Raw genomic sequence first — 57671 nt, 5'->3', positions numbered from 1 at the left:
TAGTGGCTGCCTCTGTCTGAGCTGAAGTCTCCTTTAAGCTCGCCGAGGAATCCGACACTTCCCGTGAGGTTTGATCTATTTGCAATGTTAGATCTCGTAAACTAGTTATCATCTCATTAAATGCTTGAGATGCCTGTCCAATTTCATTGCCAGCTGTAACCGGAACTTGAATCGTCAAATCTCCCATCGCAGCTCTTTTGGAACTTTCCGCCAATACACGTAATGGCTTAACTACCATGCGAACTAAGAATACAACCAGCAATATCGATAGGATAGATGTAATTACTGAAAGTAGATTGTTCTTAAAAGACAATTTATCTAACCGCTCTTCGACTTTTTCATAGTCATAATCGACAGCGAATACTGCGATCACTTCTCCATCTGCATTCACAATTGGAGAGAAATAAGAAATCCATTTACCAAACTTAGATTCATAAATTGGTGAAAGTCCAACATTGCCCTGTAAAGCATTATGGTATGCTGCGACGATGCCATCGCTTGCACCATAAGATGTTCCTGCATCAAGTCCTTCTTGCACTAGATTCTCACTTACTTGCATAAGACGAAGCTCAGTCGCCCCATCCTTTTCAATGAAGTTTGTAGAAAAATAATAAGCATTTACTAAAGATTCATCATCAACCATCGCAGTTAATAACTTTCTTAGTATTGCCATATCATCCTCAGCTAGTTGTTCACCATTTTTCATTGATGCTGCTAATGATTCAATTAAAATATTATTAGCTTGGGTCTGTAGTCCAAGCTTACTACCCACTTGTTGAAATTCTCTAAATACTGCATTTTCTTGGGTGCTGTAAGAAACTCTAGTTAGTATCGTATTTAATGCGATTAATATTATTGCCAATACAATGGAACTTGTAACTACTAGACTTTTCCGTCTGAACCATTTTAGCATGAACAGCACACTCCCTATCACTATAAATTCACTAACTTAACTATAGTTATTGTACATAATAAATGTTAGCTCCATACCTCTATATGTATTAGAAATCTATTAGCAGGTTATTATTATGTACAGCTTCCATCTTTGCTAAGTGCTATATAATGTATCGGATAAAGGTGTCGGATCCAGTAGATTTTTATATAATACGGTAGCATATACCTATAAGTTAATGATTAATAATTTTTAATATAGGACTAATAATTCATTGCTTCCTGCTAGTTGTTACCTGTTTAAGTTGGATGTACGTATAAACGGCAGCTATAATCTCGTCATCATACTCATTCGCTTAGCTGAACCTTGCAGCATTGGGGCAAATTCCTTCATCAACTCTAATGTTAATCTACTCGATGGACCCGATACTGCCAATGCGGCAATCACTTCATTGTCACGCCCATAAATCGGCACACAGATGGCAGACACTCCACTTTCACGTTCCTCGAAACTTACCGCATAGCCCTGCTCCACTACTTCTAGCAATTCGGATTCATATGTTTCCATACTGCTGCCTTCACGCAGCTGCCAGGATGGATGTTGCCAAATTTCATGCTGCTCAACTGGCGAAGCAAAGGCAATCAGCACTTTACTCGATGCACCTGCATATAACGGGAAGCGTGCGCCAATTGGCGCAACCCGCCGAACTGGTTCATTACTTTGGACAGATTGGATTCGAATCCTTTCTACGCCTGAACGTACATAGATGCTCACCGTTTCTCCTAATTGATCACGCAAACGTTCCATTTCTTTCTGCCACATCGTGGATTGATCACTTTCAGGAGCCAAATTCGCTGATAACTCCCATACCTTTAATCCAAGCTGATAGCGTTCAGTTATCGGATCACGCTCGATAAACCCTTTGTCCTCTAGCGTTGCAAGCATTCGATGAACTGTGCTTTTATGTAATCCAACATGCCCAGCAAGCTCCGTCATCGCCCATGAAGCCTTTAACGTGAAACACAATAATAGATCCAATGCTCGCTCAACCGATCTAACCGTAGACTTACCTTGCTCCATCTATCTCATCTCCCAAAACTTTTCGTTTACTTCCGAATAACCTTCTATTTATATTCTGACATGCCTTTGCAGTCTTTCGTTTCACGCTGTAAAACTCATTTTCAAAATGAATGATATTCGTTCTCATTCAGTATACTTCATTCAGCTTATTTCTGTAAATTTTTTATTTGTCAGCATGTCGTTATATTACATTTACTTTACAAACGTTCATATAAGGTTGACAGCAATTCCATAGCCGTCTAGCATTATTATTAATACATCTATGCTTAATGAAACGGAAGTGAGAATAATGGACAGTGGCATCGAAATAATACAAGGGCGTACGACACAACTTATCGTACCCGAACATACAAAGAACAACCGCTACAGACATTTTCTACTTGCCATTGTTGTTGCCATATTTTCATTTCTAGCGATTATTGTGCTGGTCAGCCATGCGATCATTGCTTGGAATCTAGCTTACCCTTATGTTCCATCATTGGAATCGAATCCATACGACGAAAAGAAATTAACTTATGAGATCGCTGTTTATCCTAGCAGAAGTGGTGAAACAACAGTAGACAGCTGGTATATTCCTGCAAACTTATCGGAAAGCAGAACCATCTCAAAGCAAACGATTATTCTTAGTCATGGCTATGGTGCGAATCGTGAAGAAACTTGGGTTCCGATGTACGATTTAGCTGAGCTAATGAATGAGTTAGATTATAATGTTGTTATGTTCGATTACGGTTACGCCTCTAAGACTTATAGCGCCCCTGCTACTTGGGGGAGTGAAGAAAAGAACCAATTGCTTGCCGTAGTTGATTACGCCCAGCAGCGTGGCGCTGAGAAGATTATTGTGTGGGGTTTCTCGATGGGTGCTGGCACAGCACTGCAAGCTGCTTTAGAATCCGAGCAGATCGATGCCCTTATCCTCGATAGTTTATTTTTACCTAGTCCTGATACACTGTATACGAATTTGCAGCAATATGTAGATCTACCTAAATATCCGACGACAACTATTATTAGTGAATTGTTACCGTTATGGACAAATCATGTCTTTTCCAATACACCTGCACAATCGATCCTCACGAACAATTATGACATTCCACTTTATATTGTTCACGGTACATCAGATAATAAAGCTGATTATCATATTGCCGAGCAAATTGCTGCCAATCAGCATAATCAATATTCTAGTCTTTGGGTAATCGAAAATGGTCAGCATGAATTATTATTCCGTAAAGACCCTAATCGTTATATGAAAAACATATCGGAGTTTCTAAGCAACATTTAAGGCTCAAAACCAACCTTAGTACTTGAATAGCAAACTTAGTGCTTGAATAGCAACAAGGTTGATTTTTATTGCTTCACTAGATGGATAACGGACACCTGAACCCTTATTTGCTGTATATGCCTCTATTATCGATATTTACCGGACACAGATGCACTTATTTCAAATTTTTCGATGCATTTGGACTCCATTTGGGCAAATAACGGATTCTGTGTCCTTTAGAATGCCATTCAACCCTAAAACTCACAAATAACGGCTTCTGTGTCCGTGAGAAGCTTTTATCTCGTCGAGATCTGATTACTGCGTTGATTATTGTTTGCTCCTTGGCAGTAGCGAAAGAGAACTGCATAAATGCTAACGCACTTGTTTTATTACATTTAATGGTTATAATAATTTTAAACAGTATGCAACAGCAAGATTGAAGTTAGATGAGATTAGAGATATTTAGACAAGACTAGAGTAGCCGAGGAGAGATGAGTTTATGAAAAACAAAGAATTATATGCTCAACAAGGAGTTGCGATGACATGTCGCTCCTTCGAGGAATACGAATCAATGTTTATGTTGAATGAAACGATGCTAACAACGGGGAAAATACTCGATATTGCAGCTGGTGCTTCATCATTTACAGCGGAATGTATTTCTAGGGGATATAACGCAACAGCTTGCGATCCACTTTACAAATTGTCCACCGAGCAAATATATGAGTTCGGAAAGCAACAGCTTTCTATCGCTTCTGAGAAGCTTAGCTCCAAGAAGGATGCTTTTGTTTGGAACTATTATAAAGATATAGAGGCGCATGATGACATTCGAGAGCATTCACTAGATAAATTTATTGATAGCTACAGAAGTGATCTCGATAAAGAAACCTATGTGAACGCTATGCTGCCTAATCTCCCTTTCCATGATGATACTTTTTCTTGTATCGTTTGTAATCATTTCTTATTCCTATATCAAGAACAGTACGATTATTCCTTCCACTTAGCGGCAATTACAGAAATGATTAGAATTACGAAAAAGGGTGGCATCATTCTTCTATATCCACTTGTCGGATTTAAGGATGAGCTTTATCCGCAACTCGATGTACTACAGGAGGAACTAGCTGAGCTCGGTGTTGACGTAAGTATTCGAAGTACTGAATTTCGCTTTTTGCCCTCTGCAGATAGCATGTTAGCTATTCGTAAGTAATTTTAACTAATAAAACAATAACATATCCAATGACGAAAGAGACCCCTGAATTCACGTTCAAGGGTCTTTTCTGTTCGTCTATCTGCATTGTTCGCTTTTTGAACTTCAAATTCCAATAAAGGTTCAAAAAACGGGCTTTCAGAACCGAGAAGATGGAGCGCTACTTGAGAAAGACGGAAGCGCAAGTGTACGTGTTTGGTACACGCGATCCTACAATGTTTTTGCAAAAAACATACATCGGAAGCTTACGCTATACTTTCCAAGTTCGCTTCATCTTCGATGTCGAATAACCTACGTTAGCCTACCCATCGTTATCAAAGCCCATTTTTTGAACTACCCCTCATAGCCTAGTGCTATTAGTTGATTTTTTGCTACCTCCCTATCATCAAAATGCGACTTCACCGTACCGATAATTTGATAATTTTCATGACCTTTACCAGCAATCACAATAATATCTCCCGCTTGTGCCTCTGCGATAGCGGCCTCAATAGCTAGCTTGCGGTCAACATTCGTCGTGAAATGTCCCTGCTCTTCTGTTAACTGACCAGTCATATCAGCTAATATGGCCTCGGGATCTTCTGTACGTGGATTATCCGAGGTAAAGTAGACATGGTCTGCCATTTCAATCGCGATATTCGCCATTAAAGGTCGCTTCGTACGATCACGATCCCCACCACAGCCGACGACACAAATTAACTTCCTCGGCTCAAGCTGCTGAGCTGTACGCAATACATTTTCTAGACTATCAGGTGTATGGGCATAATCCACAACTACGGCAAATGGTTGCCCTTGCTGTACTCCCTCAAAGCGCCCTGGAACTCCTTCGACACTTTCAATCGCTGCTTTTATTTGCACAAGCGTTAAACCTTCTGGAATTACCGCGCTAATGGCTGCCAACAAATTGTACACATTGAATTTACCAATTAATTTCGTCGATATTTCCACTTCACCTAATGGCGTTGTTAATGTGAAACTGGTACCTGCTGCTGTAATATTAATATTCGTTGCTCTCACTAGAGCAGCTTCACCAAGACCGTATGTAATCAATTGCGCTGAAGTTTTTCTAGCATAGCGCTCACTCCAAGGGTCATCGCTATTCAACACAGCATAGCTCGCTTGTTCATAGTCATTACCTAATTGCGCAAACAACAATCCTTTCGCTTCACCATATGCTTCCATCGTAATATGATAGTCGAGATGATCTTGCGTTAAATTAGTGAACACAGCTGTTTTGAAGCGGCAGCCATGTACTCGGCCAAGATCAAGTGCATGAGAAGAAACTTCCATCACCGCATACTCTACATCAGCTTGCGACATATTGTAGAAATAACGTTGTAAATCATAGCATAATGGCGTCGTTAGCTTAGCTTCCTCTTGAAAGCCGGGATAACGAATTTCAATTGTACCGATTACACCTGTCTTATGCTGATGATACGTCAATATATGCTCGATTAAATTCGTCGTTGTTGTCTTACCATTCGTACCGGTTATCCCAATTAATTGGAGCTGACGAGTCGGTGAACCATAGAATTCATCTACCATAATCGATGCTGCTTTGCTCGTATCTGGCACGAGAATATATGTAATCCCTTCTGCATAATGCGCTTGTTCATCTTGAATAACGATGCTTTTCGCACCATTTGCAATAGCTTGTGGAATATAGGCATGACCATCTTCCTTCGCGCCCTTCGTACAGACAAATATATGATTGGATCTGATTGCTCTGCCATCATTGTGAATACCTGCTACTTCAACATCAGCATCACCAATGATTCGAGAGAATAATAACTTATCTATAAGCTGGTGTAGCTTCATTACATAACACTCCCTTATATAAAACGCTTATATATTATATGATCACAATAGCTCAACTAATTCTTAACGTTACATCTTATCATTTCATTTTATTGATGCTTTTAGAATAACGCAAATTAATAAATAAAAAAAGAAGCTTCTAAACCGTTCTACGTACAAACGATAAAGAAGCTCCTTTCTGCAAATGCATGTTCAAAAATACCTCTATCATATCCTATGAAAAATTATTGCTTAAGTAACATCATAAACTCTGAGCGTAATGCTGAATCTTGCTTGTACTGTCCACGTAATGCCGTCGTAATCGTTTTACTACCTGGCTTTTTAACACCTCTTGCACACATGCATAGATGTTCACCTTCCACTACGACAATAACGCCATGTGGAGCTAGTTCTTCTACTAATGTGTTTGCAATTTGAGTTGTAATACGTTCCTGTACTTGCAATCTACGTGTAACCGCCTCAACTAGACGAGCTAATTTGCTTAAACCCACGATTTTTCCACTTGGTAAATATCCAATATGAACTTTACCGAAAAATGGAGCCATATGGTGCTCACATTGACTGTAGTATATAATATCTTTCACTATAACAAGTTCTTCATGATTCTCATCAAACATTACTCCAAGCACTTCACGAGGTTCAACCTCATAACCTGCAAAAATTTCCTCATACATACGCGTAACGCGCGCTGGTGTTTCAAGAAGACCTTCTCGCTCGACATCTTCACCAATTAATTTCAAAATTTCCGTAATATGTGCTTCAATCTTATCTCGGTTGCTAGAAACCTGAGAATTGACGTAATTTTTTTTCCCCGCCATTCTTTAGTTCGCTCCCTCCTGCCCTCACAATTATCGAGGGAATTTCTGGTTTTTCATCATACCCTGAGCTTTTTGCATCTGTTTATTGTTCAGATTATAGCCCATTTGTTTTGCCATCTTCTGTAGCATTTCAGGATTATTCTGCATATTTTCAAGCTGCTTACGTAAATAGTAAACTCCGACAAGGAAGCCAACTACTGCACCAATAAGTAGCGTTACAATCGGAATTACATAATTATACCATTCCATAATTTCACCCTGACCTTTCAACGTTTTGTTAGCATTACATCATTGTATAATATCATGATATATTCCTTTAGGCAATAATCTTCACTTACTATTGCAACTATTAATGTTATTTATTGACAATGTAATTTGTTTGATTACTTCTTCATCTTTTTCGCAACTAATTGCCGATTCCAATTCAACTAATGCGTCATCTCCACCAATTCTGCCCAGTGACCATGCAGCAGTTGCACGCAGTACCTCTCTTGGATCATCTTTTAGCACTTTTGCTAACGCGGGAATTGCTGTCGAATCTTTGAAGTTACCTAGAGCAATAACCGCATTACGTTGAATTGGTTTTTTGCCACGCCATGCTGCGGATGTATAACCGTACTTTTCTTTGAATTCTTTATTTCCTATCGTTAAGAGCGGGATAAGGAGTGGCTTAGCAACCTCAACATCTGGCAGCAAATCTTCATGATGCGTCCAGTTCTTCCCACGATTAATTGGACATACGATTTGACATGTATCGCATCCATACAATCGATTACCAATTTTTCGCATATGCTCATCGGAGATCATGCCTTTCGTTTGAGTCAGGAATGATACACATTTCTGCGCATCTAATTGCCCTCCACTAACTAATGCACCAGTCGGACAAGCATCAATACATTTCGTACATGTTCCACATTGCTCCGTTACTTCATCATCTGGCGGCAACGGCAAATTAGTTATAATCTCACCTAGATAAATCCAAGAACCTAGCTCCGGTGAAATAATCGAACAATTTTTCGCACTAAAACCAATTCCAGCTCGCTCGGCAACAGCACGATCAGATAATTCGCCTGTATCAACCATACTTTCACTACGTAATTGCGGCTCACGCTCACGCAACCATGCTTCAAGCTTGTCCATACGCTCACGCAGGACATGGTGATAATCATTACCCCAAGCAGATCTAGCCATAATACCACGTCTAGCACCTACTTCTGATTTGGGTGCATTGTCTAATTTTGAAGAATAGGCAACCGCAATAGCAATGATACTTTTCGGTCGATCAAATATTAAGGAAGGATCCGTTCTGCGATTCAAATCTTTCGCCTCAAAGCCAGACTCTCTCCCTAACTCACGATGACGTATTAATCGTTCCTTTAATTGGGCAAAAGGATCGGGTGATGCGATGCCGATTGCATCGATGCCCAATTCTTGAGCTGCTTGCTTTAATTCATCCTTCAGTTTCTGCCATTTGTCTACCAACCTACATTCACCAACCTAGAACCATTCGAATTTATTGAATGGAAATATTATTCCGTCTATTCTGCCAACAATACGATCTGCTTGTATTGGTCCAAAAGCTCGACTGTCATTACTCATCATAAACTTACGATTATCGCCCATAACGTAATACATACCTTCAGGTACAACAATATCTATATCTTGTAGTCCTTCAATTACTGAATCTGTGTAAGGCTCGTCAATGACTTTATCATTGCGAACAAGCTGACCATTTATTATTTCAATATGATCTCCCGCTCTACCAACTATACGTTTCACAAAATATTTATCATCAGGATTATCGGCAATGTTAGGGTTTTTCAACACTACAATATCATTCACTTCTGGCGTTGAAATATGATATATAATTTTATTAGAAAATAACCATTCTTTATTGTGTAATGTTGGCTCCATTGAGCTTCCGCTTACGATAGCAAGTGAAAATAAAAACATTTGCACAAGAAACACGATAACAAATGCAATAACAATTGTCTTAATCCAATCCCATAATTCGACTACCATAATCTTATGACTCCTCCTAAACTTTTCATAAGCAAATAATAAGAAAAGCATATCTACGCACATAAAATATGTACATAAAATATGCTCTGTTAATGTTATTAGCCTGTCAAAATACTTATTTTTTGGAAAGATCGGATAAAATCTGATGCTACGAAGCCAATCGACTCAAATAGCGGCAATAGCGGCTCATTATGTTCATCAGCTGTAACGTAAATCTTCAGTACTTTTTTCTCTTCGAAACGTTGCTTCAAGGCTTTGACAAGTTGTTTGCCTACTCCTTGTCTTTGATATAAGGTAGAGACAGCAATTCTATAATAATAACCTTTGTTATTATCAATTGTGCCAATTATTACGCCAACAATTTTTTCATCAGCCTCAGCGACTAGTACAAGATCACTATCCCAGCTTAATTGACGACCGAAGACCTCAATAGTTTGCTCATAACAATCTTCTGATAAAACCTCTTCAAATAGCTCAGTAATTTTACGAGTATCAGATAACTTAATTGAACGCAAATTCATGATTTACACCTACTTATCAAAGTTCAGTACTTGTACATAATACGACAATTATACACAAAAACCTTCACGTATTGTGATTTTTTAAAATGAAATTTCAAATTTTCTCATGTTTTTCATATGAAAACGCTTTATCCATTATTATTTCACATCATGTCATCTGTTTTTGCATAATAATCGATTTGTCTGCTTATACTACAGTTTGTTGCTTTTTAAGCAATCGGACTTTTTCAACATCAATGTTGATTTATTAGTTTAAATGGAGGATAATAATAGAAGTAACTACATAATACATTGGAGGTTTTATTAATGGCTCATCAATTACCATCTTTACCGTATGCGCACAACGCGCTTGAACCACACATCGATGCGTTGACTATGGAAATTCATCACGGTCGCCATCATAATGCTTATGTAACTAATCTTAATGCTGCTTTGGAATCTGCTCCTGAGCTTCAATCTAAATCAATTGAAGAGCTTATTGCTAACCTAGATAACGTTCCTGAAGCTATTCGCACTGCTGTTCGCAACAATGGTGGTGGGCATGCTAACCATAGCTTGTTCTGGGAAACAATCGCTCCTAACGCTGGTGGCGCACCAACTGGTGCTCTTGCAGCAGCAATTGATAGCAAATTTGGTAGCTTCGATAATTTCAAAGCTGAATTTGCTAAAGCAGCAACAACTCGTTTCGGTAGTGGTTGGGCATTCCTAGCTGTTTCAAACGGCGAAATTGAAGTTTATAGCTTACCAAACCAAGATAGCCCAATTATGGACGGTAAAACTCCTATTCTTGGTCTTGATGTTTGGGAGCACGCTTACTACTTGAACTACCAAAACAAACGTCCTGACTACATTGCAGCTTTCTGGAATGTTGTTAACTGGAATGAAGTTGGTACACGTTACGAAGCAGCAGTTAAATAATATCTTTCTTCACTTATAAGGCAGCTTAGTCATCCATTCGATGACCAAGCTGCCTTTTCTTGTATGTATAGAATAGACACCTCCTTACGACTAGGCGCATAAGCTAACTCAGGTCTAATGCCTAATACGTTTCGTAAAGGAGCTTGAATACTTATATGAATAACTTCTATCCCGGACCAGATGTTTACTTCAACCAACCTTGTGATTGCGGCTCAATAAATCATCGCTTTGCAATGCCTCAACCTCATATGCCGAGCGGTCCTCATTCAGGGCAATTTATTTGGTGGCAACCTATTCCTGGTCAACCAGGTCAATGGGTCCCTGCACCATGGGGGCTACCTTGGCTACCTCAGCATCCACATGGCGAAGGTCATCATCAAGATCACGACCACGATGATGAACACGATCATGACGACCACGATGACGATGGTCATCATGGACACCAACATGGTCATCATGGTGCTCAGCATCTATTCCAGCAAACTACAACACCTGCTGTCCCCCGCGAGCATGATGATTGGCCTGCTCTAGGCTATATTAATGATGGAGAAGAACGCCCTCCCGGACCTGGTGGGCATAGCGGACATGGACCCGGGCATGGACCCGGACATGGACCTGGGCATGGACCTGGGCATGGACCTGGGCATGGACCTGGGCATGGACCTGGGCATGGACCTGGGCACGGACCTGGGCATGGACCTGGGCATGGACCTGGGCATGGACCTTTTGGTCCGTTCGGTCCCTTTGGACCGTTTGTACCATTTGGCGGCGTCCTCCCGATTCCAATCCCAATTCCGATAGGTGGCGGTGGTGGAGGGGTTGCACCGATTCCTCAACAGGCAGTATTTGTATCCATTAATGGAGGTAGTGCTTACCCCAATGCTACTGGAACTTACCAGATTATGTACCAGCCTGGATTAACGATCTTCGATGCTCTAGCTAGTACAGGTGTTATCCAACTTTCTCCATCTGGCCAAATACTACTTGTAAGCGGCGTTGTCATCGGTGGCAATGTAAATTATGTTATTCGCTTAAATGGTAGAAATATTTCCACTAACATGTTGAATTATAACTTACAGCCGAATGATCAGATTAGCGTTGATCTAATATACGCATAAGTCATTATTAATCAATAAAGGCGGACTTCATCCTCCTCTCTTTTCGAGGAATGAAGTCCGCCTTTTGCATATTCAAGTCTACTGAAGCTGCTTACTTTTACTATTCAACAGTTTTAACTGATCATCATCGTAGCCCACTCTAAAACTAATTTGCCGCTTTGTTAATTTGTAAGAGCCATCCACACGTTCGTCAGCTGAAATAATGACTGTAATTGTAGCTTCTTCATCACCAAGCGTAATATGCTCGTCATCAATAGATATATTTCTTGTAGCAATATAACTCTCTCTAAATTTCACATAACTCGTTCCTTCTTGCCAGCTATTGCCTAGTAGAGTATATGCATAAACATAATCCCCGATATTAATAGCATCATAGAAGTGCGCAATAAGATAACTAGCAAGTTGATCTAGTCGCTTGGTTTCTTCAACCGTTTCAGAATCCTCATTTAACGTAATACCTGGTAGCATCGTCATCGGTTCCATAGACCAGCCCTCGATTAGTGGCAATACATTAACAATCGGAATGCTAAAGCCGATGGAACTATTCTCAAGGCCTGCTGAGTTAATTCCAAGCACATAGCCTGTAGATGTATCAACTAGTGGACCACCGCTATTACCATGCGAGATCGGCGTCGATATTTGATATAAATCACTATAAGTGTACGGGGAAATTTGTAAGCTTCGACCAACACCACTAATCATACCTGTCGTTACTGTATTTTGCAGACCAAGCGGACTGCCTATCGATAGCACTTCATCACCTACACTTGCTTTTTCATACTTAACCAATGGTAAGCTACCCGAATTAGCAAGCTCAGGTACGCGAACGACCGCGACATCGACTTCCGTACTGATTCCAATTACTTCACCAATTAATTCGCGGGCATCTGCAGTCTTCACTCTAACTTCTCTTACTCCAGATACAACATGAGCATTCGTGATAAGATCACCATGCTCATTATATAAAAAAGCTGAACCTTGATCACCATTATCCGTCTCAATCATCACAACATATTTCTGTGTTTCAAAGATTATATCTTTAAGTGATTTCGTCTTCTCGCCTACTGCAATTAGAGGAGAACCATTCAACTGCCTCGGAATGTTTTCTTTCAACTCAATGTACGTAAGAAAACCTCCACCGAGCAGAAGGAGTACGCCGAGACTGATCAACATCGCCTTCCAGTTCATGCCCCATCCTCCTAAAACTTTTCATTCGCTTCCTGATACACTTCTCGTTAATGAAAAGTCGCATCGAAAGCATAAACCTAACTTTTCATTCGCTTCCTGATACACTTCTCGTTAATGAAAAGTCGCATCGAAAGCTTATATTATTCTAGACTCCATGATCCATTTGATATCGTTACATCAATTTCTTCTTCGTAATCCAAACCTTCTGGAAGTGTTACGGAGAAACTCATTCCTTCACCTGAGCCAATATAGCCTGGTGTCACGCTCATCGTACCATCACTAATTATTGTTCCTGTGGAATCGACAATTTTATAATCAATCGTCACATCGTATATCGAGCGAGTAGCCACATTTTTCATATAAGCAACAACAACAATATCACCAAGTTCATTCATTACTTTTTCATACTCAATTAATTCAATCGCTGCAGTCTGGTTAATATAATCCTCCGCAGCAGCTTCTTCCATTGCCTGCTGTATACGTTGTTCTTCAACTAGTTCGTATGCGGTCTGCTCTTGCTTAACTTTTTGCTTAAGATCAAGTAACGTATCATCTGCACGCGACCATGCTAATGCACTTTCTGTCGTCTTTAATGCAGCTGTAAACTTTTTCTTAGTTAACAAATCATTCACTTCCGCCGTAGCAGTCGTACGAATCCGATCAATAATTTGCTCTCTCAACGTCACTGCTTCTTCACCAATTAATCCATTAACGACATTAAGTAAGTTGCCAAGATCAGATATCGAGCCAAGTGTAGTTAGCTCATTCGTTAAACTAAGTATCGTATACTTCATATTTAACTCTTCTAATTTTTCTCGAAGCTTATCAAAGATCGGTTCTTTATAGCCGTTCAATTCCTGTCTAAAATCTTCTAATTTTTTCGAAGCCTCTGACTCTGATCCTCGATCAATAATCGCTTCTAAATCTGCTGCAATTCGTTCTATCTTGATCGCTACATAGACTAAGTTTTGATCTTGTTGCAGTGGATTGAATTGAGGACGAATCGAAATAGCTTCATCTAAATAGGTGATCGCCTCTTCATATTTGCCTGCAAGTGCAGAAAGCTTTGCATCAGATTGTAGCTCCAATACATGTTCATTATGATCTAATTCAATTTTATAATAACGGAATAGCACTCCTGAAATAACAACAATTAATAAGAGAAACCCAATCGTAATCTTAACGGCGAAATTACCCTTGCTAGATTTAACATTATCTTTCACCTTATCATTAGATTGGATACTTAATTCATCAATAAGCTCTTCATGCTCAGTATGATCCACATTAATAAATTCAATTGTTTCGTCTGGCCAAATGCCAACCTTCTGTTCACTCGCAATGTTGTGCTGAAGCAACTTTTTTCCACATTGGCTACAGTATATAGCATCTTCAGCAAAACCTCGTTGACAATGATGACAATACACGTATGCTCAGCTCCCACCTTATTCAACTTCTTGCTACTCTCTCTATTTAGACAGTCTTAGTTCTATTCTATACTATATGGGTACTGTTCTCCATTTCAAAATAGTGGGAAATTAGATCTATTTTACACAATAGTGCTTTTTACCTATACTGTATACGCGATAAAATATGCCTTGTTTCATTTTTCCTTGATCGTGTGCAAAATAAGTTCGCAATCATCAATTCTATCGTATTCGCGTAACTATTTTCACTAAAAAAGATGGTGCCTGTATAATACGAGGGCACCATCTTCTTTAGATTAATAGCTTAATTAATTCACTTGCTCTTTGATTGCCTTCAAGCGCTTCATTACATCGTTATCGCCACGACCATAGTAGTCATGAAGCAGATTGTATTCTGCGTATAGTTTATCGTAAACTGCTACATTTTCAGCAATAGGCTTGAATGTTTCTTCGCGTACACGAGCCATGTTAGCCGCTGCATCAACAATGCTATCATAACCGCCTTTTGCAGCTCCAGCTGCAACTGCTCCAAACATTGCAGCGCCAAGTGCTGGCGTTTGCTTAGATGCGGCAATTTTGATTTCGCGATTTGTTACATCTGCATAAATTTGCATTAATAGTTTATTTTTCTGAGGTAGTCCACCACAAGCATATAATTCATCAACTACTACACCATTTGAATGGAAGGCATCAACAATTTTACGAGTACCGAAAGCAGTTGCTTCTAGTAGTGCACGATACATTTCCCATGGCTTAGTAAGTAACGTCATACCTAGCATTGTACCTGTAAGATTCGTATCTACAAGAACAGAGCGGTTACCATTCCACCAATCAAGTGCTAGCAGACCAGATTGCCCTGGTACTAGCTCATTCGCACGACGAGTTAGATATTCATGGATATGCTCCCCTGCTTGCTCAGCTTCACGATAAGCATAGGCTGGTACACTTTCTTCAACAAACCATTCGAAAATATCACCAACCGCTGATTGACCTGCTTCATAGCCAAAGTATCCAGGAACAATGCCATCTTCAACAACACCGCACATGCCTTCAACTTCACGTTCAGTATCACCGAGAATAAGATGGCAGATTGAAGTCCCCATAGACATCACTAATTTACCTGGAGTAACTACACCGACTGCTGGTACAGCTGCATGTGCATCGACGTTACCAACCGCAATCGCAGTTCCTGCTGCTAGACCAATTTTTGCTGCCATCTCAGCTGTTAATTCCCCTGCCTTCGTACCAAGCGGCACAACATCACCACGTAACTTCGTAGACGTCAGTTTCGCTAGACGAGGATCTAATGCGCTTAGGAATTCTTCACTTGGATAACCATCTTGCTTGTGCCAGATCGCTTTATAGCCAGCTGTACAGCTATTTCGCACAATATTTCCTGTCATCTGTCCAACTACCCAATCTGTAGCTTCAACAAATTGATCAGCTTCTTCATAGATTTCAGGTGCTTCATCCAATGTTTGCCATACTTTTGCCAGCATCCATTCCGATGAAATTTTACCACCATAACGAGCTAACCATTTCTCACCACGAGCTGCTGCTATTTCATTAATTGCATCTGCTTCGGGCTGTGCTGCATGATGCTTCCATAATTTCACCCATGCATGGGGATTATCAACATGCTGCTCTGCAAAACATAATGGACTACCTTGTTCATTAATTGGTAGCATTGTACAAGCTGTAAAGTCGATACCTAGGCCGATCACATCTTCAGGTACGATACCAGCAGCACTCATAACAGCGGGAATTGAGTTTTCTAATACTTCTATATAATCTTGAGGATGCTGTAATGCCCAGTCATACTCAAGCTTTCGTCCAGATGGAAGCGTTTCGTCCATAACATGATGACGATAAGGGGTGACATGATCAGCGAGCTCATGACCATTTGATAGATCAACTAATACTGCACGACCTGATTGTGTTCCATAGTCTACACCAATAGCATATTTCTTACTCATAATTAACTCCTCCTATTTTTGACCGTAGTATGCGTTTGCACCATGCTTACGTAAGTAATGACGATCCAACAAGTCTTGATCCATTGGACTTACTTGTGGATTTAATGCGAGCGTGTGAAGTCCCATCTTAGCTACTTCTTCTACAACGACAGCATTATGAACAGCATTATGAGCATCCTTACCCCATACAAATGGCGCGTGACTATTGACTAGCACCGCTGGAACCATATTAGGATCAATCTGGCGCTGCTTAAACGTTTCAACGATAACAACACCTGTCTCATGCTCATATGCACCTTGAATTTCGTCCTTCGTCATCGCACGCGTACAAGGAATCTCTCCATAGAAGTAATCAGCATGCGTCGTACCAAGTGCAGGAATGCCTTTACCTGCTTGAGCCCAACTTGTTGCCCAAGGAGAATGAGTATGAACAACGCCTCCGATGTCTTCAAAATGCTTATATAGAAGAACATGAGTAGCTGTATCAGAAGAAGGACGATAGCTCCCTTCTACTACATTACCGTCAAGATCGACAACAACCATCTGCTCAGGTTTTAGTTCTTCATATGGCACGCCACTTGGTTTAATTACAACTAGACCAGATTCACGATCGATTCCACTTACATTTCCCCAAGTAAATGTCACCAAACCATATTTCGGAAGTTCCATATTAGCTTCCCATACTTGTTGCTTCAATTGTTCTAGCATACGAATACTCACTCTCCTTAAACTTTTCATTTCGTTCAGTTAATCATCTTGCGATGAAAAGTTACATCGAAAGCATAAGCCAAACTTTTCATTTCGTTCAGTTAATCATCTTGCGATGAAAAGTTACAACGAAAGCATAACTTATCTATCATTTAGAAAAAACACAACTTATACGTACAGGATACGTAATTCACCATAATTACATTATAAGTTGTACGTACAAGTGTGTCACTATGTTTTTGTTAAATGTTTTCAATATTTTTTTACTGCATCCTCAACCCTGTAATCGTTCCCTCATAATGTATAAACTTGATATGGCTTACTCGTTGATTCACGTATAACAAGTTCAGGCGTATATACTTTATCATCCATCATTACGCCTACACCTTGTTCAACAATTTGCATAAGCATTTGTACCGCATCTCTTCCCATCTGCGTCTTAGGATGAGCGATCGTCGTCAGCTTTACTTCTGTTGCTATAGCTAAATTGGCATCGTCAAACCCTACAATAGACAGATGTTCAGGCACTTGAAGCTCTTCTTGTCTTACAATATCGAGCATTTTCACAGCTAATTCATCGTTATAGCAAACGATCGCTGTTGGTCTTTCAGCTACATCTTGTTTCAACAATTGGTGCAATGCATGGGCAGGTACCGTTTCCTTTTCTTCCGAGCTGTAGCGCAAAATATAGTCACTCGATATACTTATGCCTTGCTCTTTGAATGCTCGTACGAAGCCCTTCATACGGCGAATACCTTGGAAATCATCCGTTTTGAAAAATCCCGCTACTCTGCGATGTCCTAGATCAATTAGATGCTTTGCTGCGCGATAACCACCTAGTTCATCATCAATACGAAGGCATGGTGCATCGACTTCACTATATCTTTCATTAAGCATTACATAAGGAATACGTAAGGAGTCAAGCGCGAGAAAATAGGAATAGTTAGGATTTCCTTCGGCACTTTTCGTAGGTTCAATAATTAACCCCGTTAATTGCTCACGTAGCATTGATTCTAAGCTTTGCTTTTCTTTAAGTTTTTCATTGTCTGTACTCGCTAATAAAAGTCTAGCACCACGTTCACGTACGCTTGCTTCGACCCCTCTAACAATCGTCGGGAAAATATAATCGGATATATATGTAGTAATTAACCCAATCGTCATGCCTGTTCCATTATTACGATTGGAACCAGCGGAGTGCTCTGCTACAAATGTTCCTTTACCTTGTTCCTTATAAAGCCAGCCTTCTTGCTCCAGCTCGCCTAAAGCTTGTCTTATTGTTTGCCTGCTCATATCAAATTGTTTTACAATTTCGTTCTCAGACGGAAGCTTTTTATGTGGAGCATATTGTCCTGTAATGATCCAACGCAATATTTCTTCTTTAACTTGAATATATTTCGGAGTCTCTTTCATCCGTACACCTCATGTACTTATTAGTTGTATGGTTTTAGTATAGCATACGGTTAACTTGTACGTACAATAGGGGACCAGTTAGATGCTCAACTGATCGCTTTGAAGATGCTCCGAGAATCTAATCGCTGTTGCATTCGGAGTGACTGCTTGCGCGCTCCGAGTACTAATCGCTGTTACGTTCAGAATGACTACGTGCACGGCTCCCATCAGTTGGCTTTTCGAACAAACAGGGTGATTAGTCCCCTTCTCCAATTGGAACGAACTGTATAATTCATGTAAATAATAATAAAAAAATGTATAGCTTTTGAAAAATATCGAACCCTATAACATGAAAGTTGTATGAACTTCGTTGACATCCATTGCAGTTTGTAATAACTTAGAAAGATAACAACTGTGATTATTTTCATTACAGTTACAAACTAGAATTATTTCGGAGGAATCTATTATGTATAAAACAGTTATTATCGGAACTGGTCCTGCTGGACTAACATCTGCAATTTACTTAGCTCGTGCAAATATGGAACCTGTTGTCATCGAAGGCTGGCAACCAGGTGGTCAATTAACAACGACTACTGAAATCGAGAACTTCCCAGGCTTCCCTGAAGGTATTCTTGGTTCGGAGCTTATGTCTAACATGCGTAAGCAAGCTGAACGTTTCGGTGCTACTTTCAAAACTGGATCAGTTAAAAGTGTTGATATGAGCAAACGTCCTTTCGTATTAGATGTTGAGGGCATGGGAGAAGTTATAGCGGAATCTGTTATTATTTCTACTGGTGCTTCTGCCAAATATCTTGGAATTCCTGGTGAGCAAGATAATATCGGTCGTGGCGTAAGTACTTGTGCTACTTGTGATGGATTCTTCTTCCGCGGTAAGAAAATCGTTATTATCGGTGGCGGTGACTCCGCTATGGAGGAAGCTGGCTTCCTAACTAAATTCGCATCTTCAGTAACTGTCGTTAACCGTCGTACTGAGCTACGTGCTTCGAAAATTATGCAGGACCGTGCTCGCGCTAACGAAAAAATCGAGTGGGCACTTAACCGCACACCGGTTGAAGTTCTTGCTAACGGCATGGGTGTTACAGGTCTTAAAGTTCTTAACAATGAGACTGGTGAAGAGGAAATTATCGAAACAGATGGCGTATTTATCGCAATCGGTCATACTCCTAACACTGGATTCCTTGATGGACAAATTACGACTGATGAGAGTGGCTACATTCTCGTTAAACCTGGTACAACGACTACAAATATCCCTGGTGTGTTCGCTTGTGGTGACGTTCAAGACTCCACATACCGTCAAGCCATTACAGCTGCAGGTACTGGCTGTATGGCAGCACTTGAAGCAGAACGCTTCTTAGAAGGTCTTTAAGAATAATTACTTCAATTCATAAATAAAGGGATGACAGATTTGCTACGCAATGAACTGCGTAACAAGACTGTCATCCCTTTTTGTATAGTTTGGACTATTTATCTTGTCGATGGGATGCTAACCCCAGCTTTGCGTGAAACTTGATCAATAAGTAATAATTCTTCCTCTGATAATGTAATATTAAGCGCATCTATACTTCATCTTTCTTCAGCCTTCGTGCGCTAGCTTAAATCTACTATACTGCCTGCTTTCACTTCAATAGGCTTGTCCTGCACACTTATCCAAACATCAGTAGCAGTAGCATTATGCACAACTTGGCAATCCATCGTAAAGCGTAATGCTTGTATCGCCTTCATATAAGCGACAATCTCAGCATTGGTTGCATACCATATGTCACTCTTCCCACCTATTTTTTCACCAAATTGCTCAATAAGCTCCCAATTTTGATCATTCTCGAATTCATAGCTATGTCCCCAAACATATAGCAAACTCATTCTCGAATGTCTCTGATCTACATTCAAAAATTGATCTGCTGCATCAATCATTTTTTTGTGATGACATGTTGGATGCCATTGTAACTTATTTTCAGGCATATGAAATCCTCCATGACTAGCGGTAGTACGAGCATATTCTATGCCGATTGCTTGTAGTTGATCAATAACAGCATCATTATACGTTCCAAATGGATAACTCATCCCTCTAATCGGATAACGAACTAGTTCCTCTAACGCTTGACGATCCTGCACGACTTGATAAATGATTTGTTCTTGTGGTGACAGTTCTAGAAATGGATGATGTGTCGTATGAATGGAGACTTCATGCCCTTGAAATAACTCTGCAACCTCACTTGCTTCCAGATAGCTCTCACGGCCCAAAAGCCCACTATTTAGGTGAAAGGTTCCCTTTAAACCATAATCATTAAAAAGCTTTACTAACCTGCGATCATACTCTCTACCATCATCAAAACTTAATGTAACCGCTTTCGTTACACCTTGTGGAAAACGATCAAAGCGTATATTCATTCCTTCTACCTCCGCGACATTTATAAAATTGATAACTATGTATAGTTTCATAATCTATATTAACCGCAACTATAAATATGCTTCTCCCCACTGGGTAGGCAATTATTGCGATCAATGTAACGTTCATACTTACCATTTCAATTTAACACTAGATATATATACAATCAACTACTATTAGCTTTGAACTCTTTAACTTTCTAGTTAGTTTTAATGAATTTATATTATATTTATTATGATTATTCCCTGCTAATGAGTGGCAAATGACGAAACCACTTGGTGATGAGCCGGTGTTAGTATCATGTGTCGTTGCCCCAGGTTTCCACTACGATGACTTCAAACTCATTGATCACACATAGAAAAAGCCGTTGAGGTGGCTACTTTTTGTAGCTCTCTCATCGGCTTTGTTTTATTTTGCGAAAAGCAAAGTAATTTGTATACTCCACAAAACCATCTACCCCTTCAACGATCCCGCCAATGAACCAGATATGAAATAGCGTTGCAAAAATACAAACAATACGATCATCGGCAGCGCTGTAACAAGAACTCCCGTCATTAATAGTGGGTAATCCGTCATAAATTCTCCCTTGAATTGTAGCAGTGCTAGTGGCAAGGTTAACTTATCTTTACCTGATAGCAATAGCATCGGGAATAGTAGATCATTCCAGACAATAACGAACAAGAAGGCAGCCGTTGTTGCCACATATGGTGCACTCAGAGGAAACACAATACGTAACAACAGTCTCCATTCGCCAGCTCCATCAATTTCTCCCGCTTCTAATATTTCCTTCGGTAATGTTTTCATAAATCCTGTTAACATAAATACAGATAACGGCAATAGTACCGATGCCGTTACGAGAATTAAGCCAAGATGGCTATTACTCCAGCCCAGCTTCTGCAGCAAAGAATAGATAGGAATCATATTAACTTGAGAAGGTACCATCAACCCGATAGCAAATAGCGAGAAAATAACACCACCGATTGCATGCTTACCGTAACGCATAATCGCATAGGATATTGAACCAGCTAACGATAATACGAGTAGAACACTAGACAATGTGACAACGATACTATTGCGGAAATAAGTCCACATCGGTTGCTTATTAAATAGTGCCGTCACATTATGCCAAGAGAATTGTAGAGGCAATCCAATCGGATCACTATAGAACTGCGGTGTTGTTTTGAACATCGTGAATACGACGATCAGCAAGGGACCAATTATAATTAAGGCAAATGATATAAGTAATAGTCTTCCGAGCCATTTGAGCATCTATTTTCACCTCATCACCGCTAATAGGATACGCGATCAGTTTTAAGTAATTTAAATTGAACAATAGTAATAATAGAAATTAATACTAAGAAATAGACAGATGCCGTTGCAGCTTTACCGAACGTATAGTTCATAAATGCTGCATTATAGATATAGGTTGAGACGATCTCTGTCGAATAGGCTGGACCACCGCCAGTCATCGTAAATACAAGATCGAATGCTTTGAATGATTGAATCGTCGTATAGGATACAACGATCGCTGCAGCTGGTGCTAACAATGGCCATGTTATACGAAAGAACAACCCTACTTTACTTGCGCCATCTAGCTTGGCTGCTTCTACTAATTCTGGCGGAATTGCTTGCAAACCAGCAACGAAAAGTACAGTCATCTGTCCAATATGCGCCCAGGCTTGAACGGCTGCAATCGAGAAGATCGCTATTGCTGTATTACCAATCCAGTTTTGAGTCCAACTTTCCAAGCCCACTAGTGTTAGAATACCGTTCAAAGCTCCCGAGGTAGGATCGTAGATGAACGACCAGATAAAGCCAACAGAAACTGAAGATAGAATCGTTGGCATAAAATATAAGGCTCGTAATACAACATTCACCTTAGATTTTTTATGAATTTGTAAGGCAAGCATTAATGATACAATCGTCTGTATAATTACGACGGCCAACATAAATTTCATATTATTAACAAGCGACTTTTGGAAAATGATATCTTTACTCACATTCGCGTAATTATCAAACCCGACATACTGATAGGACGGCGACATGCCGTCCCAATTGGTAAAGGAATAATAAAGTGCAGTGACTGTTGGATACAGAAACAAGACGGCATATAACAATAATCCAGGTAATACAAACGGTAGTAGTCTAAGATGTTTTTTCATAGGTCTAGTTCCCGATCTGTTGGTCTACGATCGCTTGCGCATCTTGAGCTGCTTTTTGTGGATCAGTACCACCAATTACTGCTTGAATTGAACTTGTTATTGCTTTTTGTACTTCTGCATTACTAATTGTAAAACGCGGTTGGAAACGAGTTTTTTTCGTTGTCCATTCACTTACTGCCTTCAATTCATCCGATGTATATTGTACACCTTCAACCGTCACATTCTGACCTGTTCCATTCGCATATTCAGCAGCGATGTCAGCACGGCTCAAAAACTCAAGGAATAACTTCGCTTCTTCAGGATGTTTTGACTTGCTATTTACAGCTAGCATAAATGTTGTCGTATGAATCCCTTCAAATACAACCTCATCCTCTGAGACTGTAATCGGTGCTAACAACCCTTGCACTAGTTCAGGATTTCCAACTTTATTACCTGCTAGCTGGAATGAACCTGTTCCTAGAATTGCTGCTTTTTCTTGAATAAATAGTGCATTAGCTGCATCTGTTTTCGTTCCTACTGCATCCTTTTGCAAATATCCTTTATCATTAAGTTCTTTGAATTGGGATAGAGTTTTTACCCACCACTCATCCGTAAGCTTCGCTTCACCAGCTTCTAATTTCACGAATATATCTTCATCTGGTGCATTGTTCATTACCATCGTATTCATCATCTGACCAGGACCAATATCAGCACCTGGGAATGCAATTGGTGTAATCCCTGCTTGCTTAAATGTTTCCATAGCCGCTAGGAAGCTATCCCAATCTGTTGGAACCTCTACATTGTACTGCTCGAATAATTTCACATTATAAATCGGCATGTTATATACCAATTGATAGGGTAGCGCATATTGTACACCGTCTTTTTGACCTGCTTCAATTAGTCCAGATGTGAAGTTACTAACTAACTCCTCACCAGTTAGATCAGTGAATAATCCTGCTTTGGCAATAGCCTCAAACTGCGCACCTGGAAATGATGTAAACACATCACCTACAGAGCCATCAACTAGTTTTGCTTGAGCTGTTGCTTGATATTGATCGGAAGGAAACACTTGTGTTTCGACTTTAATATTAGGATATTCCGTCTCGAACTTAGCAACAATTCCATCAAGGACAGCCACATCTTCACCACGCCAGTGAATAAAGCTAATCTTAACTTCTTCACCGCTTTGCTTAGATTCATTACTATTTGATGAATTAGCTTTATTTCCATTATTGCTTGCTCCGCAAGCTGATAGCACCAATGCAAACACAATAATTAACGATAGCAAATATGATTTTTTCATATCATTTCCTCCTAAAACTTTTTATTAACATCTCGTTCAGCTTCCTAGCAAATAAAAAGTTACATCGAAAGCATAGACTTAACTTTTTATTAACATCTCGTTCAGCTTCCTATAAGCCACGTTTAGCTAGTTCGGATTTTAGTACAGGCATTAGTAGCCTCCCTGTAATCTCCGCTTCTTCCAGATGAGGATAACCTGACAATATGAATGATGTTACACCGATATCTACAAATTCAAGAATGCGATCTGTTACTTGCTGCGGCGTTCCAACAAAGGCAACCGCACCACCACCACGGATAGCTGATAGTCCAGACCACATATTTGGTGCAATAACAAATTTATTTTCTTCTGATTGACGGAACAATTCCATTTGACGTTCTTGACCTACAGCATCCGTTTTTGCATGAAGTTTTTCCTTCGATTGCACTTGCTCGGGATCAGCTTTACTTAAAATCCTCCAAGCTGCATCCCATGCTTCCTCTTCCGTTTCACGAACAACCAATTGAGCACGCATACCATAACGTAATGTGCGATCAAGTCCTTCTAGTTCACGTTGTTCTTGCAAATAGCCTTCCATCTCAGCTATTTGCTCCTTAATCCATGCGACAGGTTCCGCCCACATAAGATAGACATCGGCAGTTTTCGCAGCAGTTTTCTTCCCGGCAACAGAGCTTCCTCCAAAGTAAATTGGTGGATGTGGTTGTTGATAAGCTGCTGGCTGGCAAGTACCACCTTCTACAAAGTAATGCTTCCCTTCATAATTGAAACCTTCCGCGTTACGTCCTCCATGTCCCCAGACACCTCTTACTACTTCAAGAAACTCTAGTGTACGTTCATATCTTTGGTCATGTTGATCATATAGTGGATCTCCACACGCTTTCAGATCTTGTGGATAATGCCCTGTAACTACATTCATCATTATTCGTCCACTAGACATCTGATCCAGCGTAGCCGCAGTTCTCGCTGCAAGTACTGGAGAAATTAATCCTGGACGTAGTGCTACTAGAGATTTCAATTTCGTTGTTTGCGCAGCAATCCAAGAACCTACGATGAAACCATCCCAACAATCTCCACCTGCAGGAATTAATGCGAATTCATAACCCGCTGCTTCAGCTGCTTTCGCAACCTCTGTCAAATATTGTGGCGAGGCAGGTCTTTCTGGTGCAACACCGATAAACTCACCATCACCCGTCGTGGGAATAAACCAGCCCAGCTCAACTTTTTGCTTGTTAGACATTTCAGTAGCCCTCCTGATATACATGCGTAATTTATATGTGTTCACTTGTTGTCCATACGTTATTATTACATTTCCTATAGAATTACTTGGTATATTATGATATAAGTAGATTACAACGCCAAGGATCGTTTCGTCTATGTCAATTTGTTGGTTTCTGTATTTGTTATTTTGTGGTTAATCATATTATTCTTTATAATAATCACTAGCATTTGCAATCGTTTACAATATAGTATATTGGTAAAATGAGGTATTTATATGTTTGACATGATGAAAGAAGAATATCAAGAATGGCTTAATATTAATTATTTCACGCCATCGCCAATGGAGAAAATTGGTTCAATCTGGCCGATTCGATTGGGTGCAAATCTCGCCAAAGCACACTATCATATTGGTCCGCGAATTACCCCTTACTATTATTTACTTTGTATTATTGATGGCGAAGGACAATTTTTTCAGAACGGTCAACAGTTTCATTTACAAAAAAATGATATCTTTTGTCTTTTCCCACAAGTCACTCATGAGTACTATACAGACCCATTGAAACCATTAAAAAAAGTATTTTTAGCATTTGACGGTAAATACGCTTTATCCATTCTTGAGCGCATTGGTTTAAGTCCACAGCATCCGCACCAAACTAATCAGATGACAAACGCTACTCTATTAGCCTTTCAGAAAATGTATGAACAACAAGATAGCGATCTTGCTCGAATGAGTCTACTGTATACGATTTTCAACGAGTTAGTATGCCCAGAACGACCTTCAGGCAAAAACAATATAGGATCAACATGGTTGGAGAAAGGCAAAGAGTATCTTGAAATTCATTACGCCGATATGATATCTATTGAAAGTGTCGCCCGTCATGTTGGTATTGAGCGGACTCACTTCTCAAAAAAATTTCAGAAGGAATACGGTCAATCACCAATGAACTACTTACAAACATTACGGATGAGAGAAGCTGAGCTTCTTCTCACACAAACCGACTATAAAATGAGCGAAATTGCCAATTCCGTAGGATTCAATGATTTACCAACCTTCTCCAAAGCATTCAAAAAGCGAATGGGTCTATCCCCTGCTCAATTCAGGCAACAAAGTAAAAGTTAAATGATGTTCTTTTGTGGATATTATATATATAATGAGATTAATCTATCTCACTACTATTCATGATGTATAGGAGAACTTATATGGGTATATCTACGAAATTCCCTTTGCAAATTGGTCGCCCTTCCCTTGATCTTGTAAATACAGAAGTCATTCGACGTAATAAGAGAATTGATCTATTCGTAACTATCGATGAAGTTTACGAGTGGTTATCACAACTCCCGCAATGGGATCACATCGCTCCTATAATGAATGCGCTGGATGAACAAGTTTTGCTTGAAGGTATGCATCATATTAGATTAATATTACGTCAACAGTTCGAACAAATAACTGAAGGACAATTAGTGTCTGATGTATTTATTCAATTAATGGAGGAATATATCGCTCAGGCCCCCTTTACTTATGTATGGAGGGAACAACTCATTGCTCTCACAATTGGAGAGCCGATAGATCAGCTATACTCCTATATCGCACATGATGCACTCACTCTAATAATAAGTTACGTAATGCGTGAATGGAACATTTTATGATGAAAAAGCTTGACTTTATCGCTATTATTTGTAATAATTATAAATAAGGAATTGATCTAAATTCATATTCTGGTGCATTAAGTATGAAATAGCTATTAATCGTTTACAATGTTAATTGAGAACATTGGTATATGCTTCCGATGCTACTTTTCATTTACGAGTAGCTTATCGAGAAGACTATGAAAAGTTTTGGATTATGCTTCCGAAGTATTTTTCTATACGAGGAAGTTATACTATGATGATCAGAAAAATTGTAGGAGGAATTATTATGAACACTATTCAAGAACAATTAAACCGTCAAATTGCTAACTGGAGCGTATTATATGTTAAGTTGCACAACTATCACTGGTATGTAAAAGGTACTCAATTTTTCACATTGCATGCCAAATTCCAAGAGCTTTATGAAGAAGCAACGCTGCATGTCGATGAAATAGCTGAGCGTTTGTTAGCTGTGAAAGGTCAACCCCTTGCAAAAATGGTAGACTATCTGGAATATTCAAGCATCAAAGAAGCAATGGGACATGAAAATGCTACAGAAATGGTCAATGAGGTCATTTACGACTTCACGATTATTATTCAAGAATTGAAGGAAGCTATGGTTATAGCACAAGAAGCTGATGATGAAACTAGCGCTGATATGTTGCTTGCGATCCACACTTCACTTGAGAAGCATGTATGGATGTTGTCCGCATTTAACAGTTAAGATAATAAATTAGAAGCCCCTAGCCATTGCCACGAATAATCGTGATGGTTAGGGGCTTTTTAAGCTTATATTCAATTATCTAATGATACATGAGCCAATCATTTCGCTATTTATAGCAGCTAACGCCTGAAGACGATAATTGCGACCATTACAATAGATGTTTCGAATATCCATTACGGTCATCCCTTCTTCTGCGCTTCGATTTGGTCAGCTAACTCATTCAACTCCGCCCAACGGTCCATCAATTTTTCTAGCTTCTGCTCTGCTTGTTTCTGTTTTTCTGAAAGCTCAATGAGTAGCCCTGCAGAGCTTGCATTAACTTCCATCTCTGTAGCAATATTTTCAAGTTCAGCTTCAGCCTCTATAATCCAAGCTTCGATATTTTCATAATCACGCTGGTCTTTATAAGACATTTTCAACTGACGCTCTTGCTGAGATGGCTTTTCATTTTCTTGTTCTTCTGCTCGTGGCTTGATGGGAGTTTGAACCGTTGCCACTGTCGTTCCGCGCCCACGCTGCTGAACATAATCCTGGTAATCAGAATAGTTACCTGTATGAATCACTTGCTCACCATTATTTTCAAACCCAATAATTTTATCTACCGTTCGATCCAAGAAATAACGATCATGGGATACAACAAAGACAACACCAGGGAAGTCATCCAAGTAATCTTCAAGTACAGTTAAAGTCGCAATATCAAGATCATTCGTTGGCTCATCGAGCAATAATACATTCGGCGCTTCCATCAAAACACGCAATAACTGCAAACGACGTTTTTCTCCACCTGAAAGCTTAGCTATCGGTGTCCATTGCATCGTCGAACTGAAGAGAAAACGCTCCAGCATTTGACTAGAAGAAATCATGCTTCCATCGGCTGTTTTAACTTGCTCAGCTGCTTCACGTATATATTCCTGCACACGTAATGACTCGTCCATTTCCTCACGTTCCTGCGAAAACCATCCAAGCTTCACGGTCATCCCAAGATCAATTTTACCTGTATCAGGCTCTAATCTGTCACCGATCATTTTCATTAATGTCGATTTCCCAGATCCATTGCGCCCAACAATACCAACTCGATCACCTGGCACGGCAATATAGCTGAAATCTTGAATTAATTGACGATCACCGAAACTTTTACTTATATTTTCGATCTCGATAATTTTACGTCCTAGACGACTCGATGCAACAGATAACTCTACTTTACCATTGCCTTCCTTGGGCGTTGATGCTTGTAATTGCTCAAATCGATCTATTCTAGCCTTCTGCTTCGTAGACCTAGCCTTTGCTCCACGACGCATCCAAGCTAGTTCATTCCGCAGTAGATTTCTCCGTTTGGATTCTGAAGAAGCTTCGCTCTCTTCACGCTCTAATTTAAGCTCCAAAAAACGGCTGTAATTCGCTTGATAGAAAAACGCCCTACCTTGATCAAGTTCAATAATTCGATTACTTACACGATCTAGGAAGTAACGATCATGCGTAATCATAAGTAATGCGCCACGACGTTTCTGTAGCATACCTTCAAGCCATGCAACGGATTCGTTATCGATATGGTTCGTCGGCTCATCGAGGATAAGGATATCAGATGGTAGCACTAGTGCTGCTGCCATAGCAACACGTTTGCGTTGACCACCAGACATATGCTCGACTAACATATCGAATTGGTTAATACCTAACTGATTCAACGCTAGCTGTGCTTCACTTTCCAATTGCCAAGCATCAAGCTCATCCATCTTCATACTGGCATTCATTAGTTGTTCTTGAACTTCGGTACTTGTTGGATTAAGTTCAATGGCTACCATTGCACTTGCATATTCTTTATGTGCTTGCAGTTGAGGTGAATCACCACCAAGCACATGCTCAAGTGCCGTTTCATTGGGTTCAAATTGTGGATCTTGCGACAGCATACGAATAACAGCGTGATTTGCAATACTCACTTTACCTGAATCCGTTTGCTCCATGCCAGCTATTGCTTTAAGAAAAGTAGATTTTCCAGTACCATTAACACCAATGATCCCGATTTTGTCTCCTGTTTCCAAGCCGAAGCTAACGTTCTCGAACAGTACTTTCTCGCCGTAGCTTTTCGATATATTTTCAATGGATAGTAAATGCATTATTGTACCTACTTTGTCGTTATTTTAACTGCCTCTAACTTATAGTACTATCATAGCATAAGCGTAGGTTGTTCGTACATTTCTGGCAAGGCAATTAAAATGATCTATGTTTCTACCACACACAAAAAAACCTACTCGCATCTTCAGACACGAATAGGTTAAGTTCATTTACTTATATTATTTTCTGCCGATCATTTTCTCGGGACGTACATATTCATCAAACTGCTCGGAAGTTAATAGGCCACTTTCAATAGCTGATTCCTTCAAAGTAATCCCTTTATTATGTGCATTTTTCGCGATTTTCGCCGCATTTTCATAACCGATATGTGGGTTAAGTGCTGTAACTAGCATCAATGATTGCTCAAGATTACGTGTAATTACTGCTTCGTTAGGCTCAATTCCAACTGCACAATTATCATTGAATGAAATCATCGTATCCGCCAGCAAAGCTAATGATTGCTGGAAATTATAGAAGATTACTGGCTTAAATACATTAAGCTCAAAGTTACCTTGGCTTGCCGCCATACCGATTGTCGTATCATTACCGATAATTTGACATACAGCCATCGTCATCGCTTCACTTTGTGTAGGATTAACTTTACCTGGCATAATGGAGCTGCCCGGTTCATTTTCAGGAATAGTAATCTCGCCAATTCCGCTACGAGGACCACTTGCCAACCATCTTACATCATTAGCGATTTTCATTAAATCAGCAGCCAATGCTTTCATCGCACCGTGTGTAAAGACGATTTCGTCATGACTTGTTAACGAATGGAATTTATTAGCAGCTGTAATGAATTGCTTGCCCGTCAGCTTGGTCACTTCTTCCGCGACAGTAACCGCATAATCTGGATGAGCATTCAAGCCTGTCCCAACTGCTGTTCCACCAAGTGCAAGCTCACGCATACTATTCACGCTATATTCAATCATACTGCGAGATTTCGCAAGCATCGCTGCCCAACCACTAATTTCTTGACCCAATGTAATTGGCGTTGCATCTTGTAGATGAGTACGACCAATTTTCACTAAATCAGCAAATTTGTTCATCTTCTCTACAAGCGTTGCATGCAGCACATCAATCGCAGGCAATAAACGATCTTCAACCGCAATAACTCCAGCAATATGCATTGCTGCCGGGAATGTATCGTTAGAGCTTTGTGAACGGTTGACATCATCATTAGGATGAATACGAAGTTCACTACCACGTTCAGCAAGAATTTGGTTAGCACGGAATGCTATAACTTCGTTAACATTCATATTCGTTTGCGTGCCGCTACCTGTTTGCCATACGACAAGTGGGAATTGATCATCCCATTGACCAGCTAATATTTCATCAACCGCTTCACCAATAACAGTTGCTTTATCTGCATCTATTACACCTAGACGTTCATTCGCTAATGCAGAAGCTTTTTTAACAATTGCCATCGCATAGACAACCTCAAGTGGCATTTTCTCACCACTAATTTTGAAGTTCTGTAAGCTTCTTTGTGTTTGAGCACCCCATAGCTTATTAGCAGGTACGTTAATTTCACCCATTGTATCCTTCTCAATACGGTATTCCATCACAATGACAACTCCTCCAACTTTTTATTGGCTTCTTGAGTATCTTCTTGATAATAAAAAGTACATCGGAAGCATTAGCTCCAACTTTTCGTTAACTTCCTGATATACCTCTCGTAAACGAAAAGTACTTCGAAAGCATAAGCTCCAACTTTTTATTGGCTTGCCTGTTTAGCTTCGCGATATGCAGCCATATACGCTTCTGCTTTTAATTTAATTAGATTGAAGTCACCTGTTTTCACAGCTTCCTTCGTAAGATCAGAACCGATGCCAACAGCAACAGCACCTGCACTAATCCATTCTTTCATATTGGATAGCGATACGCCACCTGTTGGCATAATATTCGCTTGTGGAAGCGGACCTTTGATCGCTGAAATAACACTAGGATTGTACAAATTACCAGGGAAAAGCTTCACAATATCTACACCTAACTCAAGCGCTGATTGAATTTCTTGGATAGTCATTGTTCCTGGCAAGCAAGGAATTGCATAACGATTACATAGCTTTACTGTGTCTGGATTAAGTGCAGGTGAAACGACATATTGTGCCCCTGCCAAAATAGCAGCACGAGCTGTTTCAGGATCCAGCACTGTACCTACACCGATTAAAGCAAAATTAGGACTATTCACATCAACATCACATGAGTATTCCGCACTTAGCTGTTCAAGCGCTCTTGTAGCATGTGGTACGGTCATCGTAATTTCGATCGCTTTAATTCCGCCTTCGATAGCATAGCGCGACATTTCAACTACTTCTTCTGCAGAGTCAGCACGTAATACCGCTACAACCCCTGCTTCTGTTAATTGCTGCAACACCTTAAGCTTTTTCATCTGTAAGCGTCTCCTTAAACTTTTCATTAAGTTCTCGATATACTTCATGTGAATGAAAAGTACATCGGAAGCGTAAACACAACTTTTCATTAAGTCTCGATATACTTCATACTAATGAAAAGTATAAACGTTTTCATAGTGTTCAGCAATGCCTATAACTTATTGTATTCATCCTTTATAAGCATGAAAGCTAGCCATATTTTCGCGAAAATCTGTAAAATATCCACGCACAAGAAATCATAAGTGCTATCGTCACAACCATAGGAACTGCCGTTCCTTCACCACCAAGTCCAACGATTGGTGCAACGATACCCCCGAATAAAAACGAAGTCGTACCAAGCACAGCAGAAGCGCTTCCCGCACGCTCTCCTTGCTTCTCCAGCGCCAACGATGCTGATGTCGTATTAACGAGACCCACACTGGAAACGACCAAGAATAACCCTATCACAACAAAGGTAAGCGGTAGATCGGCAAACACTGCAATCAGTAATAGAATAGCACCTGTACCACTCATACTTAATCCTGTTACTAACATACTTCTTGGTGAAAATTTATGCGCTAGTCTGCCTGCACATTGACCTGCAAACACGATACCTAGACCATTCATTCCGAACATCATACTATATTCACGTACAGACATCTCATATATCCCTTGCAGGACAAAAGAAGAACCGGAAATATAAGCAAACATCGATGCCATAACGAACCCTTGCATCAGTACATAGCCGATAAAACTCTTATCCTTTAGCAACGAGCCAAATGTTCGTAATGTGTTTTTGAGACCACCGCGTGAACGACGATCGGCCGGTAAAGTCTCACCTAATGAATAATAGATCCCGATTAACATAATAATCCCGAAGACTGATAATAAACCAAATACACCCCTCCAAGAAGTATAATTAAGAACCTCTCCACCAATAATTGGCGCTAAGATCGGTGCGGCACCATTAATAATCATTAACGTCGCCATAAATCGAATCAATTCAGGACCAGAGTATAGATCACGAACACTCGCACGTGATATGACTAGGCCGGCCGCTCCAGCCAATCCTTGCACAAATCTCAAACCAATAAATCCCCAAATTGAACTTGAAAACATACAAAAAATGGAGACAATGGCATAGAGCAGCATTCCGATTAATAATGGTTTGCGTCTGCCTTTCACATCACTAATCGGTCCAATAACAAGCTGTCCAACAGCTAATCCGATAAGGCAAGCTGTTAAGCTTAATTGTGTTAAAGAAGCTGATGTATTGAACTCTTCAGCAATTTGCGGAAATGCAGGTAAATACATATCAATAGATAGCGGACCAAGCGCCGAAAGAGAGCCTAATATTGTGGCAATACCCAATCGTTTCGACTTCGTAAGTGATTGAGCTTCTGTTATACTATTCATAGTTAAGCCACCTTGAATGAAGTTACATGAAAATAAGAATTAATGTACCAACAATGAAACAGTAATAAGAGAAGTATCGCAAATTGCCTTTTTCCATAATTCCCATAAACCACTTCATCGAGAAATAAGTTACGAACAAAGTCGTAATAAAAGCTAATAAATAAGGGAACCACAGCGCTTGTAGTTCTGGATCAGATGCGATATCTGAAATACCGAGTATTAGCCCGCCTACACTTACTGGAATATATAGCATAAATGAGAAGCGAAGTGCAGTATCCTGCTTCATCCCTACTGCAATAGAAGCAATAACCGTCGACCCAGAGCGACTAATTCCTGGTATTAAAGCTACTGCTTGTGCAAGACCAACAAGCAGTGCATCTTTCGCCGACAAATCACCATCTCGTTTAACTCCACGAAGATTACGTATTAGCCATAACGCGACACCTGTTACTAATAATGCAATGCCGACAGTGTATATAGAGGAAGAGAAAACCTCTTCAATCTTATCTTTAAATAGTACGCCGATTACTCCTGCTGGAATCGAACCAATAATAATGTACAAAATAAAGTTGAAATCCGACTTATATGCAGCATCCTTGGACTTGATGTAGCCAAACCCATTTTTCATTAATCTAGCTAACACTTCACGATAAATGAATATAATAGCAATGAGTGACGCGGTATTGGTCATAATCTCAAAAGATAATCCATGTTGCTTCATTCCCATTAACTGTTGTGCTAATATTAGATGTCCACTTGATGAAATCGGAATCGGTTCTGTGAACCCTTGAATCACACCTAAAAAAACATACTTTAACCATTCAAACCAATCTAACATATTTTTCCAAAGCCTCCTAAACTTTTTGTACATTCCGATATACTTCTGTGCAAACAAAAAGTAACCTCGGAAGCATAAACTAAACTTTTTGTACATTCCGATATACTTCTGTGCATACAAAAAGTAACTCGGAAAACTTGCTCTACTACGGCTAAATAACAACTTTATTAGTATAAACCATTATGTTAGCAATGTGAATGATAACCCATTACCCTCGATTTCTGTTAGAATAGAGTTGCAATCATATAACGGAGGAATCAATTTGGATTATATAGTACTTGATATTGAATTTAATGGGCGTAAATTCGCCAGTGAACTACCTATGGAAGTTATTGAGATCGGTGCAGTTCGCTTAAATGAGCAACTAGAGGTTATCGATAGTTTTTCTGAATTTATTAAACCTATCTATTTCGCCAAGCTCAATAATTTCATTCAGAAAAAAACAGGAATCCCTCAGGAAGCTATCGATACTGCTAGCAGATTCCCACATGTCATCGGTCAGTTTCTTACATGGCTATCTTCTTCCTCTGAAGTAATGTTCATTACTTGGGGCGGTGAGGATATGAAACGAATTATTCTTGATACACGCATGCATAAGCTTGACGATCAGTATTGGATGACTACACCGTATTTCGATCTACTGAAGGGATATACTAGACTTAAAGGACTAACAAACGATGTAAGTGTAGAGGGTGCTCTCGAACAGCTAGCTATTGAAGGCTCAGGTCAAGCACATCGTGCACTAGACGATGCGATTATGACCTCACATATATTCAAAGCTATTTATGACGGATTAGACTTTGATCGTAAGCAGTTATTTGTCGATACGTATACAAATGCCAAAGAACGTCGCGGCATTAAAAATTCAATTCGCTTGTTGCGTATGCAAAAGCTAGAGCCAACATGGGACAACTATGTCGCAAAATTCATTCGTGAACGTATAGAAAGTGAAGACCCGCGAAAATTAGCTGAAATTAAGCATTACTTTGAGATCGAAGCAGTAAAGCCCGTTAAGCTAAAGGTTGAGCAAGCTGATACGCCGATTATTTCTGATGATAGTCAGATTGTGGAGCCAGTAAATACTACTACTGAGTATAGTGAAACTGCTGTCCAGCCAAATCCCTAGTTCAAGGCAGACAGAATTACTATTCTATACTTAGTACAGAGCAAGCCCTACATTACTACCCAAAGCAGGTAGCGATGTAGGGCTTTTTATCAATGATTGAAACATAGTTTTGGGTACTTATACATTGGCAGAAATGGTTGATATCTTGTTAGCAAACACGCAGATCACGCCATATATAATGATAGCTAATAGTAATAACAAACCTGTAAATTGTGCCAAATCCATCCCCAGCACAGCTTCCGAAAGCGGGATATACCATTTGAACGGTACTCCAATAAAGAGAATAACTGCTAGTAAACCAACAAACCCATAGCCTCCAACTAATCCAAAGCGATAGAACAGTATATTGACGAATATCCCGCTCACCGATACTAAGCTAATAACGCAAGCATCGATAAGTAAATTAATGAATAGTGATACATTATCACCGAATAACATTGATATTTGTGGGACTATCATATTACTCAATCCAAAAATATCTGCGCCCCAAAGTAATAATGAATTCATTAGAAACATCATAATTGCATGAGAGAATGACCAAATAATGATAAATATCGCTGTTGATCCTAGAAATCGTTTGCGATTCAGCCCATATCGTAGTGAAATAGATAAGGTCCTATTTAATAACTTAGAGGATAATATAAAAGTGAATATAAAAGTGCTAAATATACCGACTGTAATTAGCGTAATTTCAGGAAACATATAGCATATAGCAATATTCAACAGAAATGATGAATTAATTAACCAAAATATTAGGAATTCTCTTTTGTAACTTAACAGTGATAAATAGAGACTACCTTTCCACTGATTCATTGAATTTGCTCCTTCCGTTGGTTTTTGCTTAATAGTATTAATAATTCTTGTAACTTAACCACTTCTCGCTTCAACCCTTGATGCGGTTGTTCGTTACCATCACTCATAATAACAGCGATATGTTCTTTCATAAATTGACTACGATGTATCACTTGTTGCCCAACAATATATCGCTCTACGTCCTCTAATGTACCTTTGACCTTGAATACTCTAGATTGAAGTTCCTCGTAAGACTGCTGCAATATTAGCTTACCTTCATGCATTATGTAGACGTCCTCGAATAATTCACTTGCTTCATCTACTAAATGTGTCGATAAAATAATTAAGCGCGGATTAATTAAAAACTGCTCAATTAACAATTCATAAAATAAATGTCGGCCAGCAGCATCCATCCCAATATACGGCTCATCAAAAATGGTTATTGGAGCTTCGCTTGCAATGCCTGTAATTATTCCAAGCGCTGAAACCATTCCTTTAGACATCGTTTTTACTTTCATTTTCTTATTCAATGAGAACTGCACAAGCAATTCTTCTGCAAGTTCATTATTCCAATTCGGATAAAAATATTGATTCAACTTCATCACTTGAGCTACAGTTACATGTGTTGGAAAGTTCCCTGTTTCTCCAATAATACAAATACTTTTCATCAACTCGCCATGGTCAAACACGGACTGACCATTAATGCTAATGCTTCCTTCACTTGGCGCTACTAATCCTGAAAAAACATTAAGAAAACTTGTCTTACCTGCTCCATTATGACCAAGAAGTCCAACGATTGCTGGTCCTTTCATCTCAAAGCTTAATTCATCTAATACATTATGATTTCGATATTGCTTTGTTAGTTTATTAACCTCAATATGCATTAAAGTTTCCTCCCAATCATTGTCATCAATTGCTCTATAGTAATTCCAAGTCGCTCAGCTTCATTAATTAGGGGCTGAATATAGCTCGCATCAAAACTTTCTTTTCGCTCTTCAATAAGAAGCTCCACTGCATTTGAACTTACGAACATTCCTACACCTCTCTTTTTGTAAATGATTCCGCGATCTACTAGCTCGTTAACTCCTTTATTTGCTGTTGCCGGGTTAATCTGATATTCTTTCGCAAATTCATTTATGGATGGTATTCGTTCCTCTGGTCCCATATGTCCATCGAGTATCGCATCCTCAATTTGCTCCTTAATTTGTTGAAATATCGGCTTTTCTCCATCCAAATAATTATTCACATGAAACTCCTTTCCATAACATTTTTCATCGTTTCTTTAATATGTTAAACCAATCAAAGTTAATTGGTTAGTTGCTTATGTAACTAACTATATAACATCATTTTTATGATGTCAACCACTATTGTAATATTTAATGCTCAGGAGCGTTGCGAGAACAAAAAAAAAGCCTTTAACTCCACATGCATTGTGGAATTAAAGACTTTTTCTATCGTTAAATCACTTTTTCATTACATCTACTTAAACCAGCCCTTATCTTTGAAGCGAGTAATTGCTTCGATCCGATTGCTTACATCAAGCTTATCGAGAATCGTTGATATATAGTTACGGACCGTTCCTGTTGAAAGAAATAGCTCGCTCGCAATTTCTTTCGTATTTTTACCATCTGCAACTAGACCTAACACTTCTTGCTCACGTTCTGTTAGTGGATTATCCGCGCCACTATAAGCTTCGTCCATTAATTCAGCGTCATAAATTCGCTTGCCGTCCATAACACTGCGAATAGAACTAGCTAACTCCTCAGATGGACTATCTTTCAACAAATAACCACATACCCCTGCCTTAATTGCACGTTCAAAATAGCCTGCTCTTGCAAATGTCGTAAGAATAATAACCTTTGTATTACTACCTTTTAATTCTTCTGCTGCTTCTAGTCCACTCTTAATCGGCATTTCAATATCCATAATACATATATCAGGCTGTAACGCCTTAACGTGTTCCAAAGCCTCTTGACCATTAGCTGCTTTACCAACAACAGACATATCGTCCTCCAGATCAATTAACGAAGCCAAAGCTCCAAGCAGCATTCGCTGATCTTCAGCAATTACAATGTTTATCATGTTATCGACTCCTTCATCGGTTGACGAACGGCATGTGGAACTGACAATTTCAATGTTGTACCTACTTGATCTGTCGTGTCAATATTTAGTGAACCATTGACGAATTCCAATCGCTCCTTCATACCCCTTAATCCATTACCACGATTGTCGGACTGCTCGAATGTCATACCTATACCATCGTCATGTACGGTAAGTATAACCTCATCAGCAGTCGTATCAATAGTAATGTGACAATGGGTCGCCTGACTATGCTTGACGACATTTGTCACAGCTTCCTTCATGCACATACATAGCACATTTTCAGCAAGTAATGCCGTGGATTGAAGCTTAGGTTCACCACTTAATTCATAGCCAATTTGTGCGGCCGCTAATATTTGACTTATATTGTACACTTCATCTTCTAAATTAGTTCCGCGCATCTTCGTCACTAGCTCGCGTACTTCCTTCAATGCAATTCTCGCTGTAGAACGAACATCTTGAATTTCACGCTCTGCTTTCGCCAAATCTTTATACAACAACTTTCCAGCTAGATCACTTTTCAATCCAATAAGAGAGAGTTTCTGTCCAACAGTATCATGCAAATCTCTTGCAATACGCTGTCTCTCTTCTAGCTTAACTAGTTCCGATATTCGCTTATTCGCATGCTCCAATTCATCTTCCAATTGATCTTGCTTTTTCATATTGTAAGTGTTGAAAGGTAATAAAATCACAACAACGAGCGATATAAGAATAAATGGAAACTGTGTGAAAAATATCGTTTTTTGTACAGCAAGTCCATAGTTAACCGTCACAAATGTTGTAATCAAATGTATGATGTAGAGTGTATAAAAACCTGCTTTACTTTTAATATTTCCGATAAAAAATGCTAGGAAAATCGAAAAGTAAACATAACTGAAATTGACCGTCATAATCATGGAGATAACAATTTGAAAACTAGTCCACATATATATTGGCCAGCCTTTAGATAAAAACGCTAATACATAACAAATAAAAAATGCAACAATAAGTACAGTACCGGATATCATCCCTACTGAAGAAGATTTTCCAAATATAGAGTAGAACGGCAAAATACAAAAGACTAGCCAAATATATGGCGATAATCCTGTTCCGCGACTAAACGTTTGATACCATTTATTCATGTAATACCTACCTATCTAGAGAGTGTTGTTTTAAGTTTAGCATATCTAACTACAAGAAAGCCCTAACAATGAGTTAAAAACTCATCGTTAGGGCCAATGGTTAACTTGCTTGTTTAGTCGGACGATGATTATTCATGATTATTTTCTTTGCTTCGCGGAAACCGACAAAGCGCTGAGTTTGTTCATCCCATAAACTAACCTTTAATGATAATAAGCTTTCGCGTATACCAATTGTTGTTGCTTTCTGTAAAGGCGGTGTTTCATTATGCGCTTGTTCTAAGAAATAATTTGGAACTTTCGGGCTAAGATGATGCACATGGTGGAAACCAATATTTCCTGTTAGCCATTGCAATAACTTAGGCAGACGGTAGTAAGAACTTCCTTCTACAGCTGCTTTTACATAGCTCCACTCATCATTATGCTCAAAATACGAATCCTCGAATTGATGCTGTACATAGAACAACCAAATACCTAACGCACCTGATACGTAGAATACTGGAATTTGTACAAGTAACATCGCTTGCCAACCAACAGCCCAAGTTAAAAGTGCATACATGCCAACGATCAAGACGTTCATCAGATACGTATTCAGTCTTTCTTTACGACGTGCACCTTTACGATTGAAACGATATTGGAATAGAAATACTACGAATGGTCCTAATACAAACAAAACTAACGGATTGCGATATATTCTATAATGTAATTTCTGTAATGTAGATGCTTGTTCATATTCTGATACAGTCATAATCCACAGATCGCCTACACCACGTTTATCTAGATTACTACTAGTTGCATGGTGGATCGCATGTGAATTTTTCCATTGTTGATAAGGAACATGAGTAATAACACCTGTGATGATCCCTACAATATCATTAGCACGCTTACTTTTGAAGAAAGAGCCATGGGTGCAATCATGAAAAATAATAAATGTTCGGACAACGAACATGGCAGTAACGATACTAAGTGGCAATGTAAGCCAGTAGGATACATCTAAGCTCAAGTACGTAAGGTACCATAATGCAATGACGGGAATTAATGTGTTGCATAGTTGCCTTACACTTATGGACAGCTTCGTTTTCTCAAATGGTGACATGCTTTTCTTCAACTGAAGCTGCTTCGGATCATTCATATACAACATCTCCTCGTATCGCTAATAGCTTTTTCGCTAGTAAATATATTTTATATTACTATTGTATACACTTTACGTCATATCCATAAGTCATAAACGTAAGGAAAACCATATGACAAATGTCATATGGTTTTCGGAAATATTACTATTCGCTTCCTATTTGATGCTGACTAAGCTACGTTAACCTAATCATCGTTAGCAAAGACATTGTAACAATACCCAGCAACGTGTACGGCATGAGTACACGAGCGGTCAATCTTCAGCACGTAGCTTCCAATAAAAGTCCGCTTTTTGAAGTATCCCATTCCAATAGAGGTTCAAAAAGCGGGCTTTCAGAACCGAGCAGGTGAAGCGTTACTTGAGAAAGACGGAAGCGCAAGTGTACATTAATACGTACACGCGAACCTACAATGTTTCTGCAAGAAACATACATCGGAAGCTTATGCCGTACTTTCCAAGTTCGCTTCAGATGCGATGTCGAATATGCTTCGGTAGCATCCTCATCGTTATCAAAGTCCGCTTTTTGAAGTTTCCTCTTTAGAAGGCCCATTCGCCTTTGCGGAATACTGGTATTACTGTTCCGTCTTGTTGAATACCGTCAATATCCATTTCCCCAGAACCAATCATAAAGTCGTTATGTGTAATACTTGCGTTAACACCATTAGCTGCAAGTTCTTCTTGTGTCATTGTTTTTCCACCATCAATATTGAAAGCATAACCGCTTCCGATCGCTAGATGATTTGATGCATTTTCATCAAATAATGTATTAAAGAATAATACACCCGACTGTGAAATAGGTGAACGATGAGGAACGAGTGCAACTTCTCCCAAATAATGAGAGCCTTCATCAATTTCCACTAGCTTCGCTAAAAATTCGGCACCTTGCTCTGCTTCGTAGTTCACGATACGCCCATTTTCGAATGTAATCTTGAATTTATCGATCACGTTACCGCCATAGCTAAGTGGTTTAGTACTAGAAACATAACCATTCGTACCATTTTTCAACGGAACAGTGAATACTTCCTCTGTTGGCATATTTGCCATAAATGTATGTCCCTGCTCGTTCTCACTACCAGCGGATACCCATAAATGCTTATCGGATAACTCAATCGTAAGATCAGTCCCAGGAGCACGATAATGTAGCTTTTGGAAATGATAGTTGTTAAGCGCGATCGCCTTAGCATGCAATGTATCGTTATGCTCCTGCCATGCTTGAACAGGATCAGCAGCATCTAGTCGTACTGCGGCAAAGATCGCTTTCCATAATAGTTCAATCGCCACTTGCTGGGAAGCAGCCTGTGGGAATACCTTATTGGCCCAATCTGTGCCCGCTGCTGCGACAACTGTCCAGCTGAATTTATCTGCTTGCATCGCTCGTCTAAATTCCATCAGCGCTGTACCTGAAGCTTTTTGGAATGCTGCAATGCGATTTGAATCTATACCCGATAATAGATCAGGACTACTGGATACGATTGAAATAAAGGCAGCATTTTTTTCATAAAACTGCTTACGTTTATCAGCTTCCCACTGTGGGTAATCACTGAACACATCTTCAGCAGCCTTCATAAATTTTAAGCGTGAAAGCTTGTCATCCATCCACTCCACGTGAACATTACTTGCTCCCGCTTCATACGCTTGATTAGCAACAGCACGAACCAAGTCTGCTTGCTCGATAGTCCCTGTAACGAATACTGGTTGCCCGGGTTGAACGTTAACTCCAACTTGCACAATTAATTTTGCATATTTATCTAATTGTTCATTCCAATTTGTTGACATATGTACATCTCCTTTAATTTAGATCACAAGTGAATATTTTGAACTACCTATAGTATGATCTATTGTATCCGCATCTATTATAAGCGCAAGTGTACATTAATACGTACACGCGAACCTACAATGTTTCTGCAAGAAACATACATCGGAAGCTTATGCTATACTTTCCAAGTTCGCTTCAGATGCGATGTCGACTAAGCTTCGTTAGCATACCCATCGTTATCAAAGCCCGCTTTTTGAACTTCCTCTATAGAACTAGAACAACAGCCCCATCCAGTCTTCCTTCGTAACCGGACCAAAATAATAGGTCAAGTCGATGCCGTCTGCTTGCTTGCTTAACTCTTCCTCAGTGTAGCGCAAGCCAACAAGCTGCTCAGCAACTTCATTGCGATCCCCGCGACCGAAAAAGTCACCATAAATTGCCGCTTCCTGGATCACTCCATCATGCACATTCAAGCGCACATCGAATGTCCCTGCTCCTTCAATACGTTTACGCTGTTGCATATTGAACTGAGGTGAACGTCCATAAGTCCACTCCCAGCTTCGATACCGTTCATCAGCAAGTTGATGCACCTTTTTCCAATCCTCATCAGTGAGCTGATAAGATTGAACTTCACCTTCACCAGCAAATATAGAATGTAAAATTTTCAGTCTGAACTGTTCGATGGTCATTGGTTCTTGTAAAAATTCGGTAATGTTAGCAACGCGACCTCTAACAGATTTTGTTGATTTCGAAGCATATTTCTCGGCATTAACTTTCAAAGCACTCGCAACATTTTGCATTTCAGAATTGAATAGCAACGTACCGTGGCTAATAATTTTACCTCTGGAATGGAACTGTGCATTACCCGATATTTTCTTTTCACCAATTTGTATATCATTCCGTCCTGTTAGCTCCGCTTCGATACCCATAGTACGCAAAGCCTCTACAACTGGCTCGGTAAACTTCTTGAAATTGTGGAAGGACGAACCATCATCCTTCATAATAAAGCTGAAATTCAAATTACCTAGATCGTGATAAACGGCCCCGCCACCACTCATACGACGCACAATATGAAGATTATTGTCCTTCACATATTCCGCATTAATTTCTTCAACTGTATTTTGATTTTTGCCTATAATAATCGAAGGCTCATTAATATAAAATAAAAGATAATTGTTCTCAGGCAGTTGTCTAAATATGTATTCCTCTAACGCTAAGTTAACTGCTGGATCATGATTGCCTTCATTGCTCACAAATAACATAATGAGATTCCCTCCTAATGATCTTGTCATCCTGAAATTATACCCTTAAAGAGTATTGCTTTTCAACTTCGCAGCTAGATGTCATAATGAAAATGTGATCATAATAACATATGTTTTCGAATATTTACTCGTCATCTGAATGAAGAGTTTCGAGATGCTATGACAAATTCAGCTATGCTTCCGATGTAACTTTTGATTTACTAGGAGTTTATCGAGGAGACATCAAAAGTTTTCAGGAGGATACGATGAGATATAAACAACTTGGAAATAGTGGATTAACGGTATCAGCTATTGGTCTTGGTACTAATGCATTTGGCAAACGTGCAGAGGCTCAAACCTCAACATATATTATTGAACAAGCTATCGAAAATGGCGTCACCTTTATCGATACAGCGAATATTTACGCGGGAACTCAATCAGAAACCATTATAGGTAAAGCTATTCAAGGCAAACGCAGCGATATTGTTCTGACTACAAAAGCAGGGCTTCCTACTGGTAAAAGTCCTTTTCATAAAGGATCATCTCGCCATCACCTGATGCAAGAGCTAGAAGCAAGTCTTGCTCGTCTGCAAACAGATTATATTGATCTATATCAAATCCATACATTTGACCCTCTGACTCCACTTGAAGAAACATTACGCTGTCTTGAAGACATGATTAATTCAGGAAAAGTCCGATATATTGGATGCTCTAACTACTATGCTTGGGAACTCATGAAAGCATTAGGTATTAGCGAGCGCTTAGGATTAACCAAATATATTTCTCAGCAAGTAAGCTATTCTTTAGCTGATCGAACAGTTGAACGCGAGCTAATTCCGCTTTGTCTTGATCAAGGCATTGGAATTATTCCTTATTTTCCGCTTGCTGGTGGAATATTAACAGGTAAGTATACGGTAACGAATCAAGCTCCCGAAGGTTCTCGTGCTCAAACTGATCCGAACTTTAATCGTTTCTTAACAGCGCGCACATTGAAGCTTAGTCAAGAGCTACAACAACTTGCCCTGGAACATGGAACGACTCCTTCAAATCTTGCTATTGCTTGGCTACTTTATCAACCAGTCGTGAGTACCGTCATAGTAGGAGCTACGAAAGTAAAGCAATTAGAAACTAATTTGGAAGCATTAGATTTATCGATCAATAACGAGCTAATGGAACAGCTTAATGAAATTAGTGCAGATTTCCGTCAAGGCGAACCATTTGCTTCTTACCGAATCTAACTATATTACTTAGAACATTAGTTAATCCTATTACGCAAGATCAGCCGGGAAAACTAGTCCAATTTGCTTACGTGCTTCGTCCATTATTTCCATTGTAATTAGCGAGTTTTCGTAAGAATTGATCGAAGATTCCACCTTATTCTCTTCTAGTAATTGAATAAAATGTTCGATTTCATAATACATATCATGCTCAATCGTCGGTAGACTCAGATCGACTTCTTCACCACCACGTGGTATCAACTTAATTCGACTAGGCTCACTTACACGGTCTAGCACTAGATTACCTTGTTCTCCTTGAATTTCCACTGGTAGTGATGAATTGGATATTTTGGAGTACATAATAATCGCATCCATATCATCATATTCCAATATCATGCTACCTTCACCATCAACCCCTGAATCCAGCATAAATGCGGAAGCTTTTACTGACTTAGGCTTACCGAATAGCATAACGGCAGGGTAGATGCAATATACGCCAATATCCATTAATGCCCCGTTGGAATATTCGGGCTTGAATGCATTCAGTACATTACCTGCTTTATATGCATCATATCGCGAGGAATATTGACAATAGCTAGCGAAATAACGTCTTACATGTCCAATTTCACTAAGATGCTTAGCCGCTTGACGAAATGCTGGTAGCGTCGTTGACTTCATCGCTTCCATCAATAAAACTTGCTTACGCGTTGCTATTTCAATTAATTGCTTCAATTCTTTACTATTTGATGTAATAGGTTTCTCACATAGTACATGGATGCCTTTTTCTAATGCTAGTTGCGCATAATGAGCATGTAAATTTGTAGGCGAAGCAATATATAAAGCTTGAATATTTCCACTATCAAGCATCTCTACCACATCCGTATAACAATGAACAATATTATGTTTATTAGCAAAGCTTTGAGCTGTATCTATAGAACGAGAACATACTGCTCCTACTGAGAAATTCGTCAGCATTGAGCCCGCCGCTATAAATCGATCACTAATAAAGTTAGTTCCAATAATACCGAATGAAATCATAAGTTCCCTCTTCCCCCAGCATAGTTAACTATTTACTTTGAAGCTGCTTCCACACTGCTTTATTGCTATATTTTTTATTGAAACTAATTTCTTCGCCGAACCATGTCGGAGGAACAAATTCATTTGCCGCTTCCATAGAATCAAATTCAACCTCAACGACGACGAAATCTACTTGATCGTATATATCTATTTCTACAATAACATCATTCCACTTAGCAGTAATCCGATCTTTCGTTAGCGAAATATAACCGAAGGCTTCCATCACTTGATCATAAATGACTTGTGTAATCTCATATTCAACTTCCTCACGAGCAAGTCCAACACCATTTTTGAATGTATGCGTGTAGCTATAGTTTCCTGTAGCAGTATCGCGAATACGCCTAACGCGAAGCTCTTGATCAACATCCATAGCAATATACGTTTGCTCTATGCGATGCTGTGATTGTTGCTCTATAATACCTTGCTCTATTAACTGTTGTGAAGAGATTTCCAACAGATATTTACGTTCAATTTCTAATACCATCGTATACTTACCTCCCAAAATTTTTATCGATTATTATCCCTAAAAGCTATCAGAATATAACGACCTATGCAAGTTCTTGTGTACACATGATACAATAGAAGATATGAGATTAATAGACAAGGAGCTAGATAATGGATATTACACTTATTCCGATATCACTCATCGATGAAGATAAAGACCAACCGCGATATCAATTTAGTCAAGAAGCACTTACAGAACTAGCAAATAGCATTTCTGAAATCGGTCTACTTTCCCCTATTAAAGTACGCACTGTAGACAATGGTCGATACATGATTATTTATGGTAATCGTCGTTATAAAGCTTCGCTTATGGTTGGCCTTGAGAACATACCTTGTATCGTTTCCACGGCGACAGATGAGACCGATATTTACTTTGAACAGATAGCAGAAAATTTGACACGCGAGGACTTCTCCCCAATTGAAGAAGCTGAAGCCTTCCACAAATTAATGAATGACTCTCGGTTCCAAAGCTCTATGAAGCTATTATCCAGTAAGCTAGGCAAACCAGAAAGCTATATTAAAAACAAATGTGAGTTATTAAAATTTGGTAATGCCGTGAAAAAACTTATTGTCGGAGGAACGCAAATCCACAAAGATTGCTTAACGGAAGATCAATTAATGCCATTAAAAGACTTACCATTTGAATATCGTGATACTTTAGCACTTACGGCAGCAAGAGATGAATTGCCAGTTAGTGATGTGAAAAAGATTGCCAAACTATTCAAAGACAAGACGATTTCAGATGCAACAAAAGAAAAGCTATTATTGAAAAATGGGAGCGGATTAATAGAAACATGGTCCGTGTTCGAGCAAAATCGCAAAGAAAAATTAGCTCGCGAGAAAGACCGTCAAGAAAGAGCTGAGCAAGAAGAACTGCGTAAAGCTGCAGCTGCTATGAACGAGCAGCAGTCGCCCACATTGGAATATGATAAAATGGAGCAATCATCGATCGGCTCTGTACAAACCGAATATCGTGTCAATGAGACAATTCATACTAATCAGCATCTACCCACAGCATATGAAACATCTATATCTGCAATCCCTCTAGAACAAACGAGCTACACTGACCCCCTAGATGAGATGCAGCAGCGGGCTCAGCAACTACTTACTCAGCTTACTTCTGGCGATATGCAGCAGTTAGAAGCCACTTCACAGCTCTCCAGCGTTATGCTGACAAAGCTTCAACAGTTAACACAGCTATGGAAACAAATACAACAAAAAAGCAATGAATAGAGATGTAGCTTCAAAAAGCGCGCTTTGATAACATTGAAAGTAATAGCTTCAAAATATAACAAAAGAAATGCCTAGTTATGCAATGTGACACGCAAAACAACGGGCATTTCTGTTATTTCAATACATATTCAGCGATATTTTTACTATGATCCCCTATACGCTCCAAATTACTCAGTACATCAAGAAATATCGCACCAGAATTACCACGACAGCGATTATTATGAAGCCGTTTGAAATGACCTGTTCGAAATTCGAGCTCCATGCGGTCTAGGTCCGCTTCTCTTCCTAATACATCCGCTGCCGCTGACCGATCATTCTGTTCAAGTGCATATAATACACGGGAAGTAATCCATTCGGCTGCGTCAAACATCGTATGTAATTGCTCCAATGCTTCCTTAGAAAACTGTAATCGATTACGAATACAATAATCAGCCAACTCCACCACATTTTCCGCATGATCTCCAATTCGTTCAATATCATTAACGATATTAAGTAATCCTGTAGCCTTTTCCGATTCTTGCGCCGTTAATCCATTTTGATGAATTCGTACCATATAATCCGTAATTTGATGATCTAATTCATTAACTAATATTTCTTTTTTCGATGCCAAATTAGCAGAACGCGAGTCTTGCTCGAAGAAATAATGAGCAGCATGTAGCAATGTTTCACGAGCAATCGTCCCCATACGAATAACCTCATATTGCGCTTGTCCAAGTGCGACGCTCGGTGTAGCAAGTAATCGCTTGTCTAGATACTGCACCCCAAAGGTTACTTCTGTTGACGTATGCTGCGACTGAATAACCGTGTTCGCTAATCTGATAAGTAGTGGTGTCAACACAATATAGACTAATCCCGTAATGAATTGAAATATTCCATGAGCAGTAGCAAGCTGCATTTTAATTGGCAGTGATTTCCCTACCCATTCTACAAATAAATAGATCGGATGTTGCAAAAGCAGAAAAATAGTCGTTCCACAAATATAGTAAATGACATCAAGAAATACTACTCGCTTCGCTTTAATCGTTGCACCAATTACCGCTATACAAGCAATAACTGCTGACCCCATATTACTACCCAGCAAAATGAGTATTGCACCGTCCAAATGAACGAGACCTTCATCAGCAATGGTTTGTAGCACACCAATTGCAGCATTCGAGCTAGTTAATAATAAAGTCAATACGATCCCTGTAATAATGCCAAACAATGGGACGTCCGATAAATTCAACATAAATTCAGATGTATAATCAGAAAGAGAAAGTAGCTGTAGACCATTTCTCGTAATCGATAGCCCTAGAAATAACGCACCAAAACCAAACACAACTTGGCCGATATATTGTAATCTTTTGTAATAAACGAATAAGAGTAATATTACGCCAACTGTAATAATCGGTAATGCATAATTTTCGATATCGATACCTACTACAAATATCGTTACCGTCGTACCAATATTTGCACCGATAAGTACACTAATCGCTTGTTTTAAACTAAGTATATTGGCATTCATTAATCCAATAATCAATATCATTGCACCTGTGGAGCTTTGAAACAATATCGTGATCAATATCCCGACAAGTACACCGAGTAATGGATGAAATGTATAGGTAGCAAGCCAATGCCGTATATTATCGCCAGCTGTTTTTTGCAATCCGTCGGATAAATACTTAATTCCGAACAGAAAAATTGCAATACCACCTACAATCTGAAAGATTGTATCTTGTATATTCACAATAGCTCCTCCAAAATGGATAACTTTCTCAGTAATTGAAATGATCTAGAATTAATTTGTAATATGATTGAAATATATCATTCATCTTACCTTAATGTAGATTGGTTATACTTCTAAGTGACCCCCTTTTTAATAATATAAACTTTCGACCCCAGCCCGTTGCTGTGGGTCACTTTTTTTTGTTAGCCGTAAAACCCAGCAATGTGTACGGTACGAGTACACGAGCGGTCAAATGTTTAGCACGAAGCTTAAAATAAAGGTTCAAAAAGTGGGCTTTCAGAACCGAGCAGTTGAGACGCTACTTGAGAAAGGCGGAAGCGCAAATGTACGTTATTGGTACATGCGAACCGTACTTTCCAAGTTCGTTTCAAATGCGATGCCGACTAAGCTCCGTCAGCATCCCCCTTCGTTATCAAAGTCCGCTTTTTGAACTACTTCCCAGAATAACCCTACTTGTTCTGGCTTATGCGCATCCGATCCATACACACATTCAATCCCTAATGCTGTCGCCTGCTTAATAAACCAACTTGGAACATAAGCTTGTTCACAAGTTGCTACTCGCAAACCAGCTACATTAACATCTACGCCGACACCACTTTCCTGTAATAGAGGAAGTAATTGCTCTAATCGCGCATTCATAAGTGTTTCGGAAATAGGAGGTAGCTTATGAGCGAATTTGGTAATTAGATTCAAGTGACCGATTCGTTTTCGCATATTAAGTCCGCTCGCATGCTCGATAGCAAGTTCGACATGATCGAAATAAGTATCCACCAATGTATCCATCGTTCCGTAATATCGCAATAGATTGCGCGAGAAATCTTCGGCAGTAAAATCAATACAATACATTCCAGCTTGTCCAGGCAAATAATGTACAGAATAAACAACATCTTCAAGTAAATGTCCCCATTTACTAACCAATTCATCTGTATAATCCGTCCGTCCATGCAAGTAATCCAATTCCAGTCCAATCGTAACTTCTATTCTGTCCCGATACTTTTCCTTCACCTGTTGTACGTAAGCGAAGTATTGTTCTAATTGTTGCTCCGGCATTGCCAACTCCTGAAACAATGATTGATCTTTCACCCAATTAGCTGGAAGTGGTGGATGCTCCGTCACCGAATAACGGCTAAATCCTAGTGCAATAGCCTGCTCTACATATTGCTCTAATGGAGCATCATTACCGTGATAACAAAATTGTGTATGTGTATGGCCATCCCATTTAATCATAATAAGCACCTCAGTATATGTTGATGTAGTTTTAAAAACTCTCTTGTGATCACGATCTATCGATTCAAATTCAGTCGCAAGTTTATTCTACCTTATATTGCTACAATACTTTAATTAATTAATTTATTCATTTAGTGCAACCTTTATAAATTAAATTGCGTCTTTAGTTGTAGCATAATTAAAAAGGAGCCTTACTACACATGAAACAGAAAAAACATCTTTGGAAATCTATAGCTACTCTACTTATCGCTCTAACTATCGTATTAAGTGGATGTGGGGGCAATGCTAACGATCCAGTTCCAGTTCCAACGACGACACCTGAAAACGTAACTAATGAAGATAACTCAATAGATGACAATTCAGATATTAATCAAGAAGAAGTCAATCCGGAAGACGAACTTCCAGCATCACCAGAGGCAACAACTACACCGGAACTAGAAGCTACAGAAAAACCAAGTACATCAGAAAAGCCTGAAGCTACAACGAAGCCAGAGGCAACAGTAAAACCAACAGCTAAGCCCACAGAAAAACCAGCGGCAACACCTAAACCAACTGCCAAACCAACAGCTAAGCCTACTGCTAAGCCAACACCTAAACCGACAGCTAAGCCTACAGAAAAACCAGTGGCAACGCCTAAACCGACAGCTAAGCCTTCTGCTACACCTGAACAACCAACTAGTATTAATCTCAATGATATAAGTGAACAAATAATAAATGATGTACAATTTTCTTCCATGATGGATGTCTCAGGTGAAATGATTTCTGACGTATTCTATATGGATAGCGATAAATATGTAGAAGACGGTATATTCCAAGTAGCGATGATGAATGTGAAAGCAGCTGATCTTGCAATTATTAAGCTGAAAAATGAATCTGACTACGATGCAGTGAAAACAGCGTTAACGAAGCGTGCTGAAGATGTTCAAGCTACTTTTGAAAAATATTTACAAGATCAATATGAAAATGCGAAGAACTATCAAATCGTGCGTCATGGCAAGTATGTACTCTACTCCATCTCACATGATCAAAAGAAAGTACTTGAAATTTTCGAAAGCTATGTAAAATAAGCTAGCCCAACACAATAATTTCTACCATTACAATAGCCACCGCACACGCGATGGCTATTTTCGATGAGGGTATATTCACCGCCGACTAAGCCATGTTAGCATACTCATCGTGATCACAAGTGGATGTTTTGAACTACCTCATCTACTTTAATGTGAGAAAACTCACTTACCTTGAACAACCCCTGATCAGTAAGTTTCAGCTCCGGAATGACAGGAAGCGCTAAAAAAGATAATGTAAGAAATGGATTGAAGTTTTGCTCGAATCCAATATCAGCCAATGCTTTATTAAGAGCTTCTAGTTGTTCATATACAAATTCAAATTTTTGATTAGACATTAATCCCGCAATCGGCAATGAGACGGAAGCTAGCACCTTGCCATTGTCTACAATAGCAACGCCGCCCTTCAATTGCTGAATAACATCTAATCCAAACAATATATCCTCGTCATTAACACCTACCGCTACAATATTATGCGAATCATGAGCAATAGTGGCAACGATCGCACCCGAAGTAATCCCTAGTCCTTTCAATATCGCTACGCCAACCGTTCCTAAAGCTTTATGTCGTTCAGCTACGACCATTTTCAACTGATCTCTTTGCGTCGACGGTTGAAACAGTAACGATTCATTCACATCAACTTCCTCGATGAGATGTTTTGTTTCAATACTATTTGGAATAATACCGATAATATTAGCTTGTTTAGTAGTATTAGTAATAGGTAGCTCTAAGTTTTGTTTCGTTATTGGTCTAACATTAATGCTAGACATCAACTTCTCTATCGGATCTGCCGTATGAACAACAGGTCCAACATATACATTATGTTTGGCAACTAGTTGACCAGCTTTATACACTTCAGAGATTGATATATTTTCAATACGATCCAAGAAAACAATATCAGCAATATAACCAGGTGCTATAGCTCCACGATCTTTAAGACCGAAGCATTCTGCTGCATTCAATGTCGCCATCTGTATCGCTAATATTGGGTCAATTCCTTCTTCGATCGCAAGTCGAATATTATAATCTATGCTTCCTTCGTTGACTAAGTCGTCTAGATGCTTATCATCCGTTACAAACAAACATCTTCTTGCATTTTTTTCGTTCACTGCCTTAATAATTGTTCTTAAATTTCTAGCTGCAGATCCTTCACGTAGCATCACATACATTCCACGTTGTAATCTGTCTCGAACTTCTTGTGGCGTCGTACATTCATGATCAGTACGAATACCTGCTGTCATATAGACGTTAATCGCGTCTTTATCTAAACCAGCCGCATGTCCATCAATATGCTTGTTATGCCTGTGGGCTGATTGTAGCTTATTTATTACAGTGGAATCACCCGCTATAACACCAGGTGCATTCATAACTTCACCTAGACCAATCACTCTTTCGTGTTGATAATATGGTTCTAGCTGCTCTGCGGTCAATACAGCCCCCGCATTCTCGAATGAAACCGCTGGAACACATGATGGAAGCATATAATAAACATCTAACGCTATATTTTCAGATGATGCAATCATATAATCAAGACCATCTTCTCCACTTACATTAGCAATTTCATGCGGATCTGCAATAACGGTTGTTACACCATGAGGTAGAACAACATGCGAATATTCCGCAGGCGTAAGCATGGCTGATTCAATATGAACATGACCATCAATAAATCCTGGCGCAATATATTTGCCGTTAGCATCTATTATCGTTTCACCATCATAATTACCTAGCCCAACGATGACCCCAGCAGTAATAGCAACATCCACAGCTAATATTTCCTGATTAAACACATCTATGACTTTGCCGTTTTTTATAACGATATCAGCCTTCTCTCTTTTCGCAGAAGAGGCTATATTTCTTAATAAACTCTTATTATCTCTATTCACAACATAACGTCCTTCCTTATGCCTTTCATGATCGTAATGCTGTATATTATAACTCATCTCATTAATAATGCGAACCATTCAAAGACAGCCCGCTTATATCGGTCTAACAAATCAAAGAGCTGCTCTATTGTAGCCCTTGACTACAATGGAACAGCTCCATCTATCGTTATTATTGCAATCTAATGCCCATTCCGAATGGATCAACTACATACATATATCCTTCACTCTTAAGAACCGGATAACCAGCTTCTTGTAGACGCCCAGCAAGTAATTCACGATCTCCCTCACTAGGAAGTATAATTGTGAAATATTCCAGCCCCGTTGCATTTACGGGTAGTGCTGTTGCACCTCGTCCATTCCAAACATTAAGTCCGAGATGATGATGATATCCGCCTGCACCTACAAATAATGCTCCATTAGCGGACCAGTCTGATTCAAGTGAAAAACCAACAATATCATTATAAAATTCATTAGCTTTTTTCAAATCTGAAACATGTAAATGTATATGTCCCATAATAGTATCCGCATCTATGGCATGAAAGACTTCACCTTCACTATCTCGTAACAGTCCTTCCCAATCAATCGGGTCAGTAGCCATTTTCACCATGTTGTTACTATCATATTGCCACTCGGAGCGAGGTCGATCTCGATAAATTTCAATACCATTATTGTCTGGATCTGATAAATACAACGCTTCACTTACCAAATGATCCGCTTGTCCAACCTGAACACCTTGCTCAATTAAATGGCGTAATATACTCCCTAACGCCTTTCGAGTAGGTAATAGTAAGGCGAAATGGTATAAACCATTATGACCACGGTGCGATCCTGTATATACATTATCAATTTCCTCAAGCTCAATTAAAATAGTAGATCCATTTGCCGTTAGTTGTGCTGACTTATCCGTTACATTTAACGATTTAAGTCCTATTACTCTTTCATAGAACGAGATTGATCGCGCCAAATTTTCTACCTTTAATTTTACAAGACCAAGAGAAGTATTTGAATTTATTGTAAATGTCACAAAGAACAACCTCCATTATTTATAGTTACTTACTTTTTATAAGTTAATTATATTATTGTCATAGTTATCTGTCAATGTCTCAATTTAGCTATTGTATGGATCATTCATTCAACATAATAAAAACTCAAATGAATCCATAGCTATAGTGTTACGAGAACATTGAATATTCATACATACAAATCCGACATCCTTTCGTATACTTCAAAGAACAATCTTACTATTTATAATTTTTTAATAAGGAGTCAATTCTACATTGTTATCTACTATCAATTATATAAATATATTAAATTTGAAAAGATAGGGTATACACACATACGCATCTACCACCTTCTTCGTATGATAAAGAATTACTAAGGGAGGTGTTTTTTTGGGCAAATTATCCAATATTAAACAAATTGATAAGCTTCAACTAAAGAATCACAAGACTCAAGAAGTAATGATTAGTGGAATTCACCCCACACCTGGTCGCCGTGGACCAACAGGGCCTGCTGGACCAACGGGTGCTACGGGTACTGCTGGAACTAACGGAACTAATGGAACCAATGGAAACAATGGAACCAACGGAACCAATGGAACCAACGGAACCAATGGAACCAATGGAACCAACGGTGCTACTGGTATTGCTGGCGCTACTGGTGTTGCTGGCGCTACTGGTGTTGCTGGCGCTACTGGTGTTGCTGGCGCTACTGGTATTGCTGGCGCTACTGGTGTTGCTGGCGCTACTGGTGTTGCTGGCGCTACTGGTGTTGCTGGACCTACCGGTCCTTCTGGAGGTCCTCCTGGACCTACTGGTCCTACGGGTGCTACTGGTATTGCTGGTATCGCTGGACCTACTGGCGTGACTGGCGTGACTGGCGCGGCTGGTGTTGCCGGAGCTACTGGCGCTACTGGCGTGACTGGCGCCGCTGGTGCTGACGGTGCTACTGGCGCTGCTGGCGCTGATGGAGCTACTGGTGCCGCTGGTGCTGACGGTGCTACTGGCGCAGCTGGTGCTGACGGAGCTACTGGTGCCGCTGGCGCTGATGGAGCTACTGGTGCGGCTGGCGCTGACGGAGCTACTGGCGCAGCTGGTGCTGACGGTGCTACTGGCGCGGCTGGTGCTGATGGAGCTACTGGTGCCGCTGGTGCTACTGGTGCTACTGGTGCCGCTGGCGCTACTGGCGCGGCTGGTGCTGATGGAGCTACTGGTGCCGCTGGTGCTGACGGTGCTACTGGCGCGGCTGGTGCTGATGGAGCTACTGGTGCCGCTGGTGCTGATGGAGCTACTGGCGCGGCTGGCGCTGATGGAGCTACTGGTGCCGCTGGTGCTGATGGAGCTACTGGTGCCGCTGGTGCTGATGGAGCTACTGGCGCGGCTGGTGCTGATGGAGCTACTGGTGCCGCTGGTGCTGATGGAGCTACTGGTGCCGCTGGTGCTGACGGTGCTACTGGCGCAGCTGGTGCCGCTGGCGCTACTGGTGCCGCTGGCGCTACTGGTGCCGCTGGCGCTACTGGTGCCGCTGGCGCTACTGGTGCCGCTGGCGCTACTGGTGTCGCTGGCGCTACTGGTGTTGCTGGATCAAGTGCTATTATACCGTATGCATCTGGTTTACCTGTCGCACTTACTACAGTTTTGGGCGGTCTCCTAAATACTAATTCACTTGTTGGATTTGGAAATTCTGCAGGAGGAGTAACACTCGTTGGTGCTAATATCGACCTAACTGGAGCTGCTGGCTTACTTCTTAACATGGCATTCTCAGTTCCTAGAGACGGTACAATTACAAGTATGTCAGCATATTTCAGCACAACAGCTGCTATTTCACTTCTCGGATCAACACTTACCATTACTGCTCAATTATTCAGTTCAACTACACCTGATAATATCTTCACCCCAGTTCCTGGTGCCGTTGTAACATTAGCTCCCTCACTAACTGGAATCATTGCACTAGGTGCCATAAGTAGTGGCAATACGCCTGGATTAAGTATTCCCGTCACTCAAGGTACTCGTCTATTATTAGTATTCTCTTCAGAAGTTACTGCTGGTTTGGATATAGCTACAACCCTCCTAGGATATGCTAGCGCAGGTATTGCAATTAGCTAACTATTTATTTTAATTAATGGGTTGCCACGCCGTATAAACTACGGTGCGGCAGCCCTTTCCTATTAATAAACTATCTTTAAATACTATATTCTATAATACTATTATGCTATTTTTTCGAAAAGATAGGATAATCACACATACGCTTCCACCGCCCTCCGCGTACGATATAGAAGTTCATAGGGAGGTGTTTTTTTGGATACAAAATCCAATAATAAACAAATTGATAAGCTTCAACCGAAGAAATGCAAGTCTAAAGCAGTAACGATCAGTGGAATTCATCCTATACCTGGTCGTCGTGGACCAACAGGTCCTCCTGGGCCTCCGGGTCCTCAAGGACCTCGAGGCTACCCTGGAGAACAAGGTCCTCCTGGAATTGGACTTACTGACATCGTACCATTTGATCCAACAGAAGCTCCTTTTTATCAAGTAGGGCAAGTTGTTTCTTACAACGGAGTACTCTATGTTGTAACATATGCTCCACCTCAAGGTATTCCTGGTGAATCACCAGACTACGAAATAATTTCTGTGGCTGGACCTGCTGGTGCTGCGGGAGCGACTGGACCGACTGGACCGACTGGCGAATTTGACACAAGTCAACTATTATTCACTGTTGAAGGTTCTGCTGGAGATACGGCAACATTACTATTAGGTGAGACTCTGTCTTTTGAATCTACAACATTAGATATTAATGTTACGCAAGGTTCTGCTATCGTAAGTATTGAATTGCCTACAATTCCAGTAGGTGCTACTGGACCAACTGGACCTACTGGGGCTACTGGTGTTACTGGGGCTACTGGTGTTGCTGGGGCTACTGGTGTTGCTGGGGCTACTGGTGTTGCTGGGGCTACTGGTGTTGCTGGGGCTACTGGTGTTGCTGGGGCTACTGGTG

The 57671-nt window shown here is 39.8% G+C and carries 50 protein-coding genes and 2 pseudogenes (1 of these 52 only partly in view); 15 read left to right on the top strand and 37 right to left on the bottom strand.

All coding sequences use genetic code 11. The features are described from left to right. Together AC1TO5_RS06965 and AC1TO5_RS06960 are read right to left on the bottom strand one after the other, a co-directional pair. Positions 1 to 913, bottom strand: the 5' portion of a protein-coding gene (locus AC1TO5_RS06965) for a methyl-accepting chemotaxis protein (RefSeq protein WP_482062078.1). 836 nt of this gene lie to the left of the window's left edge; the window shows 913 of its 1749 coding nt (coding positions 1-913); the start codon lies at positions 911 to 913; its stop codon lies off the left edge, out of view. A 306-nt stretch (positions 914 to 1219) separates the two neighbouring features. After that, the gene (locus AC1TO5_RS06960) at positions 1220 to 1972 is read right to left on the bottom strand and encodes an IclR family transcriptional regulator (protein ID WP_482062077.1); all 753 of its coding nucleotides are present in this window, start codon (positions 1970 to 1972) and stop codon (positions 1220 to 1222) included. 289 nt (positions 1973 to 2261) lie between these two features. On the opposite strand from AC1TO5_RS06960, the gene AC1TO5_RS06955 reads away from it, so the two are divergent. Together AC1TO5_RS06955 and AC1TO5_RS06950 are read left to right on the top strand one after the other, a co-directional pair. Next, positions 2262 to 3248 (top strand): alpha/beta hydrolase, encoded by a 987-nt coding sequence (locus tag AC1TO5_RS06955; protein ID WP_482062076.1) that lies wholly within the window; start codon positions 2262 to 2264, stop codon positions 3246 to 3248. 478 nt (positions 3249 to 3726) lie between these two features. Next, positions 3727 to 4431 (top strand): class I SAM-dependent methyltransferase, encoded by a 705-nt coding sequence (locus AC1TO5_RS06950; RefSeq protein WP_482062075.1) that lies wholly within the window; start codon positions 3727 to 3729, stop codon positions 4429 to 4431. Between the two features lie 333 nt (positions 4432 to 4764). Here the strand turns inward: AC1TO5_RS06950 and AC1TO5_RS06945 are convergent, their stop codons facing one another. The 6 genes from AC1TO5_RS06945 to AC1TO5_RS06920 form a co-directional block, all read right to left on the bottom strand. Beyond that, on the bottom strand, positions 4765 to 6246 hold the full coding sequence (locus tag AC1TO5_RS06945) for a UDP-N-acetylmuramoyl-L-alanyl-D-glutamate--2,6-diaminopimelate ligase (protein WP_482062074.1): 1482 nt from the start codon (positions 6244 to 6246) through the stop codon (positions 4765 to 4767). Positions 6247 to 6470: 224 nt separating this feature from the next. Next, positions 6471 to 7064: a GTP cyclohydrolase I FolE gene (gene folE, locus AC1TO5_RS06940; RefSeq protein ID WP_482062073.1), complete on the bottom strand. Its 594-nt coding sequence runs from the start codon at positions 7062 to 7064 to the stop codon at positions 6471 to 6473. 30 nt (positions 7065 to 7094) lie between these two features. Beyond that, positions 7095 to 7313: a YneF family protein gene (locus tag AC1TO5_RS06935; protein ID WP_482062072.1), complete on the bottom strand. Its 219-nt coding sequence runs from the start codon at positions 7311 to 7313 to the stop codon at positions 7095 to 7097. A gap of 81 nt (positions 7314 to 7394) precedes the next feature. Then, entirely contained in the window at positions 7395 to 8546 is a 1152-nt protein-coding gene (queG, locus tag AC1TO5_RS06930) for a tRNA epoxyqueuosine(34) reductase QueG (RefSeq protein WP_482062071.1), read from the bottom strand. Between the two features lie 15 nt (positions 8547 to 8561). Continuing rightward, entirely contained in the window at positions 8562 to 9086 is a 525-nt protein-coding gene (gene lepB / locus AC1TO5_RS06925) for a signal peptidase I (RefSeq protein ID WP_482062070.1), read from the bottom strand. Positions 9087 to 9184: 98 nt separating this feature from the next. After that, a complete protein-coding gene (locus tag AC1TO5_RS06920; RefSeq protein ID WP_482062069.1) occupies positions 9185 to 9607 on the bottom strand; it encodes a GNAT family N-acetyltransferase in 423 nt (140 codons plus the stop codon). Positions 9608 to 9913: 306 nt separating this feature from the next. On the opposite strand from AC1TO5_RS06920, the gene AC1TO5_RS06915 reads away from it, so the two are divergent. Both AC1TO5_RS06915 and AC1TO5_RS06910 read left to right on the top strand, forming a co-directional pair. Continuing rightward, positions 9914 to 10525: a superoxide dismutase gene (locus AC1TO5_RS06915; RefSeq protein ID WP_482062068.1), complete on the top strand. Its 612-nt coding sequence runs from the start codon at positions 9914 to 9916 to the stop codon at positions 10523 to 10525. Between the two features lie 155 nt (positions 10526 to 10680). After that, positions 10681 to 11643 (top strand): hypothetical protein, encoded by a 963-nt coding sequence (locus AC1TO5_RS06910; protein WP_482062067.1) that lies wholly within the window; start codon positions 10681 to 10683, stop codon positions 11641 to 11643. A gap of 78 nt (positions 11644 to 11721) precedes the next feature. Here the strand turns inward: AC1TO5_RS06910 and AC1TO5_RS06905 are convergent, their stop codons facing one another. From AC1TO5_RS06905 to AC1TO5_RS06885, 5 genes are all read right to left on the bottom strand, one after another. Then, complete coding sequence (locus tag AC1TO5_RS06905; RefSeq protein WP_482062066.1) at positions 11722 to 12831, bottom strand: S1C family serine protease; 1110 nt, start codon at positions 12829 to 12831, stop codon at positions 11722 to 11724. A gap of 140 nt (positions 12832 to 12971) precedes the next feature. Next, on the bottom strand, positions 12972 to 14186 hold the full coding sequence (locus tag AC1TO5_RS06900) for a hypothetical protein (protein WP_482062065.1): 1215 nt from the start codon (positions 14184 to 14186) through the stop codon (positions 12972 to 12974). Between the two features lie 377 nt (positions 14187 to 14563). Then, on the bottom strand, positions 14564 to 16231 hold the full coding sequence (locus AC1TO5_RS06895; RefSeq protein ID WP_482062064.1) for a ribulokinase: 1668 nt from the start codon (positions 16229 to 16231) through the stop codon (positions 14564 to 14566). 12 nt (positions 16232 to 16243) lie between these two features. Then, positions 16244 to 16939 carry an L-ribulose-5-phosphate 4-epimerase gene (gene araD / locus AC1TO5_RS06890; protein ID WP_482062484.1) on the bottom strand — a complete coding sequence of 232 codons (696 nt, stop codon included), beginning with the start codon at positions 16937 to 16939 and terminating at the stop codon, positions 16244 to 16246. A 294-nt stretch (positions 16940 to 17233) separates the two neighbouring features. Next, complete coding sequence (locus AC1TO5_RS06885; RefSeq protein ID WP_482062063.1) at positions 17234 to 18349, bottom strand: substrate-binding domain-containing protein; 1116 nt, start codon at positions 18347 to 18349, stop codon at positions 17234 to 17236. 445 nt (positions 18350 to 18794) lie between these two features. On the opposite strand from AC1TO5_RS06885, the gene trxB reads away from it, so the two are divergent. Further along, on the top strand, positions 18795 to 19715 hold the full coding sequence (gene trxB, locus AC1TO5_RS06880) for a thioredoxin-disulfide reductase (RefSeq protein ID WP_482062062.1): 921 nt from the start codon (positions 18795 to 18797) through the stop codon (positions 19713 to 19715). Between the two features lie 221 nt (positions 19716 to 19936). Here the strand turns inward: trxB and AC1TO5_RS06875 are convergent, their stop codons facing one another. Then, positions 19937 to 20737, bottom strand: a complete 801-nt coding sequence (locus AC1TO5_RS06875; protein ID WP_482062061.1) for a polysaccharide deacetylase family protein — start codon at positions 20735 to 20737, stop codon at positions 19937 to 19939. A gap of 254 nt (positions 20738 to 20991) precedes the next feature. Here AC1TO5_RS06875 and AC1TO5_RS06870 point away from each other — a divergent pair. After that, positions 20992 to 21093: pseudogene (locus tag AC1TO5_RS06870) on the top strand (cupin domain-containing protein); the annotation flags it as partial. 95 nt (positions 21094 to 21188) lie between these two features. Here AC1TO5_RS06870 and AC1TO5_RS06865 read toward each other — a convergent pair. The 4 genes from AC1TO5_RS06865 to AC1TO5_RS06850 all read right to left on the bottom strand — a co-directional run bounded on the left by AC1TO5_RS06865 (position 21189) and on the right by AC1TO5_RS06850 (position 25416). Then, positions 21189 to 22004, bottom strand: a complete 816-nt coding sequence (locus AC1TO5_RS06865; RefSeq protein WP_482062060.1) for a carbohydrate ABC transporter permease — start codon at positions 22002 to 22004, stop codon at positions 21189 to 21191. A 20-nt stretch (positions 22005 to 22024) separates the two neighbouring features. Next, positions 22025 to 22897, bottom strand: a complete 873-nt coding sequence (locus tag AC1TO5_RS06860; RefSeq protein ID WP_482062059.1) for a carbohydrate ABC transporter permease — start codon at positions 22895 to 22897, stop codon at positions 22025 to 22027. Between the two features lie 4 nt (positions 22898 to 22901). Beyond that, entirely contained in the window at positions 22902 to 24179 is a 1278-nt protein-coding gene (locus AC1TO5_RS06855) for an ABC transporter substrate-binding protein (RefSeq protein ID WP_482062058.1), read from the bottom strand. Between the two features lie 109 nt (positions 24180 to 24288). Beyond that, complete coding sequence (locus AC1TO5_RS06850) at positions 24289 to 25416, bottom strand: LLM class flavin-dependent oxidoreductase (RefSeq protein ID WP_482062057.1); 1128 nt, start codon at positions 25414 to 25416, stop codon at positions 24289 to 24291. A 255-nt stretch (positions 25417 to 25671) separates the two neighbouring features. Between AC1TO5_RS06850 and AC1TO5_RS06845 the strand changes: the two genes are divergently transcribed. From AC1TO5_RS06845 to AC1TO5_RS06835, 3 genes are all read left to right on the top strand, one after another. Next, the gene (locus tag AC1TO5_RS06845) at positions 25672 to 26517 is read left to right on the top strand and encodes an AraC family transcriptional regulator (protein WP_482062056.1); all 846 of its coding nucleotides are present in this window, start codon (positions 25672 to 25674) and stop codon (positions 26515 to 26517) included. Positions 26518 to 26597: 80 nt separating this feature from the next. Then, a complete protein-coding gene (locus AC1TO5_RS06840; protein WP_482062055.1) occupies positions 26598 to 27044 on the top strand; it encodes an ABATE domain-containing protein in 447 nt (148 codons plus the stop codon). A 268-nt stretch (positions 27045 to 27312) separates the two neighbouring features. Beyond that, positions 27313 to 27747: a Dps family protein gene (locus tag AC1TO5_RS06835; RefSeq protein ID WP_482062054.1), complete on the top strand. Its 435-nt coding sequence runs from the start codon at positions 27313 to 27315 to the stop codon at positions 27745 to 27747. Positions 27748 to 27926: 179 nt separating this feature from the next. On the opposite strand, the gene AC1TO5_RS06830 is transcribed toward AC1TO5_RS06835, so the two are convergent. The 5 genes from AC1TO5_RS06830 to AC1TO5_RS06810 all read right to left on the bottom strand — a co-directional run bounded on the left by AC1TO5_RS06830 (position 27927) and on the right by AC1TO5_RS06810 (position 34482). Further along, a complete protein-coding gene (locus AC1TO5_RS06830) occupies positions 27927 to 29858 on the bottom strand; it encodes an ABC-F family ATP-binding cassette domain-containing protein (protein ID WP_482062053.1) in 1932 nt (643 codons plus the stop codon). A gap of 177 nt (positions 29859 to 30035) precedes the next feature. Next, positions 30036 to 31421 (bottom strand): class II fumarate hydratase, encoded by a 1386-nt coding sequence (fumC, locus tag AC1TO5_RS06825; protein WP_482062052.1) that lies wholly within the window; start codon positions 31419 to 31421, stop codon positions 30036 to 30038. A gap of 152 nt (positions 31422 to 31573) precedes the next feature. After that, positions 31574 to 32248, bottom strand: a complete 675-nt coding sequence (locus AC1TO5_RS06820) for a bifunctional 2-keto-4-hydroxyglutarate aldolase/2-keto-3-deoxy-6-phosphogluconate aldolase (RefSeq protein WP_482062051.1) — start codon at positions 32246 to 32248, stop codon at positions 31574 to 31576. 190 nt (positions 32249 to 32438) lie between these two features. Beyond that, positions 32439 to 33644 (bottom strand): multidrug effflux MFS transporter, encoded by a 1206-nt coding sequence (locus tag AC1TO5_RS06815; RefSeq protein WP_482062050.1) that lies wholly within the window; start codon positions 33642 to 33644, stop codon positions 32439 to 32441. A 22-nt stretch (positions 33645 to 33666) separates the two neighbouring features. After that, entirely contained in the window at positions 33667 to 34482 is an 816-nt protein-coding gene (locus tag AC1TO5_RS06810) for an undecaprenyl-diphosphate phosphatase (RefSeq protein WP_482062049.1), read from the bottom strand. A gap of 262 nt (positions 34483 to 34744) precedes the next feature. Here AC1TO5_RS06810 and AC1TO5_RS06805 point away from each other — a divergent pair, with 262 nt between their 5' ends. After that, a complete protein-coding gene (locus tag AC1TO5_RS06805) occupies positions 34745 to 35608 on the top strand; it encodes a 3'-5' exonuclease (RefSeq protein WP_482062048.1) in 864 nt (287 codons plus the stop codon). 117 nt (positions 35609 to 35725) lie between these two features. On the opposite strand, the gene AC1TO5_RS06800 is transcribed toward AC1TO5_RS06805, so the two are convergent. The 8 genes from AC1TO5_RS06800 to lplA all read right to left on the bottom strand — a co-directional run bounded on the left by AC1TO5_RS06800 (position 35726) and on the right by lplA (position 43768). Beyond that, positions 35726 to 36421, bottom strand: coding sequence for a hypothetical protein (locus AC1TO5_RS06800; protein ID WP_482062047.1), 696 nt, complete (start codon positions 36419 to 36421; stop codon positions 35726 to 35728). Continuing rightward, on the bottom strand, positions 36418 to 37284 hold the full coding sequence (locus AC1TO5_RS06795; RefSeq protein ID WP_482062046.1) for an ABC transporter ATP-binding protein: 867 nt from the start codon (positions 37282 to 37284) through the stop codon (positions 36418 to 36420). Before AC1TO5_RS06795 ends, AC1TO5_RS06800 begins: the two co-directional genes overlap by 4 nt. Further along, positions 37284 to 37646 carry a GntR family transcriptional regulator gene (locus AC1TO5_RS06790; RefSeq protein ID WP_482062045.1) on the bottom strand — a complete coding sequence of 121 codons (363 nt, stop codon included), beginning with the start codon at positions 37644 to 37646 and terminating at the stop codon, positions 37284 to 37286. The genes AC1TO5_RS06795 and AC1TO5_RS06790 overlap by 1 nt, the downstream gene beginning before the upstream one ends. 233 nt (positions 37647 to 37879) lie before the next feature. Further along, positions 37880 to 38482 carry a response regulator gene (locus AC1TO5_RS06785; RefSeq protein WP_482062044.1) on the bottom strand — a complete coding sequence of 201 codons (603 nt, stop codon included), beginning with the start codon at positions 38480 to 38482 and terminating at the stop codon, positions 37880 to 37882. Beyond that, a complete protein-coding gene (locus AC1TO5_RS06780) occupies positions 38479 to 39621 on the bottom strand; it encodes a sensor histidine kinase (protein WP_482062043.1) in 1143 nt (380 codons plus the stop codon). Before AC1TO5_RS06780 ends, AC1TO5_RS06785 begins: the two co-directional genes overlap by 4 nt. 100 nt (positions 39622 to 39721) lie before the next feature. Next, entirely contained in the window at positions 39722 to 40750 is a 1029-nt protein-coding gene (gene desA, locus AC1TO5_RS06775; RefSeq protein WP_482062042.1) for a Delta(5) desaturase DesA, read from the bottom strand. Positions 40751 to 41287: 537 nt separating this feature from the next. After that, positions 41288 to 42526, bottom strand: coding sequence for an aminopeptidase (locus AC1TO5_RS06770; RefSeq protein WP_482062041.1), 1239 nt, complete (start codon positions 42524 to 42526; stop codon positions 41288 to 41290). Positions 42527 to 42778: 252 nt separating this feature from the next. After that, positions 42779 to 43768, bottom strand: a complete 990-nt coding sequence (gene lplA, locus AC1TO5_RS06765) for a lipoate--protein ligase (RefSeq protein WP_482062040.1) — start codon at positions 43766 to 43768, stop codon at positions 42779 to 42781. A gap of 245 nt (positions 43769 to 44013) precedes the next feature. Between lplA and AC1TO5_RS06760 the strand changes: the two genes are divergently transcribed. Next, entirely contained in the window at positions 44014 to 44985 is a 972-nt protein-coding gene (locus AC1TO5_RS06760) for an aldo/keto reductase (protein ID WP_482062039.1), read from the top strand. Between the two features lie 30 nt (positions 44986 to 45015). On the opposite strand, the gene AC1TO5_RS06755 is transcribed toward AC1TO5_RS06760, so the two are convergent. After that, positions 45016 to 46002 carry a Gfo/Idh/MocA family protein gene (locus AC1TO5_RS06755; RefSeq protein WP_482062038.1) on the bottom strand — a complete coding sequence of 329 codons (987 nt, stop codon included), beginning with the start codon at positions 46000 to 46002 and terminating at the stop codon, positions 45016 to 45018. A 28-nt stretch (positions 46003 to 46030) separates the two neighbouring features. Next, positions 46031 to 46525 carry a CYTH domain-containing protein gene (locus AC1TO5_RS06750; protein WP_482062037.1) on the bottom strand — a complete coding sequence of 165 codons (495 nt, stop codon included), beginning with the start codon at positions 46523 to 46525 and terminating at the stop codon, positions 46031 to 46033. Positions 46526 to 46656: 131 nt separating this feature from the next. Here AC1TO5_RS06750 and AC1TO5_RS06745 point away from each other — a divergent pair, with 131 nt between their 5' ends. After that, positions 46657 to 47778: a ParB/RepB/Spo0J family partition protein gene (locus tag AC1TO5_RS06745; protein ID WP_482062036.1), complete on the top strand. Its 1122-nt coding sequence runs from the start codon at positions 46657 to 46659 to the stop codon at positions 47776 to 47778. 112 nt (positions 47779 to 47890) lie between these two features. Here AC1TO5_RS06745 and AC1TO5_RS06740 read toward each other — a convergent pair whose 3' ends face one another. Then, complete coding sequence (locus AC1TO5_RS06740) at positions 47891 to 49504, bottom strand: Na/Pi cotransporter family protein (protein WP_482062035.1); 1614 nt, start codon at positions 49502 to 49504, stop codon at positions 47891 to 47893. Between the two features lie 393 nt (positions 49505 to 49897). Further along, positions 49898 to 50731 carry a histidinol-phosphatase HisJ gene (gene hisJ, locus AC1TO5_RS06735; protein ID WP_482062034.1) on the bottom strand — a complete coding sequence of 278 codons (834 nt, stop codon included), beginning with the start codon at positions 50729 to 50731 and terminating at the stop codon, positions 49898 to 49900. 200 nt (positions 50732 to 50931) lie between these two features. On the opposite strand from hisJ, the gene AC1TO5_RS06730 reads away from it, so the two are divergent. Beyond that, the gene (locus AC1TO5_RS06730) at positions 50932 to 51798 is read left to right on the top strand and encodes a DUF4358 domain-containing protein (RefSeq protein WP_482062033.1); all 867 of its coding nucleotides are present in this window, start codon (positions 50932 to 50934) and stop codon (positions 51796 to 51798) included. 113 nt (positions 51799 to 51911) lie between these two features. On the opposite strand, the gene ade is transcribed toward AC1TO5_RS06730, so the two are convergent. Both ade and AC1TO5_RS06720 read right to left on the bottom strand, forming a co-directional pair. Further along, positions 51912 to 53756: an adenine deaminase gene (gene ade, locus AC1TO5_RS06725; RefSeq protein ID WP_482062032.1), complete on the bottom strand. Its 1845-nt coding sequence runs from the start codon at positions 53754 to 53756 to the stop codon at positions 51912 to 51914. Between the two features lie 91 nt (positions 53757 to 53847). Then, positions 53848 to 54702: a VOC family protein gene (locus tag AC1TO5_RS06720; protein WP_482062031.1), complete on the bottom strand. Its 855-nt coding sequence runs from the start codon at positions 54700 to 54702 to the stop codon at positions 53848 to 53850. Between the two features lie 367 nt (positions 54703 to 55069). Here AC1TO5_RS06720 and AC1TO5_RS06715 point away from each other — a divergent pair, with 367 nt between their 5' ends. Next, a complete protein-coding gene (locus AC1TO5_RS06715) occupies positions 55070 to 56782 on the top strand; it encodes an exosporium glycoprotein BclB-related protein (protein ID WP_482062030.1) in 1713 nt (570 codons plus the stop codon). A 192-nt stretch (positions 56783 to 56974) separates the two neighbouring features. Next, positions 56975 to 57671, top strand: a pseudogene (locus AC1TO5_RS06710) (hypothetical protein); the annotation flags it as partial.

The sequence above is a fragment of the Paenibacillus sp. Y930 genome, assembly GCF_056786375.1.
This window is presented reverse-complemented; position numbering and strand designations above follow the sequence as displayed.

What these genes read in the sequence shown, in the direction of transcription:
- AC1TO5_RS06760 (WP_482062039.1), top strand. Translation starts at nt 44,014, where the DNA reads ATGAGATATAAACAACTTGGAAATAGTGGATTAACGGTATCAGCTATT.
- AC1TO5_RS06950 (WP_482062075.1), top strand. Translation starts at nt 3,727, where the DNA reads ATGAAAAACAAAGAATTATATGCTCAACAAGGAGTTGCGATGACATGT.
- AC1TO5_RS06855 (WP_482062058.1), bottom strand. Translation starts at nt 24,179, where the DNA reads ATGAAAAAATCATATTTGCTATCGTTAATTATTGTGTTTGCATTGGTG.
- AC1TO5_RS06850 (WP_482062057.1), bottom strand. Translation starts at nt 25,416, where the DNA reads ATGTCTAACAAGCAAAAAGTTGAGCTGGGCTGGTTTATTCCCACGACG.
- AC1TO5_RS06730 (WP_482062033.1), top strand. Translation starts at nt 50,932, where the DNA reads ATGAAACAGAAAAAACATCTTTGGAAATCTATAGCTACTCTACTTATC.
- AC1TO5_RS06960 (WP_482062077.1), bottom strand. Translation starts at nt 1,972, where the DNA reads ATGGAGCAAGGTAAGTCTACGGTTAGATCGGTTGAGCGAGCATTGGAT.
- fumC (WP_482062052.1), bottom strand. Translation starts at nt 31,421, where the DNA reads ATGGAATACCGTATTGAGAAGGATACAATGGGTGAAATTAACGTACCT.
- AC1TO5_RS06915 (WP_482062068.1), top strand. Translation starts at nt 9,914, where the DNA reads ATGGCTCATCAATTACCATCTTTACCGTATGCGCACAACGCGCTTGAA.
- AC1TO5_RS06830 (WP_482062053.1), bottom strand. Translation starts at nt 29,858, where the DNA reads ATGCATTTACTATCCATTGAAAATATATCGAAAAGCTACGGCGAGAAA.
- AC1TO5_RS06920 (WP_482062069.1), bottom strand. Translation starts at nt 9,607, where the DNA reads ATGAATTTGCGTTCAATTAAGTTATCTGATACTCGTAAAATTACTGAG.
- AC1TO5_RS06875 (WP_482062061.1), bottom strand. Translation starts at nt 20,737, where the DNA reads ATGAATATACGCTTTGATCGTTTTCCACAAGGTGTAACGAAAGCGGTT.
- AC1TO5_RS06785 (WP_482062044.1), bottom strand. Translation starts at nt 38,482, where the DNA reads ATGATAAACATTGTAATTGCTGAAGATCAGCGAATGCTGCTTGGAGCT.
- hisJ (WP_482062034.1), bottom strand. Translation starts at nt 50,731, where the DNA reads ATGATTAAATGGGATGGCCATACACATACACAATTTTGTTATCACGGT.
- ade (WP_482062032.1), bottom strand. Translation starts at nt 53,756, where the DNA reads ATGGTTCGCATTATTAATGAGATGAGTTATAATATACAGCATTACGAT.
- AC1TO5_RS06835 (WP_482062054.1), top strand. Translation starts at nt 27,313, where the DNA reads ATGAACACTATTCAAGAACAATTAAACCGTCAAATTGCTAACTGGAGC.
- AC1TO5_RS06865 (WP_482062060.1), bottom strand. Translation starts at nt 22,004, where the DNA reads ATGCTCAAATGGCTCGGAAGACTATTACTTATATCATTTGCCTTAATT.
- AC1TO5_RS06955 (WP_482062076.1), top strand. Translation starts at nt 2,262, where the DNA reads ATGGACAGTGGCATCGAAATAATACAAGGGCGTACGACACAACTTATC.
- AC1TO5_RS06770 (WP_482062041.1), bottom strand. Translation starts at nt 42,526, where the DNA reads ATGTCAACAAATTGGAATGAACAATTAGATAAATATGCAAAATTAATT.
- AC1TO5_RS06750 (WP_482062037.1), bottom strand. Translation starts at nt 46,525, where the DNA reads ATGGTATTAGAAATTGAACGTAAATATCTGTTGGAAATCTCTTCACAA.
- trxB (WP_482062062.1), top strand. Translation starts at nt 18,795, where the DNA reads ATGTATAAAACAGTTATTATCGGAACTGGTCCTGCTGGACTAACATCT.
- AC1TO5_RS06755 (WP_482062038.1), bottom strand. Translation starts at nt 46,002, where the DNA reads ATGATTTCATTCGGTATTATTGGAACTAACTTTATTAGTGATCGATTT.
- AC1TO5_RS06895 (WP_482062064.1), bottom strand. Translation starts at nt 16,231, where the DNA reads ATGAGTAAGAAATATGCTATTGGTGTAGACTATGGAACACAATCAGGT.
- AC1TO5_RS06860 (WP_482062059.1), bottom strand. Translation starts at nt 22,897, where the DNA reads ATGAAAAAACATCTTAGACTACTACCGTTTGTATTACCTGGATTATTG.
- AC1TO5_RS06815 (WP_482062050.1), bottom strand. Translation starts at nt 33,644, where the DNA reads ATGAATAGTATAACAGAAGCTCAATCACTTACGAAGTCGAAACGATTG.
- AC1TO5_RS06935 (WP_482062072.1), bottom strand. Translation starts at nt 7,313, where the DNA reads ATGGAATGGTATAATTATGTAATTCCGATTGTAACGCTACTTATTGGT.
- AC1TO5_RS06780 (WP_482062043.1), bottom strand. Translation starts at nt 39,621, where the DNA reads ATGAATAAATGGTATCAAACGTTTAGTCGCGGAACAGGATTATCGCCA.
- folE (WP_482062073.1), bottom strand. Translation starts at nt 7,064, where the DNA reads ATGGCGGGGAAAAAAAATTACGTCAATTCTCAGGTTTCTAGCAACCGA.
- AC1TO5_RS06945 (WP_482062074.1), bottom strand. Translation starts at nt 6,246, where the DNA reads ATGAAGCTACACCAGCTTATAGATAAGTTATTATTCTCTCGAATCATT.
- AC1TO5_RS06905 (WP_482062066.1), bottom strand. Translation starts at nt 12,831, where the DNA reads ATGAACTGGAAGGCGATGTTGATCAGTCTCGGCGTACTCCTTCTGCTC.
- AC1TO5_RS06795 (WP_482062046.1), bottom strand. Translation starts at nt 37,284, where the DNA reads ATGCATATTGAGGTTAATAAACTAACAAAGCAATATCGAAATCATAAT.
- AC1TO5_RS06910 (WP_482062067.1), top strand. Translation starts at nt 10,681, where the DNA reads ATGAATAACTTCTATCCCGGACCAGATGTTTACTTCAACCAACCTTGT.
- AC1TO5_RS06800 (WP_482062047.1), bottom strand. Translation starts at nt 36,421, where the DNA reads ATGAATCAGTGGAAAGGTAGTCTCTATTTATCACTGTTAAGTTACAAA.
- desA (WP_482062042.1), bottom strand. Translation starts at nt 40,750, where the DNA reads ATGAATGATCCGAAGCAGCTTCAGTTGAAGAAAAGCATGTCACCATTT.
- lepB (WP_482062070.1), bottom strand. Translation starts at nt 9,086, where the DNA reads ATGGTAGTCGAATTATGGGATTGGATTAAGACAATTGTTATTGCATTT.
- AC1TO5_RS06810 (WP_482062049.1), bottom strand. Translation starts at nt 34,482, where the DNA reads ATGTTAGATTGGTTTGAATGGTTAAAGTATGTTTTTTTAGGTGTGATT.
- AC1TO5_RS06840 (WP_482062055.1), top strand. Translation starts at nt 26,598, where the DNA reads ATGGGTATATCTACGAAATTCCCTTTGCAAATTGGTCGCCCTTCCCTT.
- AC1TO5_RS06845 (WP_482062056.1), top strand. Translation starts at nt 25,672, where the DNA reads ATGTTTGACATGATGAAAGAAGAATATCAAGAATGGCTTAATATTAAT.
- AC1TO5_RS06885 (WP_482062063.1), bottom strand. Translation starts at nt 18,349, where the DNA reads ATGAAAGAGACTCCGAAATATATTCAAGTTAAAGAAGAAATATTGCGT.
- AC1TO5_RS06745 (WP_482062036.1), top strand. Translation starts at nt 46,657, where the DNA reads ATGGATATTACACTTATTCCGATATCACTCATCGATGAAGATAAAGAC.
- lplA (WP_482062040.1), bottom strand. Translation starts at nt 43,768, where the DNA reads ATGTTATTTGTGAGCAATGAAGGCAATCATGATCCAGCAGTTAACTTA.
- AC1TO5_RS06820 (WP_482062051.1), bottom strand. Translation starts at nt 32,248, where the DNA reads ATGAAAAAGCTTAAGGTGTTGCAGCAATTAACAGAAGCAGGGGTTGTA.
- araD (WP_482062484.1), bottom strand. Translation starts at nt 16,939, where the DNA reads ATGCTAGAACAATTGAAGCAACAAGTATGGGAAGCTAATATGGAACTT.